We start from the raw sequence: 57,041 nt of genomic DNA, 5'->3' as shown, positions 1-57,041 counted from the left end.
TGACTGATGTCAATTTGGTAAACAGACTGAAAGAGAATTTGCGCTCTTTGCTGAGCAGAAAATCCTTCACTTCGATGAGAACCGGAAAGCCGATCGCTCCAAGAATGATCAGCATAATCACGATAAACTGAACGAAATAATCATGCTGAAACGGAATCAGCGAGTTGCCTGTAATGTCGAAACCTCCGTTGGTCGTTGCACTGATGCTTGTAAAAAATCCGTGCATAAAGGCTTCTCCAGGTGTCTCAAAGTACTTTAAGAAATAAGTTCCGAGAATCAGCCCGCCAAACAGCTCGATCAGCAAGATCAAGCCGAGCACGTGCTTCATCAGCTTGACAAGGCCCGATAAGTTGGATTGATTTTGATCGGTCATAATCAGCCGGCGCTCTTTCAAGCCGATCCGCTTGCCGAAAATCAGCCAGACGAATGTTCCCAGCGCCATCACACCGATCCCGCCAAATTGCAGAACAAACGCCAAAATCCAGATTCCGGCCGTGCTGAATGTCTCAGCTGTATCAACAACCGTCAAACCGGTTACACTCACTGCGCTCACCGCAGTAAAAAGGGCATCGATAAATGACCATTCCACATCATTCTTGTGTGCAACAGGCAGACTCAATAAAATAACGGAAACCGATACCGCCAAAAAATAATAGAGCGCGATCAGCTGTACAGGAGACAGCACGCGCAGTAGTTTTCTCAATAAAACCTTCATAATCGTTCCTTCTTTTTAATATTCAAAAGTTGCTTCTTGTGTATAACGTGTTCCATTTTAAAGGAAACATGCTATTATGTACAGCCGCTTTTCGATTTTTAAATATAAAAAACAAACCCCCTTGAAAAAGGGGGTTCGCTTAATTTATTATTTTGCTTCCAGACGGCGGATTCTGTCGCTTAAATCAGGGTGTGTTGAGAAAAGCGATGTGTGCTTTTTCCCGTTGATTTTTAAAGTTGCAACAGATGCCTGCTCTTCTTTGACTCTAGAAGTGTACTGCTCAAGCGAGCGGAGCGCGTGAATCATCTTGTCCTTGCCTGCAAGGTCTGCTCCTCCTCTATCCGCATGGTATTCACGGTGGCGGGAGTATGCAAACACGACAAGGCTTCCGAGAATGGAGAACACAATTTGGAAGACGATGACCGCGATGAAGTGAACGATCGGCGCCAGCTCTTCACGGACAACGCGTGAAACAGCCCATGCCGCAATCCGGGCAAAGAAAACAACGAACGTGTTGACGATCCCCTGGAGGAGCGTCATCGTCACCATATCGCCGTTTGCGATATGCGCCACTTCGTGGGCAAGTACGCCTTCCACTGCGTCGTCATCCATTTCCTGAAGAAGGCCCGTCGATACAGCGACAAGCGAGCGGTTTTTAGACGGCCCGGTCGCAAAGGCATTCACTTCGCGTGAATTGTAGATGCCGACTTCAGGCATCTTTGTCAGTCCGGCAGCGCGGGACAGCTTATATACCCGGTCAACGAGCTGCTGTTCTTCATAGCTGAGCGTTTGCTTATCAGGATTCAGCACCTGAACGCCCATCGCCATTTTCGCCATCCATCTTGACATCAACAGCGACATAAAGGAACCGACAAAACCAACAACAGCACTGAATACGAGAAGCGCAACAATATTGATGCCGCCGTCAGCTGTGAAATACGTGCCTACGCCTGTCAGCGAACCGATAATGGACAGCACGATACCGATCGTCGTAATGACTAAAATGTTCGATAAAAGAAAGAGAAAGATTCTTTTTCCCATGATTACCTCCATGTTATAATAAGATCAAATGAACTCGTATAATAAAATTATACGGCATAGAATTGAAAATGCAAGTGATAAGACGTAAGATTATCTTTATATTGTTTGCTATTTCATTTTAATACATAATGAGGTGGAATGATGAAACCTTTTAAACTGACTCGCCTGGAAATGGCCAAACTGATGTACGCTTTAAAAGGGCAGCTGGATGTCAGTCCGCTTGCGATTCTTTTGAGATCGGCCGATATAGCGCCTGATGAGCCGGAAGACAATTTGGACATCCCCGAATTCATTGCCCGGTACGAACGGAAAAAACAAAAAACGGAACACGGACTTTCCACAAATGAAATTGTTGAACTTGGAAATTTGTGCGAACTGACATCTTTAAAATCGACAGCCATCCAAAACTGGATCAAACGCGATATAAAAGATTTGATGGGACATCCGGAACTCGGCAAAAAATATTCCATCGACCAAGCCGTCATCCTTCTCATTGTACGAGACTTAAAATCGGTTTATGACTTCGAAACGATCCGTCCGATCTTAACAACGGTTTTTAATACGATTACAGACCGCTCCGATGATGTAGTGAGTCCGCTCCGCTTTTATGAAGGGTATGCGCGGGTTCTTGATCATGTGTACCAGATCAAAGACTATACGCTCAATAAATCGGCGCTCGAAAAAATCGTCATCAAGCAGACTGGCCAGCTCCGCGATTTTTACAAAGATCTGGCCGATCCCGAATGGAACAAAGCGAGAGACATCACCGCGGTCACAGTGCTGTCCGTCATCGCTTCGCACATCCAGGCGACCGCCCATTCCATGATTGACAGCGTCTTCTTAAAATATGATATGAAATAATCGCCGCTGACCGGCGCGCCTGGCTATTGGCAGCCAGGCGTTTTTTTGCACCTTCAACAATTGCCAGCATAAAAAGCCTCAGCCCAATTCAAACTAAACAAGCAGTACCAATTGAAAAAGGAGTTGAGAATACATGGCAAGAACGAATAAGCTCCTCGTTCCAGGGGCAGAGCAGGTTTTAGACCAGTTCAAATACGAAATCGCCCAAGAGTTCGGCGTCCAGCTCGGGTCGGACTCGGTTGCTCGGTCAAACGGGTCTGTAGGCGGGGAAATGACAAAACGACTTGTACAGCAGGCACAAGCTCAATTGAATGGGCATACTGACAAATAAATATCCTTTGGATTATTCGCCGGGACCGCTCGGCGGATATTCTTGTTTATTCGTTTGGTCAGAAGGCTTTTTCTCCTTTTGGTAAGGAGGTGTTTTAGAGCTCTCTTGATTTGAACCGGAACCGCTTTTCGGCGTTCCTTCCTCCGTCTGCTGACCGTCTTTGTCATTATGGTTATGTTCCTGAGGGTTTTGGGTATTAGGGGAATTTGACTCCTTTTCTTTTTCCATTTCTTGATCAGATTGATCTTGATCTGAAGGTTTTTCGTCGTCCGGATGATCTTCCGTATCTGATTCTTCATCATCCGTATGTTGTTCCGGCTGATCTTCTTCTTTCACAGCTTTCTCTTTTTCTCCTGTGTCTTCTTCCTGATGTTGATCATCTTTCTTATCATTATTGTCATCATCTTTGTTTTTGTCTTCTAATTCATCTTTGTGGGAGCGGATATAACGGCCTGTTGAAATCCCTTCTTTTTGGGCTTTTGCACGGGTGTCAAGGTCTGATTCCACCGCTTCCATCTTATAATTCTGCTGCTCGTATTTTTTCGCTACATCATCGATTTCACTTTTTACTGTCGCCTTATACGTGTCATCTTCATTGTTTTCGTATACTGTGGCGATAAGCACTTCTTTAGATTCCGTGACAAAACCGCTCTTATCGCTGTCTTCGACAATTTCACTGATCACTTCTTTAAAGTCAGACTTTTCCCAATTTTTTATACTATCCATTAAGTCCTTCCCATCCTCGTTCAGCGGCACCAAATCGATAACTTCACAGTTTTTGTTGAGCGTCAATTCAAAGCTTGGGTTGATATCGATCGTCATGTAGGCGTATGCTTTATTGTTTAAAACATCAGGGATGATCATGAAAGCGAGCAGCATGATCGCCGCGATTGAAAAAACGCCGGCTTTCAGCGGACGGAGCGCAAGCAGGTCAAAAAAGCCCGCACGCCTTCTCGACATTCTCGTCTCAGCGGGAAAAGCAATTTCCTGACCGATTTCATAATCTTCCTCTGTGCTCTTTGCTTTTAAAAATTGTCCGTCAGGGGTTAGCAATGTGACGAATTTTTTATTTTTTTCTACAATAATTCCTCTTCTCATGAATTGAGCACCCCTTTTAGATAATCTTTAAGGTAAACATAATCGCCCGTTATAATGATCGCCATAGCAATGATATATTTGCGGTTTCTCTCTACGGTTTTTCTGCTGACTGCCACCAGCTTCTCAAGCTGTTTGACGGGAAGCTGCTTCTTTTCAAACAAGATCTTTTTTAATTCTTCATGTTCGACAAGCGTATATGCCACTTTGATGGCGTTTTGCCTTGCATCCGTATGTTTCGGGGAATGCTCCAGCAAATCGGAAAAAGACAGGCCAAAACTTTTAAGCCTTTCTTTAAAATGGAGAATCTCCTCCCGCCTTTGCTCCTGTTCGAGCATGCGGTTGAACTCATGAATGGAAAGCTCCGCTTCAATCATGCTTTGCGAGGATTCCTGTTCTTCTCCTTCTTGCATGTCCATATTGATGTTCTGGGCATTTCTCGCTTCTTTTCTGATATAATCAATGACTTTGCGCTTAATGATCAGCTCTGCAAATGCCAGCAGAGAATTTCCTTTATCTGAAGAATATTTTTCAATGGCTTCATTGAATGCAATCAAGCCGATGCTGAATTCATCATCTTTTTCATCTATATATCGTTTGCACACGGATGAAACCGTTTTAGCCACAAAAGGCTTATACTGATTGATAAGCTCGTTTTGCAACTGCTGATTTCCTTTTTGTATGCTTATTACAGACTCTTCTAATGATTGTTTCTTTTTTCCTGTCTTAAACAAAAGGCTAAGCACTGGTTTCACCTCAGTTCCTCCCTATACTACTCATTAATGATAGCTAATTTGATAGGGATTCGCAAAGGAGAAAACGCGGTATTCATTTCTAATTTTTCAATTGTGACAGTCATTTGTTTGATCTCCTAGAACAATTCGTGATCTGTTTGACGATTAAGGGGGTTTTCCCGCCGTTTTTGTAACATGCCTGTTAATAAAATGAAATCTTATTTCGGTTGATCTAGGGCAATCTTCCCCGTGCGGGCAAACAAAAAAGACTGCCGGTAAGACCCGGCAGTCTGGCGAAGGCTGTTTACTCCTCTGCAGCTTTATTCTCGTGTTTGTTCGGATTTGTCATAAACCATCCCCCGAGCGCAATGGCGATCAGCACCGCCCAGAAGATGAACTTCCAAGTACCTGAATGAATAAAATGTTCAGAGACGATGTTGATTTGCGGGTGTGCGAGCGTATAGAGCGTCAGTTTTACACCAACCCAGCCGACAATCAGAAAAGCAGCCGTTTCCAGGCTCGGACGTTTCTTTAACAAGTTCACAAATTGACTTGCAGCAAAGCGCATAATAATCAGTCCGATAATCCCGCCGGCTAAAATCACCATGAACTGTCCGCCGTCAAGTCCGCCGATTTGCGGCAGGTTCGTTACCGGAAGTGTGACAGCCAGCGCAACCGCCGCCAAAATCGAGTCGACGGCAAACGCGATGTCTGCCAGCTCAACTTTGATAACCGTCGGCCAAAAACCGCTTTGCTTCGTCTCTTTCACCTTTTCGTCCTTTTTGAAAACATGGGTTTTCAAAATATGGTGAACGGAGATGTAAAGCAGATAGACGGCGCCGATCGCCTGTACCTGCCAGACGTTGACAAGGAAAGAGATCGCAAACAAAGCGCCGAACCTCATCACAAACGCGCCGGCCAACCCGTAGAAGAGCGCTTTTTTTCTGTCTTTTTCAGGCAAGTGTTTAACCATGACCGCCATGACGAGTGCATTGTCCGCGGCCAAAATGCCTTCCAGCCCGACTAGGATGAGAAGAACCCAACCATATTCAAGTAATAATGCTGCATCCATTTTATAATTCCTCCTAAGTGATTGTCTCTTTCTCTTATTCCCGCTAATGCAGCAGGGTATTTTCAGAAAACAAAAAAGACCTCTGCCAACATTAGGCAAAGGTCTTGCTAGACATGGTTATTGATTAAAACATGCCAACAAAGCCGATGGATGAACATCCATGAACTGACGACTTTGTTTCCGGTTTAACATCCGGACGCTACTCCCCTTTGGGATAAAAGAAAATATTGAATTATAAGATAATATTAACCTCATATGCGCACGGCTGTCAATCCTTATTTTTATTAAAAAAGGCTGAAACGCTTTGCGATTTGATTTTGTTCCGTCTGCCTTTCACCCAAAGGTAAAGAACGAACAAAACGATGAATCCGATGCCGACCGGCAGAAGGTATCCGTCCAATAAGCTGCCGACCTTGCTCCAGTTTTCGCCGAGGTAAAAGCCTAAATAGACATAGACGAACGTAATCGGCGTGATCGCAAGGAATGTATAAATACAAAATACCCACACATTCATTTTAGCGAGTCCGCACGGAATGGAAATCAGCGTTCTGACTCCCGGTATAAAACGGCCGCTGAATGCGACAAACCCGCCGTGCTTTTCAAAAAACCTGTCCGATTTTTCAAGTGCTTCAGGCTTGATGAAGAAATATTTGCCGTAGCGCTCCAAAAACGGCCGTCCCCCGTACCTCCCGAGCCAGTAAAGCGTCAGCGGGCCTGCAACACCGCCCAGTGAACCCGCTGCAACGACCCCAATCAGCGACATATCGCCTTGATACACCCAGTATCCGGCAAGCGGAAGAACGATTTCAGCCGGCACGAATTCGATACACAACGCCAGAAAAATCCCTAAATACGAGAGGCTTTTAAACGCCTCAGCCATTGATAAGATAAACTCTTCGATATCGACCACAACCTTTGACGATTGATAATTTCAAGTTCTAAAGAACGTACAAAAATGATTTTAACACAATTCGGGAAAATTGATGAGCAAAATGGGAAGTCCTTTAAAAAGAACAGGAGGATATCATTTTTTATTGGCGAATTTCATTATATATAGTATAATTCACGAATTATACCGAATTTAGCGCTATTGCCGCTTTTTTTATGTCAACGGATAAGAGTACGGCAGTCTAGCCTTTCAATACAGTATAGAAATTTAGACTTTTCATCATAAGTACAAAAAGGCGGAGAAGAAAGTGACAGAAGTTTTTGGTGAATATAATGGATGGTTCGTCTTATTATCCTATATCACTGCGGTTTTGGCAGCTTACACAGCCCTTGATTTATCTGAACGGGTCGTACATACAAACGGCAGGAAAAATACAGGTTGGCTTTTGGCTGGCTCCCTCACGATGGGGCTTGGCATCTGGTCTATGCACTTTATCGGGATGGTCTCATTTCAGACAGCCGAAGAAATGAAATACGATTTGAGATTCGTCTTGTTTTCGATTGTTGCCGCTTTCGCAGGCTCGCTCATTTCATTTTATGTTGTGAATGGGAAAAAACCGACGAATGTAAGACTGGCGGCCGGCTCCCTTGCAATGGGAAGCGCGATTGCATCCATGCATTTTATCGGGATGGAGGCGATGGAAAATATGAAAATCGTCTATCATCCCGTTCTTTATGCCGCCTCTTTTGCAATCGCCATTTTTGCCTCCTTCGCTGCCTTAAAACTGTCAGTTGTATTCGCCAAAAAAACCGGCTCCTTTCGGATATTATTCATTAAAATCGGAAGCGCACTTTTAATGGGCGGCGCGATTTCCGGCATGCACTATACGGGAATGGCAGCAGCTACGCTTTTCATGGCTGACGGCCGTGACACAGGCCATGAAGGAATCGATACCGTTGAACTGGGCATTATGATCGTGCTTGTCAGCCTGATGCTTCAATGCTTCTTGATTTTCGGCGCCTTCACTGACAAGCGTCTGCTGCTTCATATCGAAAAAGTCAAAGATAATGAGGAACGGTTCCAGTCCTTGATCAACCATAACATTGATCCAATCTACGTTTTTTCGCTTGAAGGCAAGATGCTTTCCGCCAATTCATCGGGATACAGCCTTCTTGAAAAAATGGGAATTGAGCCTGAGCGCCTGTCTTCCGTTTTTCGGCAGAAGGACCATGACAGACTGCTCGGCTGGTTTCTTCAAGTCCAAAATAAAGAACAGGCCATCAACCGCGATACGGAAATCGCGACAGCTGAAAAGCGTTTTGATTTAAATGTGACGTTGATACCGGTTTACGTCAGAAAGCAGCTCGACAGCATTTATGTCATTTGCAAAGATATGACAAACCAGCGTGAAGCAGAACGTAAAATCCATAGAATGGCCCACTATGACGCGTTGACAGATTTGCCAAACAGACGGTATGCAATCGACCATCTGGCAAATGTTCTAAAGCGGCAGGAAACGGGGACGGCCGTGTTGTTTTTGGATTTAAACCGTTTCAAAGTGTTTAATGACGCCCTTGGCCACGACGTCGGGGACCTGCTGCTGGTGGCGGCAGCACAGCGTTTGGCGCACTGTGTGCCCGATAAAGGCTTCATCGCCCGGCTAGGCGGTGATGAATTTATCATTGTCGCTCCTTTACAAGGGACAGATCAGCTGACAAGGCAATTGATCAGTCAGTTTGAAACGCCTTTCCACATTAAAGAGCACCGCCTCAAAACATCCGTCAGCATCGGAATCGCCGTTTCTCCGGCCGATGGAACAGACGGCGATGAGCTGATGAGAAAAGCCGACATGGCCATGTACGCCGCAAAGCACAAAAGCAAAAGCAGATATCGGTACTTTTCGTCTTCTCTCGTCAGAAAGAACAGACCGTCTTTGCAGGAGGAAACCGAGCTGAACTAAGCGCTTCCTCCAAGCAAATCATTGTACCGCCACAAGCATCCGGGCTGAAGCCGGATGCTTTTTTTCGCTCTGTTATCCATAAGTTGCTATTCATGAAATAATCTGCAGAGAGGCATCAATAAAAGAAAAGGAGTTGAACCGAACCGATGCATACGATGTGGAAAGGCTCAATCAGCTTCGGCCTTGTCAATATCCCCATTAAACTGTTTGCAGCGACAGAGGATAAGGATATTAAATTAAGGTCGCTTCATAAAGAATGCCGCGCCCCGATACAGTATGAAAAAAAGTGCACAAACTGCCATCAGGAAATCGCGCCCGACGACATCGTCAAAGGATACGAATATGTTAAAGGCAAATACGTCGTCTTATCGGACGATGAGCTGAAACAGCTCAAAGAAGAGCAGGAAGACAAGGCCGTCGAAATTGTTGATTTTGTGCAGCTAAAGGAAATCGATCCCATCTATTTCAACCGTTCATATTTCGTCGGACCGGGAGATAACGGTGTAAAAGCGTACTCACTATTGCGCGAAGCGCTCAGAAAAACAGAAAAGATCGGGATCGCCCATATGACCATCCGCTCAAAAAAACAGCTCGCCATTCTTCGCGTCTACGAAAACTGCATTTTAATGGAGTCCATCCACTACCCTGATGAAGTCCGAAACGCAGCCCACGTACCCGGTGTTCCGGAAGAAACCGCAGTCAACAAAAAAGAGCTGCAAACCGCAATTTCACTAATAGACGAGCTGACGACGACATTTGCACCTGAACAATATGAAGATACGTACAGACTCGCGCTGATGGATAAAATCAAAGAGAAAATCGACCATAATGAAGGTGTCACACCAAATGCCGGGGCCGCCGCTCCGCGCGAGGATGTCATTGATCTCGTGAGCGCTCTCCAAGCCAGCATCGAACGGACAAAAGCGCCTGACAAGGAAGCAGCAGCAAAAGCGCCTGTTGCAAAAGGAGCCGGTGAGAAAAAGAAAAAAACGTCGCGCAAAAAAGCTTCAGAGGCAAAATAAAAAATGGGAATCACGATGCAGCCCGTATTGACTACATCCGCTCCCTCAGGCGGCAATTGGCGGTATGAAGCCAAATATGACGGGTATCGGGGACTTTTAAAGATTTCGCGGTCCGGCGAAGTTTCGCTCATCAGCAGAAACTCACAACTGCTCGAAAACACATTTCCGGAAATTGCGGAATTTGCAAAAAGCATGATCGAAAATCTCAAAGAACACTTGCCGATCACGATTGACGGGGAAATTGTGTCGTTGACAAACCGTTTTCGTTCCCGGTTTGAATACGTCCAAAAAAGGGGGCTAAGCAAAAAGGCCGAGTTGATTGAACAAGCTGCCGCGAAGAAACCGTGCCAGTACTTGGCTTTTGATTTACTGGTCTTTAAAGGAGAAAGTTTAACCTCGCTTCCCTATACCGAACGAAAACGCATGCTTTCCGACCTGATGAAAGAGCTCGGTTTGCCGATGGCTCCCGATCCGATGGCTCATGCACGAATTCAATACATCCCTGACACTTCTGATTTCCACGCTCTTTGGAATGCTGTTAAAAGGTTTGACGGCGAGGGGATTGTCGCGAAGAAGAAAGACAGCCGCTGGGCTGAAAATAAAAAATCGGCCGAATGGCTCAAACTCAAAAACTACAAAAAAGCTGCTGTATTTATGACAGGCTATAACATGGCGAACCGTTATTTGACAATCGCCGTCTGTGACCGCGGTCAAATCAAAGAAGTCGGTTCGGTTTCCCACGGACTCGGAGAACAGGAAAGAAACGCCATTCTTTCGATCGTCAAGCAATACGGAACCGAAACAAAGCCCGGCGAATATACCATTGATCCGTCGATTTGCATGACGGTCCATTATTTAACGATTCATTACGGGACATTGCGCGAGGTGTCGTTTGTTTCCTTTGAATTTGACATGGCATGGGAAGATTGTACTTACAAGCTGCTGCTGCTTCATTCAAGAAACGTCCATCCCGATTTGCAGCTGACAAGCCTTGATAAAGTCATCTTTCCTGAAAGCAATAAAACAAAAGCGGATTACATCGGATATCTGAATGAAATCGGCGATTTTCTGCTTCCGTTTCTCGACAATCGGGCCCTTACCGTTATCCGTTATCCGCACGGTTCCGGCGGAGAATCTTTTTTTCAAAAAAACAAGCCCGACTACGCACCCGAATTTATCACGTCCATTCGGGATGATGAGCACGAGCATATCATCTGCAGCGATTATTCGGTTCTGCTGTGGCTTGCCAACCAGCTTGCGCTGGAGTTCCATATCCCTTTTCAAACGGCGGATACGGCCCATCCGACCGAAATCGTCTTCGATCTCGATCCGCCTTCAAAGTCGGAGTTTCCGCTGGCCGTCAGAGCCGCGGAAGAGCTGCACCGTTTATTTGATCAGCTCGGCCTCTCATCTTTTCCAAAGTTGTCGGGAAATAAAGGGATACAAATCTATATTCCGATTTCAAAAAACGCCTTTACTTATGAAGACACCCGCCTTTTCACAAGCTTTGCGGCTTCTTATTGCGTTTCGCTTTTTCCCGATTTGTTCACAACCGAACGCCTGATTAAAAACAGGGGCGGAAAACTCTACATTGACTATGTGCAGCATGCTCCGGGAAAAACGATCATCTGCCCGTATTCCACAAGAGGCAATGAGCTTGGCACAGTAGCCGCACCGCTGTTTTGGGATGAAGTCCATCCAGACTTGTCACCCTCTAATTTTACGATGGAGGCTGTCGTCAAACGCACAAAGGAACTCGGATGCCCTTTCGAAAGCTTCTTCAGACAGCCCCAAGACAAACAGATCAAAGCTATTCTCGATCACTTAAAAGAAAATGACCGTTCGGAAAACTGACTTTTTCAGCGAAACAATAGGTGCTGGCTGTGGATTCCGGCTTTTTTCAGAAGGGCCATCAGCTGCTCCTGCTCTTCTTTTGTCAGGCCTGAAAATGCCCGCGCAATTCTCAGGGAGTGGATCGGATAAATCTCATCGAGATATGCCTTTCCCTTCTCCGTCAAATTCGCATAGACAGACCGTTTATCTTTCGGGTCCTGCTCTCGTTTGATGAAACCGTTTTTTTCCAGTTTGTCGATCACATAGGTTACGTTCCCGCTTACAAGGAGCAGCCTCGAGCCGATTTGCTGCAGCTTTTGGGCTCCCCTCGTATACAAAAGCTCCAATACAGCAAATTCTGTAGGATTAAAGCCGTGTTCCTTGCTGTCCCGAATACTATGTTCTGAAACGCTTTTAAAAGCCCTGGCAAAAACCTTGTACAGCGACATAGCACGGTGAACTTCTTCCTCATTAAACGAAAGTCTCATATCATCTACCTCTTATACTATTTTCTTAAAATGAACCCGGGAAATGAAAACCCTTACAAATGTAGAAAAAGAAAGGGCCATGCTTTTCCCATATTCTATACGTATATATTTTCGTTATCCGAAAGAAAACTCCTGCTTATTTTTTTTAAGATATTAAAAAGAAGCCCGTTTTTTTCAAAATGGCCGATTTTGAAAACGGGCTTTATTTTTCCGGAAAAAATAAAAATATTCATTTCTGAGCTCCGTAATCGTCATCCTCTGCAAAACATCCTGATTATACTCACCGAGTGAGCTCAGTTTTTTTAAATAGTGGTTTCTTTCCTTTTCCAAAGCGTTTTTTAACAATCTGCTCATGATCTTCTCCTTTCATTTTCGCGTATTGTATACTATAAGAATAGACCTTATTTATTAACCAAGCTTTAAGGCCGTGTAAAGTTTTCTCTCACTCCCCCTTTCAGATTTAAGAGGACTTTTGATAAAAGCCGTTCTGCACCGCCCTCAGCAGCGGAAATGCATCCTTGCCGGCAAGCTTCATTAATGTCTCGAGCAATTCGTCTCTCTTATTGTCTAAAGCAACGATTTCTTTGGCGAGTGAGACTGCTTTGTGTTCCTTCATCCAACGATTCCCCCTCATCAGTCTGTACCTACAGCATACAAAACACTTTTACCCCTTGCATGGTTCCTGTAAACTTTTCTTCCGTGGTTTTTTAAAAAGTTTTTTAACAATGTTAGATTTTCTGACAAACGTCAGGTTTTTTCGCGCGTTTTCTTATATAATACAAAAAAAGTCATCTTAGGGGTGGGAAAATGACAGTCGAAGATCTTTCTTATAAAGATAAAAAAGTGATTTCAATTGGCATTGTCAGCGAGCTGACGGGTCTGTCGGTCAGGCAGATCCGCTATTACGAAGAACGCAAGCTGATCTATCCGCAGCGCTCTTCAAGAGGCACGCGCAAATATTCCTTCGCTGACGTCGAACGGCTGATGGAAATCGCAAACAAGCGGGAAGACGGTGTTCAGACGGCTGAAATCCTCAAAGATATGCGCAAAAAAGAACAGAGGCTGAAAAATGACCAGCAGCTCAGAAAGAAAATGCTCGAAGGACAGCTTAACGCTCATTTTAAATACAAAAACCGCTAAAAAAAAACGAATCATTCTCTCCGGATGATTCGTCACCTGATTTCCTGCTTTTTCGTTTCCTTTATGTATCCAATGAAATCAATCATAACGCCTTTATCCGGATCATTGCGTATCCGAAACGCGATCGTTCCGGGCTGACCGGTATTTTCCATCTTGTAAGCGGCATGAAACACATGGATGCTCGCTTCAGAAATTTGAAAATCAGCAGCATCAAGCCCGGAAATTCCCCATTTCTGTTTGTCTTTCAGGATTGTTTCCGGAGAAGGGTTTGCGCCTTCCACGTACAACCGCTTCATCTTTGATAAATCATCGTCCAATATCGCCTCAAGCATATCCTCAACTGCGGCGAGCCGCCTGTCTTTTCCTTCATCTTCATTCTGACAACCGGCAACAATCATTGCAACGGCTAAACAAATCAGCACAGCTGCAATCTTTCTCATACCAATCCCCCCTGATCTCTGCCTAAAATATAAAGGCTTTTACGGATTCTGGCAAGCAAAAAACCCTCCAAAAAAGGAGGGCTGCTGCTTACAGCGAATGAATGAATGCAGTTGCAATACCGAAGTAGATCAACAGTGACAAAATGTCATTTAATGTTGTGATCAGCGGACCCGATGCAATTGCAGGGTCGACATTGCACTTGTGAAGGATGATCGGGACGATCGTTCCCGCCATCGTTCCGATGATCAGAGTGGCAAAGAGCGAAGTCCCTACTACAAATCCGAGCAGCAGATTCCCCTGCCACACAATCGCGATTCCTGTAATCACGACCGCACACACAAGGCCGATAATAATGCCGGCCCTGAGCTCCCGGAAAATCAAGCGGAAAATCGTTTTTTTATTGAGCTCTTCTTTTGACAGCCCTCTGATGACGACAGCGAGGGACTGTGTTCCGGTGTTACCCGTCATTCCTGCGATCATCGGCATAAAAAAAGCCAATGCGACAACCTGCTGCAGCGTGTCTTCAAAATAGCTCATGATGCTTCCTGAGATCAAACCGATGAACAGAAGCAAAATCAGCCACGGCAGACGTCGATATGCAGCGACATACGATTTTGTATCAAACGTGATCGCTTTACCTGATGCAGCAAATTTTTCGTAGTCTTCATTCGCTTCCTGGATGACGATGTCAATAATGTCATCGACCGTTACGATCCCGACAAGCTCATGGTTTTTTTCTACTACGGGAATCGCCAGAAAGTCGTACCGCTCGATAAGCCTTGCGACTTCTTCCTGATCTTGAAGAGCGTCCGCCGATATGACCCTTGTAAACATTAATTCCTGAACCTTCTCATCGGGTTCTGCCAAAATAAGATCCCGGTATGAGATAACTCCGACAAGCTGTTTTTGTTCATTGATAACGTATAAATAGTTGATGGACTCTGCGATTTCCGCAAAGCTTTTCAGCTTGACGACCGCTTCTTTTACCGTGTAATGCTGTGGAATCCAGACATAGCGGTTTGTCATGATTCTTCCCGCTGTTTCAGGCGGGTAGTTCATCAGAACGCGGACCGCTTCAGATTCTTCCGCTTCCATGCTGGAAAGAAGCTGGTCTTTCAGCTCGGGATCCATTTCCTCGAAGAGCGCGGCAAGGTCGTCGTTGTCCATTTTATTCATCACATGGATCGCCTTTTCTTTGCCGACCTTGTTCAGAACGACAAGCTGCTCTTCTCTGTCAAGTTCGCCCATGAGATCGGTAATGTCTTCTACCGTTAAAAAAGACAGATACCGGCCGCGGTGCTTTTCGGGCATTTCCTTAAACAGAATCGCCATATCATAAGGCTGCAGTTCTTCTAAAACGCTTTGAAACTCTTTTCGTTTTCCGTCTCTCAGCAAAATAATAATCCGTAAAATCAGTTCATCATATGTCATGTTTTTGACCATGGCAATCTGTACCTCCCTTTTCAGGAGATCCTTATATCACCATAGCAAAAGGGGTGAAGTATAAGGATCTCCTCATTAATCAATGTGTGCTGCTGTAAAATATTTCTCGTATGTTTAAACCGCCTCGAATGGGGAGAATCCATACTTCCACCTCCTTGATTAATACGGAAAGTTCACTTTCCTCAAAAAATAAAAAAACACCTATTCATCGAAATGAAGGTGTTAAAAGCCATACAAAATAAAACCCTAACGCCTTCCATCGTAGAGCTTTAGCACTGTATGGCATAGGCAGCATGCCAGCTGCATTAAAAATCACCTTAGATCGATGATTTCTGTTGACCCATTGGCGTCTTTGGACATTTTTGGGCAGCAGCGTATCTCCATACAGGAGCCTCACCTAACGAAGAGCTGTATTTACCGGACACAATGAGATTACAGAAAAAAAGGATAACTGTCAATAAGAAAAGCAACTTTCATGCTCTCTATTATGTGTTGATTCCCTTTTTCGTCAAAATTAAACCAGCTCTTTCGCCGAGGTGCCGAGCTCCGTTCTTATTTTTCGCTTTCCTGTTCAAGGTCGTCCTTTGACAGCAGGTGATAGTTTTCGTGCAGTAAAAGCGCGTATTCTCCTTCATATTTTGGATGTGGCACAAACTCCGCCTGCTCGATTGATAATTCGTCTCTTTTTTCGTCTTCTTGTTCTTTCACCCTGTATCAACTCCTTTTTTTAATAGGATATCCTTTTGCCGGGATAATATGATGAAGCGAAATCTCATATATCTAGTGATTCTCTCGCCCTTTCACCGCTTTCACAGGTCTTTTTGCTTACAATTCCAGCATTGTTCGCAGCTATTCGACTTTTATCCTCTATTATCTATATTTTTTAACTTTTCATAAAATTCATACAAATGAACCTTTTTTTAACAAAGTGAATGTTTTACAATAGAATCACGCACCTTGTAACCCATCTAAAGCAGCATATAACAAGGAGGGCTTTGAAATGCAAATGCGATTAATTCCTTATGTCACTGACACAAAGCTGATGGACGTGAACGAACTGCCGGAAGGAATCGATGCGATTAAGGCACCGGAGCTGTGGTCACAAGGTTTTAAAGGAAAAGATATCACTGTCGCAGTGCTTGATACAGGCTGTGACGCAACCCATCCAGATTTGGCAGACCGAATCATCGGAGGCAGAAACTTTACTAATGATGACAACGGAAAAGAAGATCAATTTCGTGATTATAATGGACATGGCACCCATGTGGCGGGTACGATTGCCGCAAACGATCAAAACGGAGGCATCTCCGGCGTTGCACCCGAAGCGAACCTATTGATCGTCAAGGTACTCGGCGGTGAAGACGGCAGCGGGGATTATGAATGGATTATCAACGGGATTAACTACGCCGTCGAGCAAAAAGCCGATATCATTTCAATGTCGCTCGGCGGACCTGCCGACGTTCCGGAATTGAAAGAAGCGGTGACAAACGCCGTGAAAAGCGGAGTGCTCGTCGTCTGCGCCGCAGGAAACGAAGGCGACGGCAATGACCGTACAGAGGAATACTCATACCCGGCTGCATACAACGAAGTCATCGCTGTCGGGTCCGTATCTTTGACGCGGGAGTCTTCCGAATTCTCAAACGCGAACAAAGAAATTGACCTCGTTGCACCTGGAGAAGAAATCCTCTCTACATTGCCTGATCATCAATACGGAAAGCTGACGGGAACATCGATGGCTACACCGCACGTCAGCGGCGCGCTCGCTCTCATCAAGTCAGCTGAAGAAGAGGCGTTTAAACGGAAGCTGACAGAACCCGAACTGTATGCTCAGTTAATCCGCCGCACCCTTCCTCTTGATTACTCAAAAGCGCTGATCGGCAACGGATTCTTATATTTGTCAGCGCCGGAAGTACTGGCGGAAAAAGCCGGCGAAGCAAAACTTCTTTCCCTTTAACAGTCTAAAGGAGGCTGCCGACAATGTCGGCGGCCTTTTTCATGGCCGAGGATAAGGCCGAATCTTTTTAATTGCAAGAATTCAAAAATTATTTTGACTAAAAGATCGTGGCGGTATATAATCTACTAAACAATTTCATCGCCGGGAACATGGTAATCTAACGAGGTTAGATTTTAAAAGGGAAGTTTGGTGAAAATCCAACGCGGTCCCGCCACTGTGAATGAGGAGGTTATTTCATAAAACCCACTGTTTCTATACGGGAAGGGGGAAATAACCGTCGATTCATGAGCCAGGAGACCTGCCTGTTCTGACGCACCATCAACCTACGGTCGATAGGAGGTGTTCGAGTTGACGTAACAATCGCTACGTTTATTTCTCGTTCGCAACATGCTGTTTTCAGGCATTCACCTTCTCATTGTCCGAAGTGTGAGTGTCTTTTTTATTGAACACTAAAAGGAGGAGACCAGAAATGACTAATGTAAAAACGAGCAGCTTGGGATTTCCAAGAATCGGCTTGAACAGAGAATGGAAAAAATCGCTTGAGGCTTATTGGAAAGGAAACACTGACCGTGAGACCTTTTTAAAAGAAATCGACGATCAATTTTTAGCAGCGCTCCAGACTCAGCTTGATCAGCAAATCGATATCATACCGGTTTCCGACTTTACCCTGTACGACCATGTTCTTGACACGGCGGTGATGTTCAACTGGATTCCAAAAAGATTCAAGGATGTAAATGATCCGTTAGATACTTATTTCGCAATGGCGAGAGGCACGAAAGATGCTGTATCGTGTGAAATGACAAAATGGTTTAACACAAACTACCATTATATTGTGCCTGAATATGAAAAAGGCGCACAATACCGCGTGACAAGAAACAAACCGCTTGAAGATTACCAAAGAGCAAAAGCAGCATTGGGAACAGAAACGAAGCCCGTCATACTCGGGCTTTACACTTTCGTAGCCCTTGCAAAAGGCTATGAACAACAAGATATCAAAGATATTTATAACCAAATGACACCTCTTTACATCCAGGTTCTGAAAGAGCTTGAGCAGGAAGGCGTTAAATGGGTGCAAATCGACGAGCCTGCTCTTGTGACGGCTTCACCTGAAGAAGCGGCTGCTGTCAAAGAAATCTATCAGACGATCACAGAGGAAGTCCCTGGACTGAATATCCTTCTGCAAACCTATTTTGACTCGGTTGATGCTTATGAAGAGCTGATATCATTTCCTGTCGCCGGAATCGGTCTTGATTTTGTTCATGATAAAGGGAAAAACTTCGAACATCTAAAAGCGCACGGTTTTCCTAAAGACAAAGTCCTTGCCGCCGGCATTTTAGACGGACGCAACATTTGGAAAGCCAATCTCGAAGAGCGCCTGGACCTGACGCATGAGCTGATCCAGAGAGCGGGCGTTGACGAAGTCTGGATTCAGCCTTCAAACAGCCTGCTTCACGTCCCTGTCGCAAAACACCCGGGCGAACATCTTGCCGATGATCTCCTGAACGGTTTATCTTTTGCAAAAGAAAAGCTTCTGGAGCTTACACTGCTGAAAAACGGACTTGTTTCCGGAAAAGCGGCCATCCAAGCGGAAATCGATGAAGCTCACGGACACCTTCAAGCTCTCAAACAGTACGGTGCAGCGACAAATTCGGCCTTTGCCGAAGAAAGGAACAAGCTGACTGAGGAAGACTTTAAACGCCCGACAGCTTTTGAAGAAAGACTGCGGATCCAAAATGAATCTCTCGGACTTCCCCTATTGCCGACAACAACGATCGGCAGCTTCCCGCAGACGGCGGAAGTGCGGAGCGCACGGCAAAAATGGCGGAAAAAAGAATGGTCCGACGAGCAGTATGAAGCATTTATTCAGACAGAAACAAAGAAATGGATTGACATTCAGGAAGATCTCGGACTTGACGTTCTCGTTCACGGAGAATTCGAACGGACCGACATGGTTGAGTATTTTGGCGAAAAGCTTGGAGGATTCGCCTTTACCAAATACGCTTGGGTTCAGTCATACGGTTCCCGCTGCGTCCGGCCGCCGGTCATCTACGGAGATGTCGAGTTTAAAGAGCCGATGACGGTAAAAGAAACAGTTTATGCCCAATCCTTGACCTCGAAGAAAGTCAAGGGCATGCTGACAGGGCCTGTTACCATTTTAAACTGGTCCTTTGCCCGCTATGACCTGCCGAGAAAAGAGATTGCCTTCCAAATCGCCTGTGCCCTCCGCAAAGAGGTTGAGGCGCTTGAAAAAGCAGGCATTCAAATCATCCAGGTCGATGAACCGGCCTTGAGAGAAGGCCTGCCGCTTAAAGAACGGGATTGGAACGAGTATCTCAAATGGGCTGCCGAAGCGTTCAGACTGTCCACTTCATCCGTGGAAGATACGACGCAGATCCATACGCATATGTGCTACAGCAACTTTGAAGATATCGTAGACGCGATCGAAGATCTTGACGCAGACGTTATCACGATCGAGCACAGCAGAAGCCACGGCGGATTCCTTGATTATCTGGAACAGCACCCTTACCTGAAAGGTCTCGGGCTTGGCGTATATGATATTCACAGCCCTCGCGTCCCTTCCAGCGATGAAATGCTCACGATCATAGAAGACGCGCTGAAAGTCTGCCCGGCTGATCGCTTCTGGGTCAACCCTGACTGCGGTTTAAAAACGAGACAGCCTGAAGAAACGATCGCAGCGCTTAAGAATATGGTTGAAGCAGCCAAACAAGCAAGAGGCAAACTGGCTCAGACTGTATAATTTCACAAAAAATTCACCACAAACGCCGCCTGTTCACACGGGCGGCTCTTTTCATGGCTTCAGTCCTTTTTAGGCCAAAAGAACCGTTATACAAGGTATGTCCGCCCAAAAAACATTAAGACTTTTGATTCATTCGTACGATTTCCTTCCGTATCCTTTTCTTTTAACATATTTGTAGTAGATGATGGAAGGGAAGGAAAATATGTAGTGATTGACGATGGAATAGCGTTAGAACGAAAAATCAAACGAAAAATATATCAGGAAGACATTCACTCTCTTCAGCTATACGTAAAAGATGTGAATGCCGCCATTGATGAGCTGAGGCAGGAAAGTTCTTCTATTTTAAAAGCACACCAAACGTATATCAACGGATGGCGCGGACAGGCGCGCGAAATGTATGACGCGCTTTTGGACGATCTTGACCGGGCGGAATCGCGCGTGTATGACAGGCTGAGAGCCATTAAAGAGCAGGCGTCCGAAGAAATTGAGCGGCTTCAGCTGAAAGCCGAGGAGCTGACATGACGATCCGGCTGAACATCAATGATCTGCACGCGCTCGCCCGCCAATTTCGCTATTCCCACCAGCGAATCAGCGATTTAATACACCTTTTGAACCGCCATTTTCATGTTCTTTTCTCCAGCGTGAAAACAGCAAGGACATACGGCATCGATCAGGCGCAATCCGAAATGGAACATGAACTCAAAGGATTTTTACACACGCTCGATGATTTGCAGCATCTCCTGCACTTTACAGAAATCCGCATGAAAAAGACCGATCAGATGCTTGCAGAGAAGCTCTTCCACAGCGGCGGGCGTCTGGCGGGCTACCTGCCGATCATGTCTTTTTTGGCTGCCGCCAAATGTTCCTCCGACAGCTACAGACTGACCGCACCGCCGCTGTCTGAACCGCTTGCTCTCATGAAGCAGATCAAACAAAACGGTCTGTCAGGACTATTTACGAAAAAACGAGCCGCAGCATATATTCAGTTTGATGAAGAGGGACAGCAGCAGCTGTGGTCAGCACGCCGCATGATCAGCGGCACAATCGCCGACAACCTTTGCATTCTGGCATATCAGCAAATCGCAAAAGGTCCGCTTTCTCTTACGGGCTTACTTTTCGGAAAAAAAGCGGAAGCAGATGCGGCAGATGTCAAAACCGTTTGTCTTTCAAAAAACAAAACGATTTCCGCTGCCACGCTTCACAGCTTCAGTGCCAAAATATATTCCGGCTAAGAGGCGCAGGCCTTGATAATAGAAAAAGCCTGATTCAACAATCAGGCTTTTTGGCATGCCTACCAGGTGGCATTCTTTGTTTCTACTCTATGTTCACCGTCTCCTTCTCTTTCGATCGTGACGCTTCCATCCTCGGAAACTGTTACAACCGCAAGAGCTGTGTCATGAACATAGCTTGAGTTCCACAGTTCACTGACCGGTCTCTTTTTTAACATATTCAAGAGCATCAAAATAAACACGGAATGGCTGACAATGAGGACATTGCCTTCCCGATGGCGGCGGAGAATGAATTCATACGCCTGGCTGACCCGTCTTTCAAAATCGTAAAAGCTCTCCCCTTCATCAGGCATGTATGTTTCAGGCGCATGAAAATACGCTTCCAGCAAGTCAGGATCGCTTTGTTTGATCTCATCATATGTTTTTCCTTCCCAGTGGCCGATCGAGATTTCTTTTAATCTGTCGTCTGTTATAAAGGGAATGCTGCGGTTCTGCAGCATAGCTCGCGCAGAATCAACGGCCCTGCCGCTTGGACTGGAATATGCAGCTTGGAATTGGACACCTTTCAGCCGTTCGCCGAGGGCATTTGCGTTTGCCAGCCCCAAAGCCGTTAAATTGGAGTCTTCCCAGCCCTGCATTCTTTTTTCTATATTCCATTCCGTCTGACCGTGTCTTGCAATATATAATGTAAGCAAAACATCATCCCCCGTTCATCATACTAGCATTCATTGTATGCGATGTGCGGTTTGAAATCAAACATACTGAATATTCTGATACAAGTTTATTTTGCCGGATTCATCAGCTATAATAAGAAGGCAGGACAACCAAGGAGGATACAGAAATGAATCATGAAACATTTTTACAGCGCGCAATCGACCTTGCGGTGGAGAGCGTGAAAAGCGGCATGGGCGGACCTTTTGGCGCTGTGATTGTCAAAGACGGCCAAATTATCGCCGAGGGAAAAAACAATGTCACAACAAGCAATGATCCAACCGCGCACGCGGAGGTAACAGCTATTCGGCTCGCCTGTGAAGCACTTGGCGATTATCAGCTGAACGACTGCATTCTTTATACAAGCTGTGAACCGTGCCCGATGTGCCTGGGAGCCATCTACTGGGCGAGACCGAAGGAAGTTTACTTCGCCGCACAGCATTCAGATGCCGCATCGGCCGGTTTTGATGACTCTTTTATTTATGAAGAAATCACCAAAACGAAAAGCGAACGGACAATTCCTTTTTATAAAATGGACCTTCAAGCAAAGCTTGAGCCTTTTCTTACGTGGGAAACGACCGATCAAAAAGTGGAATATTAAAAAAAGCTTCCTTCATCAGGAAGCTTTTTCATTTCGAAGCAGACGGCTCATACCATTCAAGCTTTTGATCTTCCGATTCCAAGTCAAGGCTTTCTGCTTTGCCATCCTTTTCAATTTCAAGCCTGACGATTTTCCCTTTCAGTTTTTCAGGTGCTTCGGCGACATCCCTCTCAAAATCGGCTGTTTTCTGATAAGTTTTTTCCCCTGCTTTTGTTTTGATTGTAATGTTTTGCTCCGACTCACTGACAAACGTGGCGATGATTTTTCGGCTGCCGTCTTTCTCCTGCTCATATACGCCATTTTGGTCGGCTTTTGACTGCGGCATAAGCTCGGCTTCTTCCGCTTCTTGCGTTTTTCCATCCACCTCTACCTTCACAAGCTTCCCGATTAAGTCATCATGGTCTTCATCGCTGTGAAAGCGGCTGCTTTTCGGTACAATCAGTTCCCTATCCTTTATTTCGAGCGTGATTTGGTCATCTTCGGCATGAACATACTTGCCTATCAAATCAAAATCTTCTTCAGACCGGATATTTTTGTCAAGAGAATATGTTTTCAAATCAGGCGCTTTCTGTTTGGCCGTATCAGCCGAGGGTTGATTTCCGTTGTTCTCTTTCGCTCCGGTTGCGCATCCTGCAAGGACAAAAGCGAGAGAGAGCACGGTGTATACAAGCGCTTTTTTAAGATATGACATATGCTGCTCCTTTCTAAAAAAGAAAGCAAACAAGCTTTGTTTGCTTTCTCGTTTTCATCTTTGTATTTGAATTATTTTACTTCAAGACTGACATCGATATTTCCTCTCGTCGCTTTTGAATAAGGGCAAAAGTCATGAGCGGCTTCGACCAGCTCTTTCACTTTTTCTTTTTCTACCCCGCCTGATGTGACAATCAGCTTGACGCCGATTTTAAAACCGCCGTCACTCTCATCCTTCAGCAAGCTCACATGCCCTTCGACCTCAGAATCGATGTCAATGCCTTTTTGTTTTGCGACATGCTCCAATGCGCCGCCGAAGCATGCTGCGTATCCCGCCGCAAAGAGCTGTTCAGGATTTGTCCCTGATTCGCCTTCTTTTTTTTCATTTGGCATGACAATGTTGTGGTCCAAAACCCCGTCATCTGATTGGACATGTCCTGATCTTCCGCCTTTTGCCGTGACTTTTGCTGTAAATAATGCAGTCATCCTGATTCCTCCTTACGTTTTTTTCCTCTACTCTTTATATTTCACAAAACGAGTTTTTTAAACATCCGTTTTTGTTTTTTTGGTTTTTCAGCCGAACAATGGGAAAAGAACGCAAAATCTTATACAATAAAAAGGAACATAGAAAAGAGTTGGTGAAACGATGGCAAACGATTTTGAACATATGAGGCTTGACAGACAGCTTTGTTTTCTCCTTTATGCAAGCTCGCGTGAAATGACGAAGCTTTACAAGCCGCTGCTTGATGAACTCAACATTACGTATCCTCAGTACCTCGCACTCCTTTTATTATGGGAACGCGGGGAATTAAGCGTCAAAACAATGGGTAAGCTCCTTTATCTAGATTCCGGCACTCTGACGCCGATGCTGAAGAGAATGGAGCAGCACGGGCTTTTAACAAGAGAGCGGTCACCTGAAGATGAACGGTCTGTGATCGTCAGACTGACAGCAGGCGGCCGGGCACTTCAAGAAAAAGCAAGGAGCATTCCGCAACACATGATCGCCCAGACCGATCTGTCGGCTGGCGAATTGAAGAACTTGAAGCAAACGCTTGAATCCCTTCTTGCTTCATTAACGAAAAAAACAGATGCACTGTAAAGACAGCAAAAAGGCGCCTTCGATATGAAGGCGTCTCTTTTTTAAGAAATCACTTCAAGGTTGACATCAACATTTCCGGAAATTGCTTTTGAATACGGGCAAACGGTATGAGCTTGATGAACGAGTTTTTCGAGCTCCGGCTGTTCTACGCCGGTTCCCTTTACTTGGAGCGTGACACTGAGCTTATAGCCTCCATCTGCTTCATCTTTCAGAAGGCTGACGTTCGCCGTCACCTCTGTCTCCATTCGAAGACGCGCTTTTTGGGCGGTCAATTGCAATGCACTGTCAAAGCATGCCGCGTATCCGGCGGCAAACAGCTGCTCCGGATTGGTGGCATTTTCGTTCTCTTTGGCTTTTGGCGTTCCCGGCATGGCCAGCTCCAGTTCAAGGACTCGGTCAGATGAGGTGACGAGTCCGTCTCTGCCTCCTTTGGCAGTGGCTTGCGAGGTAAATAGCGGTTTCATGATTCCATCGTCTCCTTCAATTTCAATTGTGCACAATTTAATTTTATAAAATTAAATTCGATAATGCAACAAAAAAACATCCCGTCTGCAGTTCAAGACAGGATGTTACACTTTCATACCCGGATTTGTCCGTTTCCTTTAATGATGTATTTAGAAGAAGTCAGCGCTTTAAGGCCCATCGGCCCCCTTGCGTGAAGCTTTTGCGTGCTGATGCCGATTTCGGCGCCGTAGCCGAATTCAAAGCCGTCTGTAAAACGTGTGGAAGCATTGTGGTAAACCGCTGCAGCGTCAACAGACGTTAAGAAAAACCGGGCGTTTTCCTGATTTTCAGTCAGAATCGCTTCCGAATGACGCGTGCCGTACTGTCTGATGTGCCGGATGGCTTCATCGATCCCGGCGACGGTTTTGATGCTGACAACCGGCGCAAGAAATTCGGTTTCCCAGTCTGTCTCGCGAGCCGGTACCGCAGAAGGCAGCATCGTGCATACGGCTTCGTCTCCCCTGATTTCAACGCCTTCTTCTTCAAGTTTTTGAAGCAGCGCTTTCGTATGCTCTTCCGCCCAGTCATTATGGATGAGCACCGTTTCAATCGCATTGCAGACAGAAGGACGCTGCGTTTTGGCATTGATTACAACTTGCTCGGCCATGTCGGGCTTTGCCGATTCATCAATGAATATGTGACAGTTCCCTGCGCCTGTTTCAAGCACAGGCACTGTGGATTCCCGGACCACCATATCGATGAGGTTTTTCCCTCCTCGCGGAATCAGCGCATCCAAGCCGTCGTTTAAAGTGAACAGCTGTTTTGCCGTTTCCCTGCTTGTATCTTCAATGAGCTGAACGGCATCCTGCGGAAGCGCCGAGCGTTCGAGCGCTTCCCTGATCACGCGGACGAGCGCTTTATTGCTGTTGATGGCTGATGAACTCCCCCGCAAGATGACGGCATTTCCCGTTTTCAAACAGAGGGTTGCGGCGTCAACCGTTACATTCGGACGGGCCTCGTAGATCATGCCGACGACTCCGAGCGGCACCCTGACATTTTCAATGAAGAGCCCGTTATCTTTGTGGATCGTTTCAAGCGTTTCCCCCACAGGATCTTCAAGCTTGATGAGCAGCATGACGGCGTCTGCCATATCATTCAGCCTCTCCGGCGTTAAGACAAGGCGGTCAAGCAGCGCAGGCGAAAAGCCTTTTTCTTTGCCGCGGACGATATCTTTCTCGTTTTCTGCTAATATCTCATCTTGCTTAAAGCGGAGCGCCTCAGCGATGAAGGAAAGCGCCTCATTTTTCTTTTCAGTCGGCTGATGAACCAGTTCTTCCTTTGCGACTTTGGCCTTTTTTGCTTTTTCAATCACTTCGCTCATTCTTTCATCCCCTTATTCTTTAATGCTTACCCAATCATTTCGATGGATGACTTCTATCCCTTCTTCATGATGGAACTCATCGCTTCGTTTCCCTTTCACCTCTTCAAGCTCTGCAGCGGAATACAGCGTTTGTCCTTTCCCGGCCAAGCCGTTCGGTCCGTAAACTTCGACAACCGCCCCTTTCGGAAAATCTCCGGATATTTTTGTTACGCCGGCCGGCAGCAAGCTGCCGCCGTTTTCGGTAATCGCCAGCTCCGCCCCCTCATCAACGGTAATCTTCCCCGAGACAGGAGAATGAAAGGCGATCCACTGCCTATGATTGTTGACAGAAGACAGGTCGGATTGGCCGATATAGGTGCCGTCCCCGTTTCCTTTTAAAATCTGAATCAGCTTATCATCTCCCTCTCCGGCGCCTATGAAAACATTGACGCCGAGTGAAAGAGCGGTTTTTGCCGCCAAAAGCTTCGACTTCATTCCGCCCGTTCCGACTTTTGAACCGGCGGAAGCCGCGCAGCCCAAAAGTTCGTCCGTAATTTCGGGAATGTAATCAAAACGGCGGGCATCTGGATGCTCAGCCGGATTCGAGTCATAAAGGCCGTTAATATCCGTTAAAATGATGAGTTTGTCGGCATGAAGCAGTCCGCTCACCAGGGCGGAAAGCATGTCATTGTCCCCAAACGTCAATTCTTCAACAGATACCGAATCATTTTCATTAATAATCGGGACAAGCCCCCGTTCAATCAGTTCCATAATGGTCGCATATGCATTTCGATACCGTTCCCGTTTGACAAAATCGTTTCTCGTCAACAAAATTTGCGCAGGCTTGATATCGTGGTCTGCAAAATGCTCGATGTATGTTTGCATTAACAAGCTCTGGCCGACGGCCGCTGCAGCCTGTTTCCCCTTTAGCGTAACAGGCCTTGCAGGATAGCCGAGCTGTAAAAATCCCGCAGCAACAGCCCCCGACGAAATAAAGATGACTTCGTGGCCTTCTTTTTTCAGAGCAGCTATCGCCCGAACATGGTCATTGATCTTCTCCTCATCGATGCTGCCTTTCGAGTTGGTTAATGAACTGCTTCCGATTTTAATGACAATCCGTTGTTTTTTCACGTTTTTCCCCTCCGAGATGATCTGGCAGAAGCCAATAAAAAAAGCCCTTTTCGTCCAAATAAAAAAGGACGAAAAGAGCTTTCCGCGGTACCACCTTCATTGAATGCGCGAGAAAAAAAGCGCATTCCTCTTTCCCCTTTAACGCCAGGGTATGCGCCCAGGTTTTCCCCCTGAGACTCCGAGGCAGGTTCGGCAGGTTTCATGTGGTGAAATGTTTCAGCATGCCATTTCACTCTCTTTCACAGAAAGAACTGCTTACTGGCCCTCTTCAACGCTCGTGATTTTTTATTATTATGCCTAGGAAAAACGCCTCTGTCAAGAGGCAGATCAAACAATTTAATTGAAGACGATCGTCTTGTTTCCATGCACGATAATCCGGTCTTCCAAGTGCCATTTGACCGCTCTTGCCAAAACGCTTCTCTCAATCGTGCGGCCGATGTTTTTCAATGCTTCCACATTGTCTCTGTGGTCGACCCGTTCGATATCCTGTTCGATGATCGGTCCTTCATCCAATTCGTTTGTCACATAATGCGATGTTGCCCCGATCAGTTTAACGCCTCTTTCATATGCCCGTTTATACGGATTCGCTCCGATAAAAGCCGGCAGGAAGGAGTGGTGAATATTAATGATTTTGTTCGGATGAGCCGAGACAAAATCAGGCGTTAAAATCTGCATGTAGCGGGCGAGAACGATGACATCCGCACGATACTCTTCAAGCCATTCCAGCTGCTGTTTTTCCACTTCCTGACGGATGTCTTTGTTCGCTTTCATGTAAAGGAACGGAATATTCAGCGATTCAACGGTTTCTCTTGCATCTTCATGATTGCTGATCACCGCTGCAATTTCCGCCATCAAATTGCCGCTCTGCCATTCCCATAGAAGTTCATTCAGGCAGTGAAGCTCTTTTGAAACGAAGATAGCGACGCGTTTCAGCTCGCTCGCCAAATTCATGCTCCACGTCATTCGGAAGGACTCCGCCACAGCGGCGAATGTCGCTTTCATCTGTTCAATCTTTTCGCGGATGCCTTCGGCTTCAAACTCAATCCGCAGAAAGAACCGGCCTCCTTCAGGGTCTGTCGTATACTGGCTCGATTCAATAATATTCGCATCGTTTTCAAATAAAAATGAAGAAACGGCGGCGACGATTCCAGGCTGATCCGGACAGCTGACCAGAAGGCGGGCCTTATCGTTATTGATTTCCTGATATTGCGATAACTGCTGTTTCATATATGCATTCATTTTCGTAAAAACCCTCTTTGCTTGTAATTCGTAAACTATCTTTTCATTATACTGGAGTTTATTGAAAAATCAATTTACGAACACCCATTCTCATCAGACTCTAGCTAATCAGTTTCAGCCCGACGGCAGATCCCAAAATGAGCGCGATGAAAAAGATGCGTTTTCCGTCTTTCGGCTCTCCGTAAAACAGGATGCCGATAAGCGCTCCTCCGACCGTGCCGATCCCTGTCCACACTGCGTACGCTGTTCCCATCGGCAGCTTCTCCATTGCAAGGGAAAGCAAGAAAAACGAAGCGGCAAACCCGATAATCAACAAAAAGATCCATCTCAGCCGCTTGTCTTTATGAAACTGGTTCATCATCGTCACGCCGAGCATTTCCAGCAGGCCGGCGGCGATTAGGTAGATCCATTCCATTATGACGCCTCCCCTTTCTCTTCACTTGTTACAAGCTTCAAGCCGATCACGCCGCATAGCAAAACACCGATCAGGGCAAGCTTGGCGATATTTGCCGGTTCATTGAACAAGACGATTTCGCAGACGACCGTTCCCGCCGTGCCGAGACCGGTAAATACGGCATACACGGTTCCGACCGGCAGCTTCTCCCCCGCTTTCACCAGTATATAAAAGCTCATCACGACGGCGGCCGCCGTGCAGATCCATTCAAGAGCCGAATCGGCGTGTTTCAGCCCCATGACCCAGCCAATTTCAAACATGGCTGCAAGTATGACACTGCCCCATCTCATCACAATCCCTCCAATTCATTTTCAGCAAAAGAAAAAACCCGGGCTATCGATGAAAACGATACTCCCGGGCTTTTATCCCTCCGTGTGCATATGAACAAATCATATGTGTTTTCTCTCGGACCAGTCCACATCCGAATGTGCGGAACCCTAGAAAACTTTAACGCTATGAAGTTTGCCAATTAGCATCATACCAAATCATACGAAAAAATCAACTGTTTTGCCTGCGGAACTCTCGTAAGCAGGCCTGAATATGCGCCTGGTGATAGCGGTTATGATCAGACATATGCCAGATCCCCCAGCGGATCGTCGCAAACCCTCCCTCATACGGAACCTTCTTCAGCAAGTCTTTTTCCGAAAAACCTTTAGCGGTGTGTTTCAACATCTCCAGCACCTCTTCATACCACTCGATAAACACGGTCAAAGGGACGCCTTTCACCTCCGGCAAACGTCCGTTTTCATCCGTCATCGGCCCGTATTTCTCTTCCAGCTCTCTTGGAAATTCGCTTTCCTTCAGCCTGTAAACCCAGCGGATATCGACATTGATTAAATGATAGATCAGCTGGGCGATGCTGTTTTTGTCGCCATGCTCACCCTTATATTCCAGCTCCTCCCGGCTGATGCCGGAGACGATTGATTTCAGCCGTTCGATGTTTTCATTGACTGCCGAAAAAAGCATCCCGACTGTCGGCGCCATCTCTTCAACTGGAGATAAATCTTTCAAAAACGGCATGTCTTCACTCCTCCTGTTTAAAGATATTTTTCAACAGCCCTTCATTTTCAGGAGCGAGGAAACTGAACCCATAGTATGCAGCGACAGCCGACGCCGTTGTCCATACTGCAAGACTCCCCGTCATCCACAGCGCCGTTTGTCTGCGCTTGGCCCCAAAGCCCATGCACATAAACGCGGTTAAGTGGGAGCCGATAAAGAAAGGCCCGACGAAAGAAAGGCCCGGGATGCCGTAGGTCAGCCATATTTTTTTCGCCCTGCTTTTCCTTTTTGAGAGCTTATCAGTCTCCGCTTCCCGCTCCCCGCGTCTTCTTTCTAGCCATACCTTCACTTTGTCAATTAAAAAAATAAGCAGCAGTACGGTTAATAGATTTCCGAATAGTGCGATAATAGCGGACGGAACAGGTTTAAGCCCGGCAATGATCGCTAGCGGCACGACACCGATCACTTCAAACCACGGAATCGCAGCCAAAATAAAGACGAGTACATAGCCCCACATCATATTCATATATCGGCCACCTTTCATGCTCTGATCATAAACGTTGCGATCGCCAAAAGGCAAGAGTCTTTACCTTAAAAAATATAATGCTCTTTCGGATTTCATTCATATTGAGCCTTATTTTTGGCACGCTTTGTTTCAATGAACATGACGAGCAGCAGCCCGATATAGGGAATATAAGTTTCTGCCATCATGGCTCCCGCTGAATCCCACTTCATATACTGAAACAAAAAATGCGTTCCGGCTAAAAGCAGCGGCAATATGGACAAGGCTCCAGCTTTCAGCCTGAAAGACAAACATACGATCACAAGAAACGACAGAGCCATAATCAGCCAGCGGCTTCCCCCTTCAAACGAAAGAACCGGTGTCCCGAATTGCCGGTCAATAAAAATAATGGCCAAAATCGGAAAAAACGTCAAAGCGGCGTACATCATCGTATACATGAAGGCCGTTTTCTTCCCTTTAAACGCTGAAATCCGGCCCAAGAGCGGTAACATAGCCGCTGCCAGCAAAATATAAAGCGGATAGCCTGCCAGCGTATAGACAGAATAATCGAGGCTGTCGTTCACGGCATCACTGAATATAAAATAGGATATCGCGCCGATTAAAATAGCAAAGAACAACTTGGCGATCTCTCCCGGCCTTGATGAAAGCTCTTTTGACAGCGCTTGAACATATGACTTGGGAGAATCCCCAAAAATTTGCCGGACGGTTTTTCCGTCCTTTTCCCCTTCCAAGGCATGAACGGTCAGCTCATTCATGATTGCTTCGATTTCTTTGTCGCTTTTTCCTAAAGACATTAAGTACATTCTCATGTCATCCAATACGTTTTGCATGTCCTTTGATAGCACGATTTCACTTCTCCTTCAGTTGTTTTTCGAGCAGTGCATTGACGTTCCCGGATAATGCTTTCCAACGGCCGATGAACGATTGAAGCTCCGCTTCTCCAAGGGGCGTAAGTCTGTAATATTTTCTCTTCGGGCCGCTCGCCGACCGTTTTAGTTCGGTCTCCACCCATTTTTCCTTTTGCATGCGGAGGAGAATCGGATAGATGCTTCCTTCGCTGATATCAGAAAAACCGTATCCCGCAAGCACCTTTGTCATTTCATAGCCGTATATCTCCCCTTCGGATATGACGGCAAGCAGACATCCTTCTAAAATCCCTTTCAGCATTTGCGTTGAACTCATAAGCCACCTCTTTTATGTATCTTGCAATACAAGATACACGAATCATAACATATGGTATTTTGCATTGCAAGATACCCGAACAAAAAAAGCGGACATCCCATGTCCGCTTTGCGTATATTACTTCAGTTTTCCTGCGCCTGCCTGCGCTTCAACGATTGCCGGCACATCTTCTGCGTCGTCGATTTTCTCAAACAGCGTCGGCTTCCAGCCCGCCGATTTTTTAATAGACGCATTGTTTGCTTTGTTGTATGTGCTGACAACATCGATTTTTGCGACGCTTTTTTGGTTGTTTACGATTGTATCTTTTTCATATAAAGCGTCACCTTTAAAGACTTTCATCAGTTTTTGAGGCTTTGTTCCTTCCGGCAGATCGAAGTAGTTGTCCTCCGCATAAATTTTTGAAGAATAGCCTACGCCCCATGAATAATTGTAGCTGTTTTTCGTGCTTTTAAAATAGTTGTTGTAGATGTGCACTTTTCCGTAGCGGACACGCGGAGCCCGCTCTTTAATATTTTCGTAGAGGTTATGGTGGAATGTCACCCTTAAATGTCCATTGTCTGCTTTGTAGCTGTCGCTTGATCCGATAATCGTGTTTTTAGAGTGTCCTGAAAATATGCTGTAGGATACTGTAATAAAATCCGACTGCTTTTTGATGTCCAGCAGTCCGTCATGATGCTGGAATTCGCGGCCGAAATACGTTTCGGTCAGTTCATCAGGCTGATCTCCGTCATTGAATGAGCAGTGGTCGATCCAAATATATTTAGACGCTTCGATCAACAGGTTGTCATATTCTGAATTCCAGTTTCCGCTGCTTCCGTCGGTCGGGTCCCAGCCAGGGAAGAAATCGTACGCGTTTTTGAATTCGATATTGCGAATAATGACGTTTTCCGCGTTTTTGACATAAAAGCCTCCGCCGACGATTTTCGCATCATCTCCGAGCCCGATAATCGTCGTGTTCGAACCGACTCTGATCAAGACGCGTTCCTTCTGATTGTCTTTCGAGCGGAGCCTTGCCTCTTCAAGCTTTCCTGACGGCTCTTTTTTTCCCCATTTTTTCGGATCATATGTTTTGAGATACGCTTTGATTGAATATTCAGGGTCTTTATAATCTTCATAGCCTAAAGGGTTGTTGTCATCATCAACACTAAGATTGATTGTTCCCTTTACATAGATGATCTTCGGCGTATCATTTTCGCTGTTCTTTTTATTGTTTCCCCCTAATGCCTCAACAAGCTGCTTGCGGTTTTTGACCGTATATACTTGATCAGAAGAAGCGTCAGCGCCTCCGGTCGTTCCTTTTCCGTAAGCGCCCCAGCCGTCTTTTGAGCCGAGGACGTCGCGTCCGTAGTCTGCCGCTTCGATTGGCACAGAAGTGCCGAGCAGCAGCAGGGCACCCAAAATCATTACACTAAAAAACCTTTTCATCAATTGCACCTACCATCAAAATTTTTCACAAAAACTAATATATGCTATAAAAATACAGAAAACAACATATTTTCCTCCTATTTTTTGTGACATCATTTTCAACTTTTATGACAAATGCCCTGTTTCATTTTATGAACGAAGAAAAGAACAGACTCTTGATATTTTTCTGAAATAGTACGAAATAAAAAAATCGCCTATTCGGCGAAATTAATGATCTTGCCCCGGTTTATAGAGATACGGATCATGAGTTAACGGGCTGCCGGGATCTTCCGTATCAATTATAATTTCATTTTTTTCGTTCAGGGTGCCGAGCGTAATGGTTGGCAGCATCGCTTGCTCAATCCCTTTGTCCTCTAATTTTTGAAACAGCCATTCTTTCGTTTTTTTCAAGTACTTTAAATTGTGTTCGATGATTTCGCCGTCTAAAATGAGCGGAATCGGCACGAAATTCCGCTTCGTCTCCAAGTTGAGGTCCCGCGGCTGTACAGGCCTTGCTTCCGATTTGGGAATCACGCTGATCTGGCCCGATTCTTCAATCAGAGCGATGTCGATATCTTTCGGGTCGGCATAGCCTTTTTCGCGCAACTTGCCGAGCAGTTCATTGACGGTCAGCCGCTCTCTTTTTAATCCCCCTTTATCAATATTGCCGTTTCGAATCAGCACGGTCGGGCTGACAACAAGAAACCATCGCCATTTATTGTGTAATGACAGCTTTTCAATCAACAAATAGAAGATCAGAAAGGTAAGTGCGTAATAAATGGACATTGAAATTTTAGAAGTAAGTATGGGTTCGCTGATGATCGTTCCGATCGCAAATGTCAGCAAAAGGTCGAAGTTCGTCATTTGCGAAACGGCTTTCTTCCCTGCGATTCGAAAAAGAATATAAGCTATAGAAAACACTAAAGCGGGCTTGGCTAAAAAAGTCCATACAAATTCAAGCATCTCATCCAAAACTTCTTTCCGTTTTTTGTCATTTATTTTGAACAGATATTGGTTTGTGTATTCATTACACAGCAAAACCCCGGCAACTGATGCTGAGCCGGGGTTTTAATCGTATGTTTACCAAGGTTTGTCTACAGCCAGCGCCTGAGCCAGTGCTTTGCTGTGTTTGCGGTGGCTTTTCCGTTCTTCGGCACGCTGCCGGGCGGTCTGGTGCAGCATGATTTCTTCTTCAGACTGCGGTACAACTTGAGGAACGGCTTGAGGGTTGCCGTCTTGATCAAGCGCCACGAAGGTTAGAAAGGATGTCGCCGCAAGCTTTCGTTCGCCTGTCAGCAAATGCTCTTTAATGACTTTGACGAATACCTCCATGGACGTTCTGCCGACCCATGTCACATAAGATTCAAGGCAGACGGAATCTTCCTGGCGGATCGGTTCGAGAAAATCGACGGAATCCATGGAAGCCGTCACGGTTTCACACCTCGAGTGTCTCGCTGCCGAAATTGAGGCGATATCGTCGATATAGCTCATCAGCTTGCCGCCGAACAATGTGTTGTGATTGTTCGTGTCAAGCGGAAACACCCTGCTTGTTTTGACAACTTTTGATTCTTTGCAGTATCTTTTCTCAGGTCCATTCATCATCCATTACTCCTTTGATGTCTACTAAGATGCATTTGTAAAGTGGATTTTTTCTTTATTAAACACTATTAGAATTCATTTGTCTAAACTTTTTTATCCGGCTGACTTGTCAGATTTTCTGGCTAAAATGTTTATTTCCCGCTTCGGGAAGGGAATAATGAAATGACTAAAGAGAGGACGGGGGAATCAAAATGGACTCAGCAATATCGAAAAAAAACCGTGGGGCGGGCTGCACAAGCGAATACGATGTCTTAAAAAAAGTGGTGTTATGCAGACCGGAGTATATGGAGATCGCAGAAGTGATCAACGAAACACAAAAGTATTTCCAAAAGGATAATATTGATAAAACGCTGGCCGTCCGCCAGCATGAAACATTGATAAAAGAATTGGAGAGCCGGGGTATTGAAGTCGAGCTTCTGCCTGCTTTAAGCCAGTTTCCGGAACAGGTCTTCACGCGCGATATCGGGTTTACGATCGGAGATACTGTATTTTCCGCTCAGCTTTCAGCCGACATCCGCCAAGGCGAAGAAAACGTCCTGCGGGAATGGCTGGCAAAAGAACAGATCGACTGGGCCGCATTTAATGAAGGCTATCAAATTGAAGGCGGCGACATCCTCGTCGACCAAAATACCATATATGCCGGCATCAGCCACAGAACGACGTTTTCGGCCGTCCAAGAGCTGAAGCGCAGGCTTCCCTCTTATGAAGTCGTACCGGTTCCGTTTGAAGAGACTTTCCTTCATTTGGACTGCGTTTTTAACATTCTTTCGCCGACAGAAGCGCTCGTCTATCCAAAAGCCTTGGGAGAAAGAGAATACGATGTCTTGAAAAAACGCTATGACATGATCGAAATTACGGATGATGAACAGTTCCGACTCGGCACAAACGTCCTGTCCATCGGCAATAAAAACGTGATCAGCCTGCCTGATAACCGCCACTTGAATCAGGTGCTCAAAGAAAGGGGCTATACGGTCATCGAAATCGACTTATCCGAGATCATAAAATCCGGCGGATCTTTCAGATGCTGTACATTGCCGATTGAACGTACTTCAACTGGATGTCACGACGGCAGCGCCTGACCCTTATTCTTATTTGGCATCAGCGACTTAGCAAATGGAGAAGTTGCCGGCAAGCTGAGGAGCCCTGTAAAAAGGGCTCCTTTTTCTATATTCACCTCGCCTGCAGGGTCACCTTCATGCCGGCCTCCTCTTTTCTCACGTCTCCGTCATACAGATGGCAGGCGACAAAATGACCGTCGTCGGCTTCTTTTAACATCGGTTTTTCGGCCGCGCAAATGTCCATCGCGGCGGGACACCTCGTTCTGAAACCGCAGCCGCTCGGCGGATCGATCGGACTTGGCAGCTCGCCTTTCAGTATGATTCGTTTCCGCTTATCTTCCACATCCGGATCGGGAATCGGAATAGCCGATAAAAGCGCCTGGGTGTAAGGATGCAACGGTTCTTGATAAAGCCGGCCGCTGTCGGTGATCTCGACCATGTGCCCGAGATACATGACGCCGATCCGATCGCTGATGTGCTTTACCATGGAAAGATCGTGGGCGATAAATAAAAACGTGAGCCCTTTTTCTTTTTGCAGCTTTTTCAAAAGGTTGACGACCTGCGCCTGGACAGAGACGTCAAGTGCCGATATCGGCTCATCAGCGACGATAAATTCAGGTTCAAGCGCAAGCGCTCTGGCGATGCCGATTCTTTGCCTCTGCCCGCCGCTGAACTCATGGGGATAGCGATTGGCAAAGCTTCTGTGCAGGCCGACTGCTTCCAGGAGCTCGTCCGCCTTTTCAAGACGCGCCCTTTTTCCTCCGTACAGGCCGTGGATTTCCATGGGCTCTGTCATAATCTCCCTGACCGTTAACCTCGGATTTAATGAAGCATACGGGTCTTGAAAAATCATTTGAATTTTGCGGTTGTACTGAAATGATTCGTTATCGCTCAGATTATGGATGTTTTTCCCCCGATATGTAATCTCGCCTTCTGTCGGCTGATAAAGGCGCATCAGCACCCTTCCGGATGTCGACTTGCCGCAGCCCGATTCTCCGACGAGCCCGAACGTCTCTCCTTCTTTCATATCAAATGAAATGCCGTCGACCGCTTTGACCGTTTTGCCCCTTCCGGCGTCAAAGTGCATTTTCAGACGGCTGACTTTCAATAATGCGCCGGTTTGCATGCCAATCCCCCCGTTTTATTTAAAAATAGCGCCTGATGGCACACAGTTCTTTTTCATAAATTGTGCCTTTAAGAGGTATGACCTCAATCGATTTGCCCGTTTTTGGAGAGTGAAGCATTTGCCCGTTTCCGCAGTAAATGCCGACATGATGAACCCGCCCTCTGCCTTCTTCATAGGCGAAAAACAGTAAATCGCCCCGCTTCGGGCTGCTGAAGGACACCTCTTTTCCGCCTTTCGCCTGATCGCTGGCATCGCGCGGTGCGGAGTGGCCGTTCGCCTTCAGCATATTGAAGACAAAGCCTGAGCAGTCGTAGCCAAACCCGCTCATCCCTCCCCAAAGATAGGGCAGATTCAAAAACGCCTGACCGGTTTGAACGATGTCGTCTCCGCTGCCTTTTACAGGTGTTTCAAGGTCCGCATCTCCTTTTTTCAGCCATTTGCGGCCGAGCGGTGTATCGACTTCAAACCAGATGCCGTCCGAAGACAAGACAGGCAGCTTGGTGAGAAAGCTCAGTTCAAGAATTCTCGTTTTCTTGTCGTCATATAAGAAAGCCGTCGGTTTTTGAATGACGGCGCATGCCTCAGACTTCGCCGGACTTTTTTCGACCAGGCAGTCTTTTGGAATCCAGCCCGGGTAGCCGCGTTCGTCTTTTGCAGACGGCTGTCCTGGAATGATGACGAACGCCCAGTCTCCCCGCTCTTGTAGAAGTTGCACATCTTCTCCGAAAAGAACCTGTGTTAGAACAAGGTTTGCCGTACACAGCTCAAGACGCTCCTCGTAGGACAATCCGTCAAGCCAGCTTCTCACACGTACGGGATTTGCCAGCATCATCCGGTCAATATGGCGCGGTGCTTCCGTACTGGTCCAGACATTGGCGACTGAGACGGCTGTCGTATATAGGCTCATTCGTCTTCTCCCCTCTCAATGATTGACTTTCGTGATTCCGAGTCCGGGAGCATCCGGTATCGTGATCGTTCCTGCATGATAGCGGATGCCGCCTTCAACGATATCCTCCTTCAGCATGAGCGGCGCATCAAAATCAAATTTTGTCACATTTTTCTGGCTTGCTGCGAAGTGGACGGCTGCTGTGATGCCGAGCCTTGTCTCGATCATGCTTCCGGCCATGCATGCCACTCCGCACGCTTCTGCCATGGCGTTGATTTTCAGCGCCTGGCGGATGCCACCCGCTTTCATCAGTTTAATATTGATGAGATCGGCACTTCTCGTTTTCAGCACGTGAAAAGCATCCTTTGGGGTAAACACGCTTTCGTCTGCCATAATCGGCGTTTCGACGGCATCTGTCACCTGTTTCAAACCTTCGAGATCGCACCGGTGGACCGGCTGTTCGACAAGCTCGATCGAAAGCCCCTCATCCTCCATTTTCCGAATCGCTTTGACAGCCTCTTTCGCCGTCCAGCCTTGATTGGCGTCCACGCGGATCCGGACAGCGGGCCCCGCTTGTTTGCGGATTTCCCTGATCCGTTCGAGGTCTGTTGCCATGTCGTTTTTTCCAACCTTAATTTTGAGCGTACGAAACCCTTCTTTTACATAACGGACCGCGTCTTTCCCCATTTCTTCCGGGTCATTGACGCTGACGGTAAAATCCGTCTCGATCTCCCGCCTGTATCCGCCCAGCAATTGATACAGGGGAAGACCGCAAAACTGTGCCAAGCAATCGTAGACGGCTGTTTCAACAGCGGCCTTTGCGCTTGTATTTCCGATAATCAGCTTGTCGATGTCATGAAATATCGCCTCCGCCATTCGCAAGTCGCACCCGGAGAGCGCGGGTGCAAATATCGTGTTGACTGCCCCCTCAATACTGTCAAGCGTCTCACCGGTGATAACGGCAGTCGGAGGCGCTTCTCCCCAGCCTGTCATCCCGTTTTCAGCCGTTAGTTTAACAATGACGGCTTCTGCGGTGCGGACGGTTCGAAGCGCCGTTTTAAACGGCTTTTTCAGCGGAACGGCGATGCGGTTTGTCGTAATCTCGGCAATCTTCATGGCGGCCTCCTTTCCCATTAAGAAATTCCCGGGTCGATGGTGAGCCGTTTTTTGCCGGCGTCAAGGACGGCTTTCACCCCCACCGGAACGGCGATATTCGGTGAACAATGGCCGATTTTAAAGCCTGACAGCGCCGGTTTTCCTTCAAAGGCGATATAATCTTGGAAAACCTCTTTTAATGTGAGCGACTCATCGCGTTTTTTCGGGGTGCAGTTATGAAAGTCGCACAGCAGGATGCCAGCGGCGTCCGATAATTTCCCCGCCATTTTCAATTGATTCAGCATCCGGTCGATTCGGTAAGGCTCTTCATCGACATCCTCGATAAACAAAAGCTTTCCTTTCGTATCGATTTCATAAGGCGTACCGAGCGTCGTCACCAGAAGGGCGAGGTTCCCGCCGACGAGCTCTCCTTCCGCCGCACCGTTTACGAGCGTTTCCAATGGTGACAGTTCCTCTGTATAAGTGAGCGTCATTTTTTGAAACAGCTGCCGGAAGGAGCGCCGGGTGAGCGGATGCACGTCTTCTTTGCCGATGTCCGAACTGAGCATCGGGCCGTGAAATGTAATAAGTCCGCTGTTTTGCCTGATCGCTGTATGTAAAAAAGTAATATCTGAATAACCCCAAAAAATTTTCGGGCGGCTTTTGATGAGCCGGTAGTCAATTTTTTCGGCAATCCGTGCCGTGCCGTAACCTCCGCAGGCACAGATGACAGCCTTGACCGAACGGTCTTCAAACATGTCGTGCAGATCCCGCAGACGCTCTTCATCGCTCCCCGCCAAATAGCCGTGCCTTTCGGCGGCTGAGGGTCCCACTTTGACTTCAAGCCCGAATTCTTTTAAAAACCGGACGGCGCGGTCAAGCTTTTCGGGGACGGGCGGACTGGCCGGCGCAATCACACCAACCGTATCTCCCTTCATTAATCTTTGAGGCGCAATATTCAACAGAGACATCCCCTTTATGAAAAGTCCGTCCGCCTCTGTGCGGTGGCGCGCACAAAGCAAGGGGCAGACGGACAAGTTTGATTATGACGTTTTTTCGGCCCATTTCAGTTCGATGTAGCCGACTGGATGACGGACGATGCCTTTCACATTCTCCTTTTCCAAATGGACTTGATTGTAGAAGTGGATCGGTATGATCGGCAACCCTTCAAACAGCAGTTCTTCAGCCTGATGGAGCAGCTCTGTGCGCTTATCTTCATCAGCTTCGTTTTTCGCCGCCTTGATCAGCTTGTCATACTCTGAATTGCTCCAGCCGGTTCTGTTCATTGCGTTACCCGTTTGAAAGCTTTCCAGAAAGTTGATCGGGTCAGCATAATCAGCCAGAAAAGAGCTTTGGGAAAATTGGAATTTGAGCGCCTTCTGTTCTTCAAGGAACGTGTTCCATTCCATATTGGCGAGCTTCACATCGACGCCGAGCGTACTTTTCAGCTTTTGCTGAATCGCTTCCGCCATTTTTTTATGCTCCGGTTTTGTGCTGTATGTCAGCGTAACGACAGGCAGCTTTTCGTAGCTTTCTTCCTTCATGCCTTTTTCGAGCAGCTGTTTCGCTTCATCGGCGTCATATTTGAGCAAGTCGCCGCCTTCCTCGCGAAAATCCTTGCCGTTCGGTCCTTTGATTCCCGGAGACACAAATCCGCGGGCCGGTTTTTCACCGTTTTTCGTGACATAATCGACGATTTCCTGCTGATCAACGGCCATCGCAAACGCTTTTCTGATCTTTTCATTCTGGAACGGTTCTTTATTGACATTGAACCTGTAATAGTAAAGACCGGCCTGATCGAACACCTTCACCTCGTCAGAACCTCTCAGCTTCTCGCTCATTTCAGCCGGTACATAAGCCGTATCGAGCTCATTCGACTCAAACATTTGGTAGTCGGTATTTCTGTCATCGACCATCGCCCATATCACTTTATCAAGCTTCACAGTATCCCGGTCCCAATACGTATCGCTCTTTACCATCGTAAAGCTTTCATCATGCTTCCATTCTGTCAGTTTAAACGGACCGTTGCCGACGAATGTAGCAGCTTCTTCATGCCATTTCGGATTTTTTTCGGCGACTTTCTGAGGAACCGGGAAAAAGGCCGGATTGGCTACAATGCTTAAAAACGACTGCTGCGGACTCTCGAGCGTCACCTTAAGCGTCTTTTCATCCACCGCTTTGACTTTGACATCATCCTTTGCACCTTTTCCGCTGTTAAAGGCCTCGCCGCCTTCGATAAAGTAGCCTAAAAACGCGGCGGAGGAGCCCGTTTTCGGATCGAGCAGACGCTTCCACGCATATTCAAAGTCCCCTGCGGTTAAAGGGTCTCCGTTTGACCATTTGGCATCATCACGGATTGTAAAAGTATATGTCTTCCCATCGTCGGAAATGTTCCACTTTTCGGCGGACGCAGCTTCTGGTTCATGGTCTGCGCCAAGCCTTGTTAAACCTTCCATCAAATTGTTCAGCGCCTGCCATGAGACATTATTAAAGCCGATCGGCGGATCAAAAGATGTCGGTTCATTTTCATTGTTCAGCTTCAGGACCTGTTCTCCAGCCGTTTCTTTCGCTTTCTTCTTCGTCTCCTGCCCCGCCTGTTCATTTGCCGTACATCCGAACAGCAAAATGACCGCAAATGCGGCAGCCAACACGCTCGCTAGCCTTTTCATCAAATCCCCCCATTTGAAAATCGATCTCATGATTATGTCGTCAGCAGAGCCCGTTTCGCCCTTTCATCTTGAAGCCAGCAGCACACACGATGACCCGCCGACACTTCTGTAACGGCAGGATGAACCTTGCCGCACACTTCCATTGCATGGGAACAGCGCGCCGTAAACGGACAACCTTCAGGCGGAGAAAACAAATCCGGCGGCGTCCCGTCAATCGGAACGAGATCTGCACCTTCAAGATCAAGCCTCGGAACGGAATGCAGCAAGCCTTTTGTATACGGGTGCTGCGGACGGTAAAAAATATCCCTCCTCGCTCCCGTTTCCGCTATTTTCCCGGCGTACATCACGGCGATTCTGTCCGCTGTCTGTGCGACTACGCCTAAATCATGGGTGATTAAAATGATGGATACCCCGGTTTTCCGCTGAATGTCTTTAAACAGCTCAAGAATTTGCGCCTGAATGGTGACATCAAGCGCGGTTGTCGGTTCATCCGCAATCAGAATCTCCGGTTCGCAGATGAGCGCCATGGCGATCACGATCCGCTGCCTCATCCCTCCGCTGAATTGATGCGGATACTGCCTCAAACGCTCTTTCGGATTCGGGATCCCGACGAGCTCAAGCATCGAAATGACAGCTTTTCGAGCGTCTGTTTTAGACACGGGCCGATGTTCCAAAAGCGCTTCTGTCAGCTGGTCTCCGACGGTCAAGGTCGGATTCAGGGCCGTCATGGGGTCCTGGAAGATCATTGAGATTTCGGCCCCTCTGATCTTTCTCATCTCTTTTTCGGACAGATGGCGCAAGTCTTTTCCCTTAAAACGGATCACACCGTCAGTGATCGTTGCCGAAAACTTCGGCAAAAGCCGCATGATGCTTTGCGATGTCACGCTTTTTCCGCATCCCGACTCGCCGACAATCGCAAACGTCTCCCCCTCATATAACTCAAAGCTCACGCCGCGGACGGCTTTGACCGTTCCGCCGTATGTCGTAAATGAAACATGCAGATTCTCGACTTCCAATACTTTTTTCCGCAAAAATACATTACCTCCTCAGCTTCGGATCTAACGCATCCTGCAGTCCGTCTCCAACAACATTAAAAGCGAACATTGTTAATGAAATAAAGAAAGCGGGAAAAAACAGCCGCCACCAGTGCCCCGACAAAATCACCGGAAGGCCGTCGTTCGCCATAACACCCCAGCTCGCAAACGGGGCTTGAATGCCCAAACCGAGGAAACTGAGAAATGCTTCGGCAAAAATGGCCGACGGCACCGTCAAGGTCATCTGAACGATGATCGCTCCCATCATGTTCGGAAGGAGATTCCGCCTGATGATCCTTATCGTTTTCGCTCCAAAGGTTTTAGAAGCGAGGACATGCTCATCATGCTTCACCTTCAAAACCTGCCCCCTGACGATCCGCGCCATGCCGACCCAGCCGGTGACAGTCAGCGCAACGATGATCGTCCCGAGTCCAGGCCCCATCATGACCATGAGAAGAATGACGACCAATAAATAAGGCAGTCCGTGCAGCACTTCGATGACCCGCATCATGACGTGGTCTGTTTTGCCGCCTTTATAACCGGCGATGCCGCCATAGATGACGCCGATTGCAAAATCGATCAAAGCCGCCATAACACCGACAAACAAAGAAATCCTCGCTCCGTACCACGTTCTTGTAAACACATCGCGGCCGAGCTCATCGGTTCCGAACCAATGCTCCGTCGACGGCGGCAGGTTTTGCTCGGAAAGCGTCTGCTGGGTGACGCTGTGCGGAGAAAGAACCGGTCCGAGAACAGCCATGATGAGCAGGAAGATTAACACGCCCAATCCCGCCATCGCCAGCTTGTTTTTCCTTAAAATCCGCCAGGCGTTCTGCCAGTATGACAGGCTCGGCCTTGCGACGGATTCACGCTCATCCTGCTTCTGTTTCAGCGGGGCAAACCATTCAACAGGAATATCACTGCCCGAAGACGCTTCGTTTTCTGTGCGGACTGGAAGGCTCATAAGCTCACCCTTTCTTATGCAGTTTAATACGCGGATCCAGGATTCCGTAGGCCATGTCGACAAGAAACAACATGATGATGAGGATGATGCTGTAAAAAACGGTGGTGCCCATAATCACGGGGTAATCGCGGGAATTGATGCTTTCAACAAAATATTTTCCCATGCCCGGAATCGCAAAGATTTTTTCGATGACGAAGCTCCCCGTTAAAATCGCAGCGGTAAGCGTCCCGAGAATCGTTACGACAGGCATAAGGGCGTTTTTCAGGGCATGCTTCATGACAATTTTAAAAGGGGAAAGCCCTTTAGCCCGGGCTGTTCGGATATAATCCTGTGTCAGCACTTCGATCATGCTGGAGCGGGTCAGCCTTGCGATAATCGCCAGCGGCCCCATCGCCAAAGCAGCAGTCGGAAGCACCATATGAAGCGGGCTCGTCCATGTCGACGGAGGGAATATGTTCCAATTGACGGCAAATTGCTGTATCAGCAAGGTCGCCATAATAAAGTTGGGAACCGAAATGCCGAGAACGGCAATGGTCATCGCTATATAGTCGATGATGCCGTTTTGCCGCAGCGCCGCAAAGATTCCGAGTGCGATCCCGGAAATGACCGCGACAATAAGCGCCGTCATCCCCAGCTCAAACGAAACAGGGAACCCTCTTGACAGCAAATCGTTCACGCTTTGCGAAGGCTGCTTAATCGACGGTCCGAAATCAAAGGTAACGATCGACTTTACATAATACAAATATTGAACAAAGAGAGGCTCATCCAGCTGGTAGTAAGCCTCAAGGTTGCGCTGAACCGCTTCATTCGTGTTTCTTTCTTCATTGAAGGGAGAGCCCGGAATCACTTTCATCATCACAAAGGTCAATGTCGTGATCACCAAAATGGTCGCCAGCATCGACAGGAGCCGCTTCATGATGTAACCCGCCATTTTCATCCCACCTTCCTAGGAGAATGTCGTTCTCATCGCAAGCTCGGTCATGACAAGCATCGCTTGATAGGCTTCAAGAATGTCTTTCGCTTGATAGCGGACAGTCGTCGTTTGCGGTTCGATTTCAGCACCCGGCATCAGACTCGCCCACTCGGCTTGGCCGTAATTGGCAAATTCTATCCGCAGCACCGGCCTGTCCGGAGGCGTGAGCGGCTTGACTTGACCGCGGTTTTGAATCGCATATGCCGTCCGTTCTCTTAAAAGCCGCCCCGCTTTCTCCGGTGTCAGGCATTTGACCGCCGAGCGGGAGATCGTTTCCTTGACGGCTGCTGTCGTTACGTTCGGAATCAGCTCCTCCGCCTCAACTGCCGCCTCGCTGTCACCGGCAACCATGATGACCGGGACGCCGTAATAACCGGCAACATAAGCGTTAAACCCTAGCTCGCCCACCGCCTGATCGTTTATGTAAAAATGTCTGACGCCGAAAATCATGCTGTGTGACATCACGCCTCTCATCGACGCTCTTGCATGGTAGCCGACGAACACGGCTCCATCGCATGTATCGTCAAGTCCCTGAACCATCGAAAACGGCTTGACATCTCCCGAAATGAGCTGCGCATCAGGATGAAGCCGCTCAACTAAAAGGTTGTTCATTTTAGAGTGGCTGTCATTGACAAGCACCTCTCTGCATCCGCTTTTGAACGCTTCGTCAATCACATGATTGGCCTCGTCCGTCATGATCTTCCGGCCTCTTTCATAGTTCAGCTTGCTTGAATCGACGAACGTATCATCCGGAAGTCCGGAAATCCCCTCCATATCAACAGACAGATAAAGCTTCACAAAAAACCACCCCTTATGAAAAACGTCTCAAATTTTTTATTATTTTGGGAATATTCTAACAAATTATATTAGAATTTTAATAGAAATGCAATAACCATTGGTAATTTTAGAAATTTAATATATAATTGGAATTTTGATGAATATTGTCGAACTTAAATAATAAAGCTGCCTGATCAGGCAGCTTTGGGATGTCCGGATATGTCGATGAATGCCGCGGCTCACTGCCGGCGGACAGCGTCTTTGATATCCTCATATTTCTTCATCGTTCTGGCAAACAGTTCGTCAAAGACTTCCGGCATGGCATCTTGTATGACTTCCGCACCTTCTGCGGTTATGCCGCCTTTTGTCGCGACCCGATCAAGCGTTTGTGCAAACGTCATGTCTTTTTCCATTAACAGCTTGCCCGTTCCCAGCAATGAATGAATCAGAAATTGAAACGCTTCTTCTTTCGTGAGACTGCTGTTTCTGACGGCAGCTTGAGCAAATTCTTCAAAAATCGAAGCGATGAACCCCGGTGAAGAGCTAGTTAAATTGCTCGCAGCGTCAATGTCTCTCTCATTGATCTGTTTGACTGTGCTGAAGGCGGAAAGATATTCTTCCAGCCGGCTTTTGTCCGCCTCAGCGACCCGCTCGCCGTGGACAACAAGCGAAACGCCGATCCCGGCTTCAGATGTAAGTGTCGGAATATATCTCGTCACCTGTCCGCTTGTCCAGTCGTGAAGCCGGTCAAGCTCGACCCCCGCGGCAATCGAAACAATGTGCACATCCTCCTGAAGAAACGGCTGTATTTTCTCAAGCGTTTCTTTTACCGCCATCGGCGGAACACAGATGAAAATCAGGCCGCACTGTTTGGCGAGCTCTTCCGCTGATTGACAGGCGACATACGGGTAAAGCTTTCTCAGCTCCTCTGTTTTCCCGCCATTCCTTGAGCTGACGATCACCATGTCATCGCTGATTTTCTCCTGATCAAGCAGTTTGGCCGCAATCATCTGCGCCATGCTTCCGTATCCGATAAATCCAATCTTTTTCAACGTTTAGAACACCTCTGACATGTCATATTATAAATAGCACCCTATTTATTCTATCCTTTTTCTTTGACAATTTCCCACAATGTTTTCATGTTTATCCCACAGTCTTTGTTTATGATTGAGGCATCAAAGGATATGATAACAATAGGAGCGTGAAAATGATGGAATATAATAGAGAAGATCAGCTTGAAACGAAAAACGAACTCATCGTCTCCGATCAAAAGCCTGACCAGGCAATAAAAAAAGCAGAACAGCAAAAGCGGAGACTCTCGTGGATGACGCCGATCCTCAGCGGCATCATCGGAGGAAGCCTCGTTCTCGGCGTCACGACATACCAGCATAGCAAAGACGAAACGGCCAATGCATCCGTCCAGACACAAACAAACGGGACGTCGAACTCATCGGCTTCTTCCAATAAAGCGAATACCGAAAAATTGTCCAGCACCAATTCGTCCGACATTTCAACAATGGTGGAAAATATGTCTCCCGCCATCGTCGGTATTTCAAACTATCAAAAACAAACAGAGAGCGGTATGTTCGGTTTTGAAAGCAACAGCAACAGCAGCAGCTCAAGCGAACAAGAAACAGGCACAGGCTCAGGTGTCATCTATAAAAAAGCAAACGGCAAAGCATACATTATTACAAATAACCACGTTGTTGAAGGCGCGTCGAAACTGACGGTTTCCTTATCCAACGGCAAAGAAGTGGAAGGTAAATTGCTGGGCAGCGATTCGTTGACAGACCTTGCCGTTGTTGAAATTTCCGCTGATCACGTGGAAAAAGTCGCCTCTTTCGGCGATTCGTCAAGCTTGAAAGCAGGCGAATCGGTGATCGCTATTGGAAACCCGCTCGGCAAAGATCTGTCCCGCACGGTGACACAAGGCATCATCAGCGGTGTTGATCGGACCGTTTCCGTAGATACATCCGCAGGCCAAACCGAGATGAACGTCATTCAAACCGACGCGGCCATCAACCCCGGCAACAGCGGAGGCGCCCTTTTGAATACAAAGGGTGAAGTGATCGGCATCAACAGCATGAAAATCAGTGAAAGCGGAGTAGAAGGCATCGGATTTGCGATTCCAAGCAATGATGTCAAACCGATTGCTGAAGAACTGATGTCTAAAGGAAAAATCGAACGCCCATATATCGGAATCGGCATGATGGATCTTGAGCAGGTGCCGGAAAACTATCAAACAGGCACCCTCGGATTAAGCGGCAGCCAGTTAAACAAAGGCGTCTACATCCGCCAGGTCGCGCCAGGCTCCCCAGCTGAAAAAGCGGGCCTTAAAGAGAACGATGTCATCATCAGCTTTAATGGAAAAGAAACCGATACAGGAAGCGCGCTGCGCAACCTTCTTTACAACGATGCAAAAATCGGGGATACGGTAAAAGTTACCCTCATTCGAAACGGCAAAACAATGACAAAACAAATCACCCTTGACCAGAAAGAATCCGCATCATCTTAACAGCATGCCCCCCTTTAAGGGGCCCCCGGCTGTGCCGGATGCCTTTTATATAAAGGCTCTGTTAGACTTGGGTGTTGTTAAATACGCAAAAATAAAGGGAATCCATAGTAAAAATGGTTACCTTCAATCTTGTTATGTAACTCACACGATTCTGGAAACAATTTAGGAACCGTCTTATATAAGACGGTTCTCCAAAGATTCGATTGCCAGTTTTAGTGCAGTCAAGCGACGCTCATTTAATGTTTTTTGAGGACTGCCTTCTTTTCCTTTTGTTATTTGTTTTTCAATAGATGGAATGATACCTTTTAAAACTTCTTTAGCAGTCAATATGATTTCTTCGTTATAGCCAAAATCTTCTCCATTCCAAGTACCTTTTAGGCTTTCTAAACCAATTTTCACTGCGTTTAGTCTCTTTTTGACAAGAGTTGTGTTTGAACCTTTTTCTGTCGTGCTTTTATAAGCATTTGTTAGTTTATTAAAAGTTGACTCCAAAGATTTAATGGACAAATCTTGGATTTCTTGGCTTACAGTATTCATATACAAACCTCACGTTTCATTTTTAATAACCCAACATTTTATAAATTTCTATTCAGCAATATAGTTCGATTGTTGAAAACAGCAAATCAACGCTTTTCAACAATCCTACTTAATGGTTGAATTAGGACTACACATTCATTTTTGCGAGTCGTAAACTGTCATATGTCCCTCTCATTGCATTAATTAATATACCACCCACAATGGAAGAAGGTTCAACATAACGTTTAACCCATTGGTACACTTGTTCTTTTTCGGTGCGTAGTAATTTGCCGATATACTTTAACAAGTTGCAAACGCTTCGCTCACTTTGATAGCCTCTCACCGAATGTTTGTTCTTATCTTGATTATACCAATATTTCGGAAAATTATCAAATGTCAACATTTGCGTTTAACAGAGCCTATATAAAAAACGAGGTCCTTTTCGGGACCTCGTTTTTTTATCGGATCGGTTTCAGCCGCGCTTCAATCTCTTTCCGCCGATGTTCCAGATACGGCGGAAGCGCAAGGCTCTGGCCGAGCTCATCGATTGATTCATCAACGGCAAAGCCCGGCCCGTCAGTCGACAGTTCAAAAAGTATGCCGTTCGGTTCTCTGAAATACAGCGCCTTAAAATAATAGCGCTCCACAATCCCAGAGTTCGTAAAGCCGTTCTCACTGATTTTCTCATGCCACCGCTTAAGTTCTTCTTCATCATTGACGCGGAATGCGACATGATGGACGCTTCCTCTTCCGGGACGCTCTCTTCTGCTTTCATCTGACTCTTTCACATGCACCTCCGTGCCTGCTCCTCCTTCACCCGATTCAAAAATGTGAAGCGTTTGGCCGGATTCATCAGCCTGTTCCTCACCGATTTTATGAAAACCGAGAATATCGGTCAGCACCGCCGCCGTCGGACCGGCGTCCCTGACAGTCAGTTCGACAGGGCCGAGCCCCCTGATTGCAACATCCTCAGGAATGAAGCCGTTTTTCACAGGCACTCCATGGTCTTTTCCCTTTTCATCAGCTACAAGCATCATGTTCTGTCCTTCATGGTCTAAAAAGCGGAGAACGCTCCGTCCCGCACGCGTCTCAATGCCGCAAACCTCTGCGCCGAGCTCATGAAGCCGCTTCTCCCAAAATTCGAGTGCTTGTTCACCGGGAACCCGAAGTGATACGGCCGAAATGCAGTTCGTCCCTTCCCGTCTCCGGGCAAGCATCGGAATCTCGAAAAATGTCAAATCTGAACCTGGAGACGCGATTTCATCACCGTAAAACAAGTGGTACATCGTCGGCTCATCCTGATTGACCGATTTCTTTATCAGTTTCATGCCAAGCCCTTTGACATAGAAATCCAGGTTACGCTGGGCGTTTGCCGTTAAAGCGGATACGTGGTGAATGCCATTTACGTTCATTCTATCATCTCCCTATTAAATATCTCGAATTCGAGATTTCTTCTTTCTCCAAAATAGGCGATTTGATTTGAAAAGTCAACCAAACCGCCTTCCCGGTCAGGCTACCCCTCCCTCTTTCCATAAAAAACTAACAATAAATCCAAAATCACTTATTAAAGTTCGGTTATTGATGATTCCCCCGGGTTTTACGACCTTAAAATGTTTAACATATTCAAGAAATACGAAAATCAGAAAATTTATTTAATTTTTCTTTTTAAAAAAAGGTATTACAATATAAAAATAGTTTTCTATAAAAGAGATCACATCAATGGGAGGCATAGCTATGAATGCAGAAGCAAACGGACTAAAAAAAGAGATAGGCTTGTTATTTGCGCTATCTCTTGTGATTGGAACGATCATCGGTTCCGGCGTGTTTATGAAGCCCGGCAGCGTGCTTTCCTATTCCGGAAACGCACAAATTGCTCTTTTCGCCTGGCTCCTCGGCGGAATCTTAACGCTTGCCGGCGGGCTGACCATCGCCGAACTGGGCGCACAGATTCCAAAAACGGGCGGGCTTTACACATATCTTGAAGAAATTTACGGCGAGTTCTGGGGGTTCCTATGCGGCTGGGTGCAGATTATCATCTACGGACCGGCCATCATCGGCGCACTCGGATTATATTTCGGCTCGCTTGTGGCCAACTTGTTTTCCTGGGATAAATCATGGACTGCACTCATCGGCATCATCACCGTCGCCTTTTTATGCATCGTCAACATCGTCGGAACAAAATACGGCGGAGCGGTTCAGACGGTCACAACGATCGGAAAGCTGATTCCCATTGTATGTATCATTGTGTTCGGTCTATGGCAGGGCGAGGAACATATTTTCAGTTCAGTCACGGAGAGCATCGCAAACCAAAACTTCGGAGCGGCGGTATTGGCGACGCTATTCGCGTATGACGGCTGGATCCTTCTTGCAGCACTCGGCGGAGAAATGAAGAATCCGGAAAAAGTGCTCCCGAAAGCGATGACAGGCGGCATACTGATCGTCACTGCCTGCTACCTGTTCATTAACTTGGCGCTGCTTCACATTCTTCCTGCCGATCAGATTGTCAAGCTCGGCGAAAATGCGACAAGCACAGCCGCGACCATGCTGTTCGGGCCGCTCGGCGGCAAGCTGATCTCCATCGGAATTATCGTCAGCATCTTCGGCTGCTTAAACGGAAAAGTTCTGTCTTTTCCGCGCGTGATCTTTGCGATGGCTGAGAAAAAACAGCTTCCGTTCTCCCGCTGGATCTCGCATGTTCATCCGGCATTCCATACGCCTTGGATCGCAGTCATCGTCCAGATGATTTTCGCTGTCATCTTAATGATCATCAGCAATCCTGAAAAGCTGTCAGAGGTTTCGATTTTTATGATTTACATCTTCTATGTCATGGCGTTTTTCGCGGTATTTATTTTGCGGAGACGGAAGAACGGCCAAGGGAGATCTTACAGCGTCCCGCTCTACCCTTACCTTCCTGTTGCGGCGATTCTCGGGTCATTGTTTGTCCTTGTCAGCACGCTCATCACAGACTTCTACAGCTGCCTGTGGTCGATTTTGATCGGCCTCGTCGGTCTCCCGGTTTATTTTTGGATGAAAAAAAGAAATAAAAACGGCTCAGCTGCCTGAGCCGCAAGCCGCCGGCTCATGAGCCCGGCGGTTTTTTTATCCCTTCACAGACCCGATCAGAATGCCTTTGGCAAAATGCTTCTGCAAAAACGGGTACACGGCTAAAATCGGCAGCGTCGCAATCACAATGACGGCCAGTTTGATCGATTGTTCAGGCGGCACCGTTTCCATCATATCATTCGTCGTTCCCGTCAGATCCGAAAGAATCGTCACTTGGCGCAGCACCATTTGCAGCGGCCATTTCGCGCTGTCATTGATGTACAGCAAAGCATGGAAAAAGTCGTTCCAAATGCCGACCGCATAAAACAGCGCAAAAGTTGCAATAATCGGCTTTGACAGCGGCAGTGCGATCCTTAAGAACACGCCGATTTCTGAACAGCCGTCAATCTTGGCCGACTCCTCAAGCTCTTTCGGAAGCTGCTGAAAAAAGTTTTTAATAATAATGAGATTGAACGGATTGATCGCCATCGGCAAAATCAGCGCCCAGTAGGAATCGAGCAGTCCCAGTGATTTGACGACGATATACGTCGGAATCATTCCTCCGCTGAAAAGCATCGCAAAAATGACGAGATTCAAAAGCAGGTTCCTTCCCTTGATGTGCCGTTTTGCAAGGGGATAGGCCATCGTAAATGTAAAAAAGAGCTGGACGATCGTTCCCACGACCGTAATGAACACAGACACCCCCATGCTCCTGATAAATGTCGGCGTTGAAAAAATATAACGGTACGCGTCAAGCGAGAACGTCTCAGGAAAGATAAAGAAGCTCCTTTCCGACAGCTCGGCCTCCGTCGCAAAAGACCCCGCGACAATATACAGAAAAGGCAAGACGGTTATCAGTCCGCAGCAGCCGAGAAAGATCACATTAAACCAATCGAACACCCGGCCCGCTTTTGTGTTATGAATCGTTTCCGTACCGGACATCCCTTTCACCTCCATTCATTAAAACAGACCGTCCTGGTCAAACTTTTTCGCGATATAATTGGCACCGAATATCAGGATGATCCCGACAACCGATTTGAAAAGCCCGACTGCCGTACTGTAGCTGTATGCGCCCTGCGTAATTCCGACAACATAGACATACGTGTCAAAGATTTCAGCCACGCTCCGGTTTAAGGAGTTGGTCATTAAAAAAATCTGTTCAAAGCCGATGTTCAAAAAACTGCCGATTCTTAAGATGAGAAGCACGACGATCGTGCTTCTGATGGCCGGAAGGGTAATGTGCCACATTCTCCTCAATCTTCCTGCACCGTCCATCACTGCCGCTTCATACTGCTCTTGGTCAACCGAAGCGAGCGCCGCCAGAAACAGGATCGTTCCCCAGCCCGTCTCCTTCCATATGCTTTGCAGCACAATCATCGGCCTGAACCATTCGGGATCTGAGAGAAACGCAATCTCTTGGCCCGTTATGCTTTGCAGCATTTTATTGATCACGCCCGTATCAACCGTGAAAAAGACAAACGTCATGCTGACGACGATCGTCCATGAGACGAAATGCGGAACATATATAAACGTCTGAATGCACCGTTTATAGATGGCGTGCCGCAGTTCATTCAGCAGAAGAGCGACAATCAGCGGAGCCGGAAATGCAAAAATCAAATCGAGAGCGGCCAGCATGAGCGTGTTGCGGAGCAGGCGGAAGAAGTCAGGGTTCATAAAGAAATCTTTAAAATACTCGAACCCGACCCATTCGCTCTGCCAAAATCCGAGATAAGGCGAATAATCTTTGAAGGCGATTAACACGCCCCACATCGGCCAATATTTAAATATGAGAAAATATAAAACACCGGGAACAAGCAGAAGATAAAGCCATTTATCCCGTTTTACGGCCTCTAGCCCAGTCGGTTTCTTTTCTGTCTTCACAGCGGTCTTTTCTGTTTTTGCGGTGATTTCCATGTGCCGCATCCCCCCTTTCGTATGCTGTTTAAAGACCTGAGCTATTTAGTCTCTTTGTAGCGCTTGTTCAGTTCTTTCATCAAATCTTCGCCGCCGCTTTTATACCAAAGCTGAATGGCATCTTGAAAGCCTTTTTCATCGATGTCGCCGATGATAAACTGCGTTTTGGCATCGAGGATGATGTTGTCAAGCTGTGCCCCTTTTTGGGTGTATACATCTGAAACGAGCGATTCAGCCGGGTTGAATACGGCGATTTTCTCCCCTTCTTTGAGAATCTGTTCACGGTGTTTGAACAGCTTTGATTCTTGTTTTTCCACATAGTATCTTTGTTCCGGAATGCCCATGCTGAACTGCGCAAGACCCTCGTGCTCGTATAGCAGTTTTTTGTTGTTTTTTTCAAGGGACGTGTACGTTCCGTTCTCAAGCTTATAGTTGCGCTCTTTTATGCCGTTGTTGGCAATGATCTGTGCCTCTTGATCGTTCATTTTGTCTAGGAAGCCAAGCACTTCTTTCAATTCTTTTTCCGTTTTGACGCTCGCTTTCGGGATGGCAATCATTCCGGCGTATCCTGATGTCGGGAATGTATACGTTCCTTTCGGGCCTTTGACTGTTCCGATGACATCGATCACATCCTTGTTCCCGGGATCGGCTTCCTCCATTGCGCTTTGAATCTGCGATGCCCGCGAACCGGTATCGACGATCACACCCGCTTTCCCTTTGACGACCGGATCGTTCCACTTCGCTGAATCCATTACGGCGAAGTCTTTATTGATCAGCCCCTCATCATATAGCTTTTTGAAAAACCGCAACGCTTCCATATATTCTTCTGTCATGAAGTCCGGAATGAGTTCCCCTTTTTCGTCTATTCCGTAGCGGTTCGGAGCACCGAACCACGTCTGCATAATATCCCACGGGCTCCCGTTGCCAAGCCCCATCCATTTCGGCACTACCATGCCGTACGTATCGTCTTTTCCGTTTCCGTCGGGGTCTTTTTCTTTAAACGCTTTCAGCACGTCGTAAAATTCGTCGATTGTTTTCGGCATCTCCATGCCGACATTTTCGAGCCAGTCCGTTCTGATGATGATCGAAGCGCGAATCAGATCCCTCGCCCTGTAAATGCCGTAAATCTCGCCGTTAATAGAACTGTTCTTCATCACTTTTTTATCGGCCTTTCCGAGGTTCGGGTAGTCTTTTAAATAAGGTGAAAGCTCCCAGAACGCACCTGATTTGACAGACTTGATGAATCCCGGCGACTTGTCCGTGACAACGATGGCTTGCGGCAAATCTCCCGAGGCCATGACGATGTTGAATTTATCATTATAGGAAGAGTTCGGAACCCACGTCACTTTAATTTGTTTTGTCGTGTATTTTTCAAGCGCTTTTAAAGACGGGCTGTTTTCTCCCGGACTTTCCGGCGACAGGAGCGGAGCCATAATATGAATGGCATCCTTCTCTTTTCCTTTCCCGTCTTGATTGGACGTCTCATTTGCACTGCACCCCATCAAGAGCAAAAAGACAGCGGGTGCAGCGAGCCATTTGTTTCCCTTCAGCTTCAGTCTTGCCATTTTACAATTCCCCCTTTTGATCGTCTCAATTGTTCCACTCAAATTTAAAGCGCTTACATTTTTCCGGCAACCTTCATTTTTTGCCTTCACGCACGAGCGGGATGATCTTTCATTGCCTGAATGATCTTTTCTTGCATGTCCTGATCAGGCGGCATATCTTTGAGCAGCTCCAGCACGGCTATTGTGTTTAGGCACCATTGTGAGACGCAGTTTGTCGTGACCCAGGGGATTTCCGTGATCGTTTTCCAGGCATGGACCTGTTTTGGAGAGATCGGCAGCGGTGTATGGCTTTGTTTTTCATCCAGTAACAGGCGCCATGCTTTTTCGGCAAGCTTCCGGTCTTGGCGGAGCCGGGCAGCATAAGCGGCCATGACAGCGGAGAACATTGGCCAGTGAAATAAATCATCGTGAAGCTTCCCGCCGCTCCTCTTACGCTTTTCTTCATCAGTCAGCAAATAAAATTCGCCGAATTCGCCGAGCATCTCCTTCCATTCGTCATCCTTCAGCAGTTCTGCAAGCTCCATCCATGTTTGCGGGGCGCCAAAAGCGATGACCATATGATAGCCGCCATGATTCCCGTCACCCATATGAATGAGATCTGAAGCGTTAGGATCGTATCCGAAAGTCGGTCCGGACAGCAGACGAAGCGGCAGCTCTTTAAGCCGGCTGATCCCCCGTTTGATTTTATCAAGGTATGCTTCATCACCGGTCCGCTCCCATTCCGTCAGCCAATTGGAACAGAACGCCGCCCAGTCGGGGCCAACTCTCGCGTGGGCGGGGAACTCTTTTTCCGAATAATAGGCTCTCATTGGATCAAGTGTCTCAAGCGCTCGATCGGCATCTTTCACCTCGGTTAACACGTCCCCCGTCCTCTCGTCCGCCGTCAAAAAATAATAAGGTTTATGGAGGCCGGCCATGCTGATTCTTGCTTCCTTGCAGCCGCAGCCCCAATGGAGGACATTGTGCCTTGAACCGAGGCCTTTATATTCCCCGAAATGGTAGCAGTCGACTTCGCTTGTGTGACGGGTCATCGCTTCCGCCATTCTGAAGACGTCTTCCCTCCCGGATCTGAAAAAAGACTGCCAAAGCCAGAGGTTCGGTACGAGTTCCGTGTTTTGCCATGCATAGCCGCCAAGGTCGTACCGCCAAACATGCCGGACGGCATCGTACGTATGCATCACATCACCGTAATGCCAATAGCCGTACCAGTTCCGCTGATCGACTTCGTTCATGTAAAACTTGAGAGCCTCGTCAAGCTGATCTTCAAGTGCCGCTGAGAGCGGGCGCTGTTTATCTTTCAGGCTCCAAACGCCCAAAGCGCGGGTGTGATAATAATAATCAGGCTCACAAATAAGCAACGGGGGATTTTGCCATTCGTCTGCCGCTCTGTTCAGCTCTTCATCGCTCGGCGGATTTGCAAAACAGGCGAGGCTGACTTCGCTCGTATTGGCAATGCCGACGGCCGTCGACCTCATTTCGGCAAACCCTTCATATGCGCTTTCAACATGAGTGTCTTTTGAATAATGGCGGAAGTCCATCGCTTCAGCTTCAGGAGGCCAGAACCATACCGTCAATTTCGTTTCGCCGCCGGCGAGACCTTGCGCTTCAAGCGATGACGGATACTTTTCAAAGAAGTTTCTGAGCCCGAGCGCGATGCCGCCGTTTTCCCCGCCTGCATACATCAGCCCTTTCGCTCTTCCCCCTTGAATCGCATCCACCCAGGCGCAGCCTTTGCCGGTTCGCTTTTTTAAGCGCCAGTGAACAGGGGAATCCTGAATGAGCTTAAAATCGTTCCAGACGGCGTTTCTCGCCGCATCGCGCACAACTTCCGACTCTTCCGGTACAGGCTGTCCCGCAATCTGTCGTTCATAGATTCCGTTTGTTTCATTAAATCTTCTCGTCACAAGCAGCTGAGAAGCCTCTCCGTAAATCCCTCCGTCGGCTGCATAGCGAATATGCCTGTTCCTTGGCGCTCCACTCAAAACCGCGCTCATCTCTAAACCGATTCCTTTGATCCACTCCGTTTCTGCGTCACAGTCGACGAAGATCGTATGCACAATCCGGATGGACGGGACACCGGCATAGAAAGACAGCCTGACAGTAAAAGGGAGCCAAACATCCATGCCTTCACCGTGGTGGACGCCTTCAATCTTGATGACTGTCTTAACCGGACCGTTTTGTTCGATTGCCGCACGTTTGACCATGCTCTCAAACCGGTCAATATGATACATGCTTTGTGAATCTGAGCCGCTTCTTTTTTCTTTTAAAGTGATGAGCCGTCCTTCTTTCGCCATCATTTCCCCGGAAATGGAAATCGAACGGATGAGTGCCGGCCCCGATTTTCCAAGCTTACAGACTATCGCACCCGTATTCACCATGATTTCATCTTTTTGCTCGCTGACATGCACGACGGTTTTCGGTGCGCCTGATTCCCCTTTTTGCAATGTAAATCGGCTGCCGCTTTC

At 47.1% G+C, this 57,041-nt stretch carries 59 protein-coding genes, 4 riboswitches and 1 other annotated feature (2 of these 64 cut by a window edge); of the genes, 15 read left to right on the top strand and 44 right to left on the bottom strand.

The window, feature by feature from the left end; all coding sequences use genetic code 11:
- Together BTA31_RS08640 and htpX are read right to left on the bottom strand one after the other, a co-directional pair.
- A protein-coding gene (locus BTA31_RS08640; RefSeq protein WP_076790834.1) for a TrkH family potassium uptake protein crosses the window boundary here: on the bottom strand, positions 1-715 show its 5' portion. Its footprint begins 635 nt before the window's first position; the window shows 715 of its 1,350 coding nt (coding positions 1-715); it begins with the start codon at positions 713-715; its stop codon lies beyond the left edge, outside the window.
- Positions 716-862: 147 nt separating this feature from the next.
- Entirely contained in the window at positions 863-1,756 is an 894-nt protein-coding gene (htpX, locus tag BTA31_RS08635) for a protease HtpX (protein WP_043925368.1), read from the bottom strand.
- A gap of 141 nt (positions 1,757-1,897) precedes the next feature.
- Between htpX and BTA31_RS08630 the strand changes: the two genes are divergently transcribed.
- Both BTA31_RS08630 and BTA31_RS08625 read left to right on the top strand, forming a co-directional pair.
- Positions 1,898-2,617, top strand: a complete 720-nt coding sequence (locus BTA31_RS08630) for a DUF1836 domain-containing protein (protein WP_076790831.1) — start codon at positions 1,898-1,900, stop codon at positions 2,615-2,617.
- Positions 2,618-2,750: 133 nt separating this feature from the next.
- Complete coding sequence (locus BTA31_RS08625) at positions 2,751-2,948, top strand: alpha/beta-type small acid-soluble spore protein (RefSeq protein ID WP_043925366.1); 198 nt, start codon at positions 2,751-2,753, stop codon at positions 2,946-2,948.
- Between the two features lie 12 nt (positions 2,949-2,960).
- On the opposite strand, the gene BTA31_RS08620 is transcribed toward BTA31_RS08625, so the two are convergent.
- The 4 genes from BTA31_RS08620 to BTA31_RS08605 all read right to left on the bottom strand — a co-directional run bounded on the left by BTA31_RS08620 (position 2,961) and on the right by BTA31_RS08605 (position 6,759).
- The gene (locus tag BTA31_RS08620; RefSeq protein WP_076790829.1) at positions 2,961-4,046 is read right to left on the bottom strand and encodes an anti-sigma factor domain-containing protein; all 1,086 of its coding nucleotides are present in this window, start codon (positions 4,044-4,046) and stop codon (positions 2,961-2,963) included.
- Positions 4,043-4,798 (bottom strand): RNA polymerase sigma factor SigI, encoded by a 756-nt coding sequence (sigI, locus tag BTA31_RS08615; RefSeq protein WP_043925364.1) that lies wholly within the window; start codon positions 4,796-4,798, stop codon positions 4,043-4,045. Before sigI ends, BTA31_RS08620 begins: the two co-directional genes overlap by 4 nt.
- A 283-nt stretch (positions 4,799-5,081) precedes the next feature.
- On the bottom strand, positions 5,082-5,849 hold the full coding sequence (locus BTA31_RS08610) for a TerC family protein (protein WP_043925363.1): 768 nt from the start codon (positions 5,847-5,849) through the stop codon (positions 5,082-5,084).
- A gap of 50 nt (positions 5,850-5,899) precedes the next feature.
- A riboswitch (yybP-ykoY riboswitch) is annotated at positions 5,900-6,069 on the bottom strand.
- A gap of 48 nt (positions 6,070-6,117) precedes the next feature.
- A complete protein-coding gene (locus tag BTA31_RS08605) occupies positions 6,118-6,759 on the bottom strand; it encodes a DedA family protein (RefSeq protein ID WP_043925362.1) in 642 nt (213 codons plus the stop codon).
- 286 nt (positions 6,760-7,045) lie between these two features.
- Between BTA31_RS08605 and BTA31_RS08600 the strand changes: the two genes are divergently transcribed.
- The 3 genes from BTA31_RS08600 to BTA31_RS08590 all read left to right on the top strand — a co-directional run bounded on the left by BTA31_RS08600 (position 7,046) and on the right by BTA31_RS08590 (position 11,574).
- Positions 7,046-8,698 (top strand): diguanylate cyclase domain-containing protein, encoded by a 1,653-nt coding sequence (locus BTA31_RS08600; protein ID WP_076790825.1) that lies wholly within the window; start codon positions 7,046-7,048, stop codon positions 8,696-8,698.
- A gap of 146 nt (positions 8,699-8,844) precedes the next feature.
- Positions 8,845-9,720, top strand: coding sequence for a non-homologous end joining protein Ku (ku, locus tag BTA31_RS08595; protein WP_076790822.1), 876 nt, complete (start codon positions 8,845-8,847; stop codon positions 9,718-9,720).
- Positions 9,721-9,723: 3 nt separating this feature from the next.
- On the top strand, positions 9,724-11,574 hold the full coding sequence (locus BTA31_RS08590; protein ID WP_076790818.1) for a DNA ligase D: 1,851 nt from the start codon (positions 9,724-9,726) through the stop codon (positions 11,572-11,574).
- A gap of 5 nt (positions 11,575-11,579) precedes the next feature.
- Here BTA31_RS08590 and BTA31_RS08585 read toward each other — a convergent pair whose 3' ends face one another.
- From BTA31_RS08585 to BTA31_RS22535, 3 genes are all read right to left on the bottom strand, one after another.
- A complete protein-coding gene (locus tag BTA31_RS08585; protein WP_020451117.1) occupies positions 11,580-12,041 on the bottom strand; it encodes a MarR family winged helix-turn-helix transcriptional regulator in 462 nt (153 codons plus the stop codon).
- Between the two features lie 174 nt (positions 12,042-12,215).
- A complete protein-coding gene (locus BTA31_RS08580; RefSeq protein WP_076790814.1) occupies positions 12,216-12,395 on the bottom strand; it encodes a stress protein in 180 nt (59 codons plus the stop codon).
- A gap of 106 nt (positions 12,396-12,501) precedes the next feature.
- The gene (locus BTA31_RS22535) at positions 12,502-12,657 is read right to left on the bottom strand and encodes a hypothetical protein (RefSeq protein WP_094777415.1); all 156 of its coding nucleotides are present in this window, start codon (positions 12,655-12,657) and stop codon (positions 12,502-12,504) included.
- A 191-nt stretch (positions 12,658-12,848) separates the two neighbouring features.
- Here BTA31_RS22535 and BTA31_RS08575 point away from each other — a divergent pair, with 191 nt between their 5' ends.
- Positions 12,849-13,181 (top strand): MerR family transcriptional regulator, encoded by a 333-nt coding sequence (locus BTA31_RS08575; RefSeq protein ID WP_020451114.1) that lies wholly within the window; start codon positions 12,849-12,851, stop codon positions 13,179-13,181.
- Between the two features lie 32 nt (positions 13,182-13,213).
- On the opposite strand, the gene BTA31_RS08570 is transcribed toward BTA31_RS08575, so the two are convergent.
- The 3 genes from BTA31_RS08570 to BTA31_RS22740 all read right to left on the bottom strand — a co-directional run bounded on the left by BTA31_RS08570 (position 13,214) and on the right by BTA31_RS22740 (position 15,773).
- Entirely contained in the window at positions 13,214-13,621 is a 408-nt protein-coding gene (locus tag BTA31_RS08570) for a hypothetical protein (protein WP_076790811.1), read from the bottom strand.
- Positions 13,622-13,709: 88 nt separating this feature from the next.
- The gene (gene mgtE, locus BTA31_RS08565; RefSeq protein WP_043925357.1) at positions 13,710-15,065 is read right to left on the bottom strand and encodes a magnesium transporter; all 1,356 of its coding nucleotides are present in this window, start codon (positions 15,063-15,065) and stop codon (positions 13,710-13,712) included.
- 247 nt (positions 15,066-15,312) lie between these two features.
- Positions 15,313-15,477, bottom strand: a riboswitch (M-box (ykoK) riboswitch).
- A 140-nt stretch (positions 15,478-15,617) separates the two neighbouring features.
- Positions 15,618-15,773, bottom strand: coding sequence for a transcriptional regulator SplA domain-containing protein (locus tag BTA31_RS22740; RefSeq protein ID WP_003181012.1), 156 nt, complete (start codon positions 15,771-15,773; stop codon positions 15,618-15,620).
- Positions 15,774-16,065: 292 nt separating this feature from the next.
- On the opposite strand from BTA31_RS22740, the gene BTA31_RS08555 reads away from it, so the two are divergent.
- The 4 genes from BTA31_RS08555 to BTA31_RS08540 all read left to right on the top strand — a co-directional run bounded on the left by BTA31_RS08555 (position 16,066) and on the right by BTA31_RS08540 (position 21,009).
- Complete coding sequence (locus BTA31_RS08555; RefSeq protein ID WP_043925356.1) at positions 16,066-17,019, top strand: S8 family peptidase; 954 nt, start codon at positions 16,066-16,068, stop codon at positions 17,017-17,019.
- Between the two features lie 131 nt (positions 17,020-17,150).
- A riboswitch (cobalamin riboswitch) is annotated at positions 17,151-17,339 on the top strand.
- Positions 17,340-17,488: 149 nt separating this feature from the next.
- A complete protein-coding gene (gene metE, locus BTA31_RS08550) occupies positions 17,489-19,777 on the top strand; it encodes a 5-methyltetrahydropteroyltriglutamate--homocysteine S-methyltransferase (RefSeq protein ID WP_076790807.1) in 2,289 nt (762 codons plus the stop codon).
- A gap of 207 nt (positions 19,778-19,984) precedes the next feature.
- On the top strand, positions 19,985-20,299 hold the full coding sequence (locus BTA31_RS08545; protein WP_043925383.1) for a hypothetical protein: 315 nt from the start codon (positions 19,985-19,987) through the stop codon (positions 20,297-20,299).
- Positions 20,296-21,009 (top strand): hypothetical protein, encoded by a 714-nt coding sequence (locus BTA31_RS08540; RefSeq protein WP_076790804.1) that lies wholly within the window; start codon positions 20,296-20,298, stop codon positions 21,007-21,009. Before BTA31_RS08545 ends, BTA31_RS08540 begins: the two co-directional genes overlap by 4 nt.
- Before the next feature lie 59 nt (positions 21,010-21,068).
- Here the strand turns inward: BTA31_RS08540 and BTA31_RS08535 are convergent, their stop codons facing one another.
- Positions 21,069-21,701, bottom strand: coding sequence for a histidine phosphatase family protein (locus BTA31_RS08535; protein WP_076790801.1), 633 nt, complete (start codon positions 21,699-21,701; stop codon positions 21,069-21,071).
- Between the two features lie 146 nt (positions 21,702-21,847).
- Here BTA31_RS08535 and guaD point away from each other — a divergent pair, with 146 nt between their 5' ends.
- Positions 21,848-22,318, top strand: a complete 471-nt coding sequence (guaD, locus tag BTA31_RS08530; RefSeq protein ID WP_076790799.1) for a guanine deaminase — start codon at positions 21,848-21,850, stop codon at positions 22,316-22,318.
- 28 nt (positions 22,319-22,346) lie between these two features.
- Here guaD and BTA31_RS08525 read toward each other — a convergent pair whose 3' ends face one another.
- Together BTA31_RS08525 and ohrB are read right to left on the bottom strand one after the other, a co-directional pair.
- Positions 22,347-23,009, bottom strand: coding sequence for a hypothetical protein (locus BTA31_RS08525; RefSeq protein WP_076790797.1), 663 nt, complete (start codon positions 23,007-23,009; stop codon positions 22,347-22,349).
- 71 nt (positions 23,010-23,080) lie between these two features.
- Positions 23,081-23,494, bottom strand: a complete 414-nt coding sequence (gene ohrB / locus BTA31_RS08520) for an organic hydroperoxide resistance protein OhrB (protein ID WP_076790795.1) — start codon at positions 23,492-23,494, stop codon at positions 23,081-23,083.
- Positions 23,495-23,654: 160 nt separating this feature from the next.
- Here ohrB and BTA31_RS08515 point away from each other — a divergent pair, with 160 nt between their 5' ends.
- Entirely contained in the window at positions 23,655-24,107 is a 453-nt protein-coding gene (locus BTA31_RS08515) for a MarR family winged helix-turn-helix transcriptional regulator (protein WP_076790792.1), read from the top strand.
- A 41-nt stretch (positions 24,108-24,148) separates the two neighbouring features.
- Here BTA31_RS08515 and BTA31_RS08510 read toward each other — a convergent pair whose 3' ends face one another.
- From BTA31_RS08510 to BTA31_RS08450, 13 genes are all read right to left on the bottom strand, one after another.
- Positions 24,149-24,571, bottom strand: a complete 423-nt coding sequence (locus tag BTA31_RS08510; protein WP_082247135.1) for an organic hydroperoxide resistance protein — start codon at positions 24,569-24,571, stop codon at positions 24,149-24,151.
- Between the two features lie 113 nt (positions 24,572-24,684).
- The gene (locus BTA31_RS08505) at positions 24,685-25,932 is read right to left on the bottom strand and encodes a glutamate-5-semialdehyde dehydrogenase (RefSeq protein ID WP_076790790.1); all 1,248 of its coding nucleotides are present in this window, start codon (positions 25,930-25,932) and stop codon (positions 24,685-24,687) included.
- Between the two features lie 12 nt (positions 25,933-25,944).
- Positions 25,945-27,042: a glutamate 5-kinase gene (gene proB / locus BTA31_RS08500; RefSeq protein WP_076790923.1), complete on the bottom strand. Its 1,098-nt coding sequence runs from the start codon at positions 27,040-27,042 to the stop codon at positions 25,945-25,947.
- Between the two features lie 61 nt (positions 27,043-27,103).
- Positions 27,104-27,323: a binding site (T-box leader), on the bottom strand.
- Positions 27,324-27,378: 55 nt separating this feature from the next.
- Complete coding sequence (gene purU / locus BTA31_RS08495) at positions 27,379-28,281, bottom strand: formyltetrahydrofolate deformylase (RefSeq protein WP_076790787.1); 903 nt, start codon at positions 28,279-28,281, stop codon at positions 27,379-27,381.
- Positions 28,282-28,381: 100 nt separating this feature from the next.
- Positions 28,382-28,696, bottom strand: a complete 315-nt coding sequence (locus BTA31_RS08490; RefSeq protein WP_076790785.1) for a DMT family transporter — start codon at positions 28,694-28,696, stop codon at positions 28,382-28,384.
- The gene (locus BTA31_RS08485) at positions 28,696-29,025 is read right to left on the bottom strand and encodes a DMT family transporter (RefSeq protein WP_043925343.1); all 330 of its coding nucleotides are present in this window, start codon (positions 29,023-29,025) and stop codon (positions 28,696-28,698) included. Before BTA31_RS08485 ends, BTA31_RS08490 begins: the two co-directional genes overlap by 1 nt.
- A 59-nt stretch (positions 29,026-29,084) precedes the next feature.
- Positions 29,085-29,187, bottom strand: a riboswitch (guanidine-I (ykkC/yxkD leader).
- A gap of 46 nt (positions 29,188-29,233) precedes the next feature.
- Positions 29,234-29,755, bottom strand: a complete 522-nt coding sequence (locus BTA31_RS08480; protein ID WP_076790782.1) for a DinB family protein — start codon at positions 29,753-29,755, stop codon at positions 29,234-29,236.
- Between the two features lie 4 nt (positions 29,756-29,759).
- Entirely contained in the window at positions 29,760-30,260 is a 501-nt protein-coding gene (locus BTA31_RS08475) for a small multi-drug export protein (protein ID WP_076790780.1), read from the bottom strand.
- Positions 30,261-30,352: 92 nt separating this feature from the next.
- Positions 30,353-31,102 carry a DUF1129 domain-containing protein gene (locus BTA31_RS08470; RefSeq protein WP_076790777.1) on the bottom strand — a complete coding sequence of 250 codons (750 nt, stop codon included), beginning with the start codon at positions 31,100-31,102 and terminating at the stop codon, positions 30,353-30,355.
- A gap of 4 nt (positions 31,103-31,106) precedes the next feature.
- The gene (locus BTA31_RS08465; protein ID WP_076790774.1) at positions 31,107-31,439 is read right to left on the bottom strand and encodes a PadR family transcriptional regulator; all 333 of its coding nucleotides are present in this window, start codon (positions 31,437-31,439) and stop codon (positions 31,107-31,109) included.
- Between the two features lie 117 nt (positions 31,440-31,556).
- The gene (locus BTA31_RS08460) at positions 31,557-32,864 is read right to left on the bottom strand and encodes a pectate lyase family protein (RefSeq protein ID WP_076790772.1); all 1,308 of its coding nucleotides are present in this window, start codon (positions 32,862-32,864) and stop codon (positions 31,557-31,559) included.
- 207 nt (positions 32,865-33,071) lie between these two features.
- On the bottom strand, positions 33,072-33,806 hold the full coding sequence (locus tag BTA31_RS08455) for a DUF421 domain-containing protein (RefSeq protein ID WP_043925381.1): 735 nt from the start codon (positions 33,804-33,806) through the stop codon (positions 33,072-33,074).
- Positions 33,807-33,923: 117 nt separating this feature from the next.
- On the bottom strand, positions 33,924-34,442 hold the full coding sequence (locus BTA31_RS08450) for an acyl-CoA thioesterase (protein ID WP_162274288.1): 519 nt from the start codon (positions 34,440-34,442) through the stop codon (positions 33,924-33,926).
- Between the two features lie 191 nt (positions 34,443-34,633).
- On the opposite strand from BTA31_RS08450, the gene BTA31_RS08445 reads away from it, so the two are divergent.
- Positions 34,634-35,521 (top strand): dimethylarginine dimethylaminohydrolase family protein, encoded by an 888-nt coding sequence (locus BTA31_RS08445; RefSeq protein ID WP_043925336.1) that lies wholly within the window; start codon positions 34,634-34,636, stop codon positions 35,519-35,521.
- A gap of 91 nt (positions 35,522-35,612) precedes the next feature.
- Here BTA31_RS08445 and BTA31_RS08440 read toward each other — a convergent pair whose 3' ends face one another.
- From BTA31_RS08440 to proG, 10 genes are all read right to left on the bottom strand, one after another.
- Positions 35,613-36,626, bottom strand: coding sequence for an ABC transporter ATP-binding protein (locus BTA31_RS08440; protein WP_076790769.1), 1,014 nt, complete (start codon positions 36,624-36,626; stop codon positions 35,613-35,615).
- A gap of 19 nt (positions 36,627-36,645) precedes the next feature.
- Positions 36,646-37,533 carry a C40 family peptidase gene (locus tag BTA31_RS08435; protein ID WP_076790767.1) on the bottom strand — a complete coding sequence of 296 codons (888 nt, stop codon included), beginning with the start codon at positions 37,531-37,533 and terminating at the stop codon, positions 36,646-36,648.
- A 15-nt stretch (positions 37,534-37,548) separates the two neighbouring features.
- Positions 37,549-38,628, bottom strand: a complete 1,080-nt coding sequence (locus BTA31_RS08430) for a mandelate racemase/muconate lactonizing enzyme family protein (protein WP_076790764.1) — start codon at positions 38,626-38,628, stop codon at positions 37,549-37,551.
- Between the two features lie 17 nt (positions 38,629-38,645).
- Positions 38,646-39,578 (bottom strand): S66 peptidase family protein, encoded by a 933-nt coding sequence (locus BTA31_RS08425; protein WP_239693156.1) that lies wholly within the window; start codon positions 39,576-39,578, stop codon positions 38,646-38,648.
- A 72-nt stretch (positions 39,579-39,650) separates the two neighbouring features.
- Complete coding sequence (locus BTA31_RS08420; protein WP_076790758.1) at positions 39,651-41,276, bottom strand: peptide ABC transporter substrate-binding protein; 1,626 nt, start codon at positions 41,274-41,276, stop codon at positions 39,651-39,653.
- A gap of 32 nt (positions 41,277-41,308) precedes the next feature.
- On the bottom strand, positions 41,309-42,307 hold the full coding sequence (locus BTA31_RS08415) for an ABC transporter ATP-binding protein (RefSeq protein WP_076790756.1): 999 nt from the start codon (positions 42,305-42,307) through the stop codon (positions 41,309-41,311).
- A 7-nt stretch (positions 42,308-42,314) separates the two neighbouring features.
- A complete protein-coding gene (locus tag BTA31_RS08410) occupies positions 42,315-43,274 on the bottom strand; it encodes an ABC transporter permease (protein WP_043925329.1) in 960 nt (319 codons plus the stop codon).
- A gap of 4 nt (positions 43,275-43,278) precedes the next feature.
- On the bottom strand, positions 43,279-44,205 hold the full coding sequence (locus tag BTA31_RS08405) for an ABC transporter permease (protein WP_020451079.1): 927 nt from the start codon (positions 44,203-44,205) through the stop codon (positions 43,279-43,281).
- A 15-nt stretch (positions 44,206-44,220) separates the two neighbouring features.
- A complete protein-coding gene (locus BTA31_RS08400) occupies positions 44,221-45,045 on the bottom strand; it encodes a M55 family metallopeptidase (protein ID WP_076790753.1) in 825 nt (274 codons plus the stop codon).
- Positions 45,046-45,263: 218 nt separating this feature from the next.
- Positions 45,264-46,076, bottom strand: a complete 813-nt coding sequence (proG, locus tag BTA31_RS08395) for a pyrroline-5-carboxylate reductase ProG (RefSeq protein WP_076790752.1) — start codon at positions 46,074-46,076, stop codon at positions 45,264-45,266.
- A 158-nt stretch (positions 46,077-46,234) separates the two neighbouring features.
- On the opposite strand from proG, the gene BTA31_RS08390 reads away from it, so the two are divergent.
- On the top strand, positions 46,235-47,539 hold the full coding sequence (locus BTA31_RS08390; RefSeq protein WP_076790750.1) for a S1C family serine protease: 1,305 nt from the start codon (positions 46,235-46,237) through the stop codon (positions 47,537-47,539).
- A 174-nt stretch (positions 47,540-47,713) separates the two neighbouring features.
- On the opposite strand, the gene BTA31_RS08385 is transcribed toward BTA31_RS08390, so the two are convergent.
- The gene (locus BTA31_RS08385) at positions 47,714-48,076 is read right to left on the bottom strand and encodes a hypothetical protein (protein WP_043925325.1); all 363 of its coding nucleotides are present in this window, start codon (positions 48,074-48,076) and stop codon (positions 47,714-47,716) included.
- Between the two features lie 437 nt (positions 48,077-48,513).
- Positions 48,514-49,467, bottom strand: a complete 954-nt coding sequence (locus BTA31_RS08375) for a ring-cleaving dioxygenase (protein ID WP_076790748.1) — start codon at positions 49,465-49,467, stop codon at positions 48,514-48,516.
- A 322-nt stretch (positions 49,468-49,789) separates the two neighbouring features.
- Here BTA31_RS08375 and BTA31_RS08370 point away from each other — a divergent pair, with 322 nt between their 5' ends.
- Complete coding sequence (locus BTA31_RS08370; RefSeq protein ID WP_076790744.1) at positions 49,790-51,118, top strand: APC family permease; 1,329 nt, start codon at positions 49,790-49,792, stop codon at positions 51,116-51,118.
- Between the two features lie 36 nt (positions 51,119-51,154).
- Here the strand turns inward: BTA31_RS08370 and BTA31_RS08365 are convergent, their stop codons facing one another.
- The 4 genes from BTA31_RS08365 to BTA31_RS08350 form a co-directional block, all read right to left on the bottom strand.
- Entirely contained in the window at positions 51,155-52,039 is an 885-nt protein-coding gene (locus BTA31_RS08365) for a carbohydrate ABC transporter permease (protein WP_043925322.1), read from the bottom strand.
- Positions 52,040-52,057: 18 nt separating this feature from the next.
- On the bottom strand, positions 52,058-53,011 hold the full coding sequence (locus tag BTA31_RS08360) for an ABC transporter permease (protein WP_076790739.1): 954 nt from the start codon (positions 53,009-53,011) through the stop codon (positions 52,058-52,060).
- A gap of 41 nt (positions 53,012-53,052) precedes the next feature.
- Complete coding sequence (locus BTA31_RS08355) at positions 53,053-54,576, bottom strand: extracellular solute-binding protein (RefSeq protein WP_076790738.1); 1,524 nt, start codon at positions 54,574-54,576, stop codon at positions 53,053-53,055.
- 86 nt (positions 54,577-54,662) lie between these two features.
- Positions 54,663-57,041, bottom strand: partial view of an exo-rhamnogalacturonan lyase family protein gene (locus BTA31_RS08350; RefSeq protein ID WP_076790734.1) — the 3' portion only. The gene runs 255 nt beyond the window's last position; the window shows 2,379 of its 2,634 coding nt (coding positions 256-2,634); the start codon falls outside the window, past its right edge; the stop codon is at positions 54,663-54,665.

It is taken from the genome of Bacillus haynesii (genome assembly GCF_001969855.1).
GTDB lineage: Bacteria > Bacillota > Bacilli > Bacillales > Bacillaceae > Bacillus > Bacillus haynesii.
The sequence above is the reverse complement of the archived record's forward strand: the minus strand, read 5'-3'. Positions and strand labels throughout refer to the sequence as shown.

Coding starts and splice junctions, on each gene's coding strand:
- htpX (WP_043925368.1), bottom strand. CDS start 1,756: ATGGGAAAAAGAATCTTTCTCTTTCTTTTATCGAACATTTTAGTCATT.
- BTA31_RS08630 (WP_076790831.1), top strand. CDS start 1,898: ATGAAACCTTTTAAACTGACTCGCCTGGAAATGGCCAAACTGATGTAC.
- BTA31_RS08625 (WP_043925366.1), top strand. CDS start 2,751: ATGGCAAGAACGAATAAGCTCCTCGTTCCAGGGGCAGAGCAGGTTTTA.
- BTA31_RS08620 (WP_076790829.1), bottom strand. CDS start 4,046: ATGAGAAGAGGAATTATTGTAGAAAAAAATAAAAAATTCGTCACATTG.
- BTA31_RS08610 (WP_043925363.1), bottom strand. CDS start 5,849: ATGGATGCAGCATTATTACTTGAATATGGTTGGGTTCTTCTCATCCTA.
- ku (WP_076790822.1), top strand. CDS start 8,845: ATGCATACGATGTGGAAAGGCTCAATCAGCTTCGGCCTTGTCAATATC.
- BTA31_RS08590 (WP_076790818.1), top strand. CDS start 9,724: ATGGGAATCACGATGCAGCCCGTATTGACTACATCCGCTCCCTCAGGC.
- BTA31_RS08585 (WP_020451117.1), bottom strand. CDS start 12,041: ATGAGACTTTCGTTTAATGAGGAAGAAGTTCACCGTGCTATGTCGCTG.
- BTA31_RS08580 (WP_076790814.1), bottom strand. CDS start 12,395: ATGAGCAGATTGTTAAAAAACGCTTTGGAAAAGGAAAGAAACCACTAT.
- BTA31_RS22535 (WP_094777415.1), bottom strand. CDS start 12,657: ATGAAGGAACACAAAGCAGTCTCACTCGCCAAAGAAATCGTTGCTTTA.
- BTA31_RS08575 (WP_020451114.1), top strand. CDS start 12,849: ATGACAGTCGAAGATCTTTCTTATAAAGATAAAAAAGTGATTTCAATT.
- BTA31_RS08570 (WP_076790811.1), bottom strand. CDS start 13,621: ATGAGAAAGATTGCAGCTGTGCTGATTTGTTTAGCCGTTGCAATGATT.
- mgtE (WP_043925357.1), bottom strand. CDS start 15,065: ATGGTCAAAAACATGACATATGATGAACTGATTTTACGGATTATTATT.
- BTA31_RS08555 (WP_043925356.1), top strand. CDS start 16,066: ATGCAAATGCGATTAATTCCTTATGTCACTGACACAAAGCTGATGGAC.
- metE (WP_076790807.1), top strand. CDS start 17,489: ATGACTAATGTAAAAACGAGCAGCTTGGGATTTCCAAGAATCGGCTTG.
- BTA31_RS08540 (WP_076790804.1), top strand. CDS start 20,296: ATGACGATCCGGCTGAACATCAATGATCTGCACGCGCTCGCCCGCCAA.
- guaD (WP_076790799.1), top strand. CDS start 21,848: ATGAATCATGAAACATTTTTACAGCGCGCAATCGACCTTGCGGTGGAG.
- BTA31_RS08525 (WP_076790797.1), bottom strand. CDS start 23,009: ATGTCATATCTTAAAAAAGCGCTTGTATACACCGTGCTCTCTCTCGCT.
- ohrB (WP_076790795.1), bottom strand. CDS start 23,494: ATGACTGCATTATTTACAGCAAAAGTCACGGCAAAAGGCGGAAGATCA.
- BTA31_RS08515 (WP_076790792.1), top strand. CDS start 23,655: ATGGCAAACGATTTTGAACATATGAGGCTTGACAGACAGCTTTGTTTT.
- BTA31_RS08510 (WP_082247135.1), bottom strand. CDS start 24,571: ATGAAACCGCTATTTACCTCGCAAGCCACTGCCAAAGGAGGCAGAGAC.
- BTA31_RS08505 (WP_076790790.1), bottom strand. CDS start 25,932: ATGAGCGAAGTGATTGAAAAAGCAAAAAAGGCCAAAGTCGCAAAGGAA.
- purU (WP_076790787.1), bottom strand. CDS start 28,281: ATGAATGCATATATGAAACAGCAGTTATCGCAATATCAGGAAATCAAT.
- BTA31_RS08490 (WP_076790785.1), bottom strand. CDS start 28,696: ATGGAATGGATCTACCTAATCGCCGCCGGCCTGCTGGAAATGCTCGGC.
- BTA31_RS08485 (WP_043925343.1), bottom strand. CDS start 29,025: ATGAGATGGGGCAGTGTCATACTTGCAGCCATGTTTGAAATTGGCTGG.
- BTA31_RS08480 (WP_076790782.1), bottom strand. CDS start 29,755: ATGCCGTTTTTGAAAGATTTATCTCCAGTTGAAGAGATGGCGCCGACA.
- BTA31_RS08475 (WP_076790780.1), bottom strand. CDS start 30,260: ATGAATATGATGTGGGGCTATGTACTCGTCTTTATTTTGGCTGCGATT.
- BTA31_RS08465 (WP_076790774.1), bottom strand. CDS start 31,439: ATGAGTTCAACGCAAATGCTGAAAGGGATTTTAGAAGGATGTCTGCTT.
- BTA31_RS08460 (WP_076790772.1), bottom strand. CDS start 32,864: ATGAAAAGGTTTTTTAGTGTAATGATTTTGGGTGCCCTGCTGCTGCTC.
- BTA31_RS08455 (WP_043925381.1), bottom strand. CDS start 33,806: ATGCTTGAATTTGTATGGACTTTTTTAGCCAAGCCCGCTTTAGTGTTT.
- BTA31_RS08450 (WP_162274288.1), bottom strand. CDS start 34,442: ATGAATGGACCTGAGAAAAGATACTGCAAAGAATCAAAAGTTGTCAAA.
- BTA31_RS08445 (WP_043925336.1), top strand. CDS start 34,634: ATGGACTCAGCAATATCGAAAAAAAACCGTGGGGCGGGCTGCACAAGC.
- BTA31_RS08440 (WP_076790769.1), bottom strand. CDS start 36,626: ATGCAAACCGGCGCATTATTGAAAGTCAGCCGTCTGAAAATGCACTTT.
- BTA31_RS08435 (WP_076790767.1), bottom strand. CDS start 37,533: ATGAGCCTATATACGACAGCCGTCTCAGTCGCCAATGTCTGGACCAGT.
- BTA31_RS08430 (WP_076790764.1), bottom strand. CDS start 38,628: ATGAAGATTGCCGAGATTACGACAAACCGCATCGCCGTTCCGCTGAAA.
- BTA31_RS08425 (WP_239693156.1), bottom strand. CDS start 39,578: ATGTCTCTGTTGAATATTGCGCCTCAAAGATTAATGAAGGGAGATACG.
- BTA31_RS08420 (WP_076790758.1), bottom strand. CDS start 41,276: ATGAAAAGGCTAGCGAGCGTGTTGGCTGCCGCATTTGCGGTCATTTTG.
- BTA31_RS08410 (WP_043925329.1), bottom strand. CDS start 43,274: ATGAGCCTTCCAGTCCGCACAGAAAACGAAGCGTCTTCGGGCAGTGAT.
- BTA31_RS08405 (WP_020451079.1), bottom strand. CDS start 44,205: ATGGCGGGTTACATCATGAAGCGGCTCCTGTCGATGCTGGCGACCATT.
- BTA31_RS08390 (WP_076790750.1), top strand. CDS start 46,235: ATGGAATATAATAGAGAAGATCAGCTTGAAACGAAAAACGAACTCATC.
- BTA31_RS08385 (WP_043925325.1), bottom strand. CDS start 48,076: ATGAATACTGTAAGCCAAGAAATCCAAGATTTGTCCATTAAATCTTTG.
- BTA31_RS08375 (WP_076790748.1), bottom strand. CDS start 49,467: ATGAACGTAAATGGCATTCACCACGTATCCGCTTTAACGGCAAACGCC.
- BTA31_RS08370 (WP_076790744.1), top strand. CDS start 49,790: ATGAATGCAGAAGCAAACGGACTAAAAAAAGAGATAGGCTTGTTATTT.
- BTA31_RS08365 (WP_043925322.1), bottom strand. CDS start 52,039: ATGTCCGGTACGGAAACGATTCATAACACAAAAGCGGGCCGGGTGTTC.
- BTA31_RS08360 (WP_076790739.1), bottom strand. CDS start 53,011: ATGGAAATCACCGCAAAAACAGAAAAGACCGCTGTGAAGACAGAAAAG.
- BTA31_RS08355 (WP_076790738.1), bottom strand. CDS start 54,576: ATGGCAAGACTGAAGCTGAAGGGAAACAAATGGCTCGCTGCACCCGCT.